Annotated in this window: 40 protein-coding genes (1 of these 40 only partly in view); 15 read left to right on the top strand and 25 right to left on the bottom strand. The window is 74.5% G+C overall.

Annotation, left to right across the window (positions count from 1 at the left end):
• The first annotated feature begins 183 nt into the window (after positions 1-183).
• Positions 184-594, top strand: a complete 411-nt coding sequence (locus IF83_RS0104320; protein WP_030542657.1) for a cobalamin B12-binding domain-containing protein — start codon at positions 184-186, stop codon at positions 592-594.
• Between the two features lie 68 nt (positions 595-662).
• Here the strand turns inward: IF83_RS0104320 and IF83_RS0104325 are convergent, their stop codons facing one another.
• Positions 663-2,519 carry a DUF5691 domain-containing protein gene (locus IF83_RS0104325; protein WP_244176822.1) on the bottom strand — a complete coding sequence of 619 codons (1,857 nt, stop codon included), beginning with the start codon at positions 2,517-2,519 and terminating at the stop codon, positions 663-665.
• A gap of 458 nt (positions 2,520-2,977) precedes the next feature.
• Positions 2,978-4,420 carry a hypothetical protein gene (locus tag IF83_RS0104330; RefSeq protein ID WP_030542659.1) on the bottom strand — a complete coding sequence of 481 codons (1,443 nt, stop codon included), beginning with the start codon at positions 4,418-4,420 and terminating at the stop codon, positions 2,978-2,980.
• A gap of 157 nt (positions 4,421-4,577) precedes the next feature.
• Between IF83_RS0104330 and IF83_RS0104335 the strand changes: the two genes are divergently transcribed.
• From IF83_RS0104335 to IF83_RS0104350, 4 genes are all read left to right on the top strand, one after another.
• Entirely contained in the window at positions 4,578-5,024 is a 447-nt protein-coding gene (locus tag IF83_RS0104335) for an MmpS family transport accessory protein (protein WP_030542660.1), read from the top strand.
• A gap of 361 nt (positions 5,025-5,385) precedes the next feature.
• Positions 5,386-6,528, top strand: coding sequence for an ATP-binding protein (locus IF83_RS0104340; protein ID WP_030542661.1), 1,143 nt, complete (start codon positions 5,386-5,388; stop codon positions 6,526-6,528).
• A 111-nt stretch (positions 6,529-6,639) separates the two neighbouring features.
• Entirely contained in the window at positions 6,640-9,102 is a 2,463-nt protein-coding gene (locus IF83_RS0104345; RefSeq protein WP_051722441.1) for a DUF5682 family protein, read from the top strand.
• Between the two features lie 233 nt (positions 9,103-9,335).
• Positions 9,336-10,466: a VWA domain-containing protein gene (locus IF83_RS0104350; protein ID WP_078843171.1), complete on the top strand. Its 1,131-nt coding sequence runs from the start codon at positions 9,336-9,338 to the stop codon at positions 10,464-10,466.
• Positions 10,467-11,195: 729 nt separating this feature from the next.
• Here the strand turns inward: IF83_RS0104350 and IF83_RS31645 are convergent.
• Positions 11,196-11,354: an Arc family DNA-binding protein gene (locus tag IF83_RS31645; protein ID WP_030542664.1), complete on the bottom strand. Its 159-nt coding sequence runs from the start codon at positions 11,352-11,354 to the stop codon at positions 11,196-11,198.
• Positions 11,355-11,404: 50 nt separating this feature from the next.
• On the opposite strand from IF83_RS31645, the gene IF83_RS0104365 reads away from it, so the two are divergent.
• Positions 11,405-12,631: an RNA-guided endonuclease InsQ/TnpB family protein gene (locus tag IF83_RS0104365; RefSeq protein WP_030542665.1), complete on the top strand. Its 1,227-nt coding sequence runs from the start codon at positions 11,405-11,407 to the stop codon at positions 12,629-12,631.
• Positions 12,632-12,666: 35 nt separating this feature from the next.
• Here IF83_RS0104365 and IF83_RS0104370 read toward each other — a convergent pair whose 3' ends face one another.
• The 20 genes from IF83_RS0104370 to IF83_RS0104465 form a co-directional block, all read right to left on the bottom strand.
• On the bottom strand, positions 12,667-13,554 hold the full coding sequence (locus tag IF83_RS0104370; RefSeq protein WP_030542666.1) for a peptidoglycan-binding protein: 888 nt from the start codon (positions 13,552-13,554) through the stop codon (positions 12,667-12,669).
• A 514-nt stretch (positions 13,555-14,068) separates the two neighbouring features.
• Positions 14,069-15,814, bottom strand: coding sequence for a DUF6519 domain-containing protein (locus IF83_RS0104375; RefSeq protein WP_244176824.1), 1,746 nt, complete (start codon positions 15,812-15,814; stop codon positions 14,069-14,071).
• Between the two features lie 161 nt (positions 15,815-15,975).
• Positions 15,976-18,318 carry a hypothetical protein gene (locus tag IF83_RS34530; RefSeq protein ID WP_030542668.1) on the bottom strand — a complete coding sequence of 781 codons (2,343 nt, stop codon included), beginning with the start codon at positions 18,316-18,318 and terminating at the stop codon, positions 15,976-15,978.
• Positions 18,315-22,388, bottom strand: a complete 4,074-nt coding sequence (locus IF83_RS0104385; protein ID WP_244176826.1) for a putative baseplate assembly protein — start codon at positions 22,386-22,388, stop codon at positions 18,315-18,317. The genes IF83_RS34530 and IF83_RS0104385 overlap by 4 nt, the downstream gene beginning before the upstream one ends.
• Positions 22,385-25,987, bottom strand: coding sequence for a baseplate J/gp47 family protein (locus IF83_RS34535; RefSeq protein WP_051722465.1), 3,603 nt, complete (start codon positions 25,985-25,987; stop codon positions 22,385-22,387). Before IF83_RS34535 ends, IF83_RS0104385 begins: the two co-directional genes overlap by 4 nt.
• A gap of 17 nt (positions 25,988-26,004) precedes the next feature.
• Positions 26,005-26,400 carry a GPW/gp25 family protein gene (locus tag IF83_RS0104395; RefSeq protein ID WP_030542671.1) on the bottom strand — a complete coding sequence of 132 codons (396 nt, stop codon included), beginning with the start codon at positions 26,398-26,400 and terminating at the stop codon, positions 26,005-26,007.
• Positions 26,397-26,843 carry a hypothetical protein gene (locus IF83_RS0104400; RefSeq protein WP_244176828.1) on the bottom strand — a complete coding sequence of 149 codons (447 nt, stop codon included), beginning with the start codon at positions 26,841-26,843 and terminating at the stop codon, positions 26,397-26,399. The genes IF83_RS0104395 and IF83_RS0104400 overlap by 4 nt, the downstream gene beginning before the upstream one ends.
• A gap of 22 nt (positions 26,844-26,865) precedes the next feature.
• On the bottom strand, positions 26,866-27,405 hold the full coding sequence (locus IF83_RS0104405) for a phage baseplate assembly protein V (RefSeq protein WP_030542673.1): 540 nt from the start codon (positions 27,403-27,405) through the stop codon (positions 26,866-26,868).
• A 40-nt stretch (positions 27,406-27,445) separates the two neighbouring features.
• Positions 27,446-28,537, bottom strand: coding sequence for a hypothetical protein (locus IF83_RS0104410; RefSeq protein ID WP_051722466.1), 1,092 nt, complete (start codon positions 28,535-28,537; stop codon positions 27,446-27,448).
• 43 nt (positions 28,538-28,580) lie between these two features.
• Positions 28,581-29,009, bottom strand: coding sequence for a LysM peptidoglycan-binding domain-containing protein (locus IF83_RS0104415; RefSeq protein WP_030542675.1), 429 nt, complete (start codon positions 29,007-29,009; stop codon positions 28,581-28,583).
• A gap of 4 nt (positions 29,010-29,013) precedes the next feature.
• Positions 29,014-29,736, bottom strand: a complete 723-nt coding sequence (locus IF83_RS0104420) for a hypothetical protein (protein ID WP_051722442.1) — start codon at positions 29,734-29,736, stop codon at positions 29,014-29,016.
• 16 nt (positions 29,737-29,752) lie between these two features.
• The gene (locus IF83_RS0104425; protein WP_030542677.1) at positions 29,753-30,976 is read right to left on the bottom strand and encodes a hypothetical protein; all 1,224 of its coding nucleotides are present in this window, start codon (positions 30,974-30,976) and stop codon (positions 29,753-29,755) included.
• A gap of 2 nt (positions 30,977-30,978) precedes the next feature.
• A complete protein-coding gene (locus IF83_RS0104430; RefSeq protein ID WP_051722443.1) occupies positions 30,979-37,542 on the bottom strand; it encodes an eCIS core domain-containing protein in 6,564 nt (2,187 codons plus the stop codon).
• Positions 37,539-37,976 carry a hypothetical protein gene (locus IF83_RS34540; RefSeq protein WP_244176830.1) on the bottom strand — a complete coding sequence of 146 codons (438 nt, stop codon included), beginning with the start codon at positions 37,974-37,976 and terminating at the stop codon, positions 37,539-37,541. The genes IF83_RS0104430 and IF83_RS34540 overlap by 4 nt, the downstream gene beginning before the upstream one ends.
• Positions 37,967-39,937, bottom strand: coding sequence for an ATP-binding protein (locus tag IF83_RS0104440; protein WP_244176832.1), 1,971 nt, complete (start codon positions 39,935-39,937; stop codon positions 37,967-37,969). The genes IF83_RS34540 and IF83_RS0104440 overlap by 10 nt, the downstream gene beginning before the upstream one ends.
• A gap of 117 nt (positions 39,938-40,054) precedes the next feature.
• Positions 40,055-41,242: a Pvc16 family protein gene (locus tag IF83_RS31660; RefSeq protein WP_078843155.1), complete on the bottom strand. Its 1,188-nt coding sequence runs from the start codon at positions 41,240-41,242 to the stop codon at positions 40,055-40,057.
• A gap of 3 nt (positions 41,243-41,245) precedes the next feature.
• Positions 41,246-41,977: a hypothetical protein gene (locus IF83_RS0104450; protein WP_030542682.1), complete on the bottom strand. Its 732-nt coding sequence runs from the start codon at positions 41,975-41,977 to the stop codon at positions 41,246-41,248.
• Positions 41,970-42,917 carry a hypothetical protein gene (locus tag IF83_RS0104455; RefSeq protein ID WP_051722444.1) on the bottom strand — a complete coding sequence of 316 codons (948 nt, stop codon included), beginning with the start codon at positions 42,915-42,917 and terminating at the stop codon, positions 41,970-41,972. The genes IF83_RS0104450 and IF83_RS0104455 overlap by 8 nt, the downstream gene beginning before the upstream one ends.
• Before the next feature lie 19 nt (positions 42,918-42,936).
• Positions 42,937-43,461: a phage tail protein gene (locus tag IF83_RS0104460; protein ID WP_019710451.1), complete on the bottom strand. Its 525-nt coding sequence runs from the start codon at positions 43,459-43,461 to the stop codon at positions 42,937-42,939.
• Between the two features lie 7 nt (positions 43,462-43,468).
• Positions 43,469-45,316 (bottom strand): phage tail sheath C-terminal domain-containing protein, encoded by a 1,848-nt coding sequence (locus tag IF83_RS0104465; RefSeq protein WP_030542684.1) that lies wholly within the window; start codon positions 45,314-45,316, stop codon positions 43,469-43,471.
• A gap of 1,020 nt (positions 45,317-46,336) precedes the next feature.
• Between IF83_RS0104465 and sucC the strand changes: the two genes are divergently transcribed.
• From sucC to IF83_RS0104480, 3 genes are all read left to right on the top strand, one after another.
• A complete protein-coding gene (gene sucC, locus IF83_RS0104470; protein ID WP_030542685.1) occupies positions 46,337-47,512 on the top strand; it encodes an ADP-forming succinate--CoA ligase subunit beta in 1,176 nt (391 codons plus the stop codon).
• Between the two features lie 21 nt (positions 47,513-47,533).
• Positions 47,534-48,418 (top strand): succinate--CoA ligase subunit alpha, encoded by an 885-nt coding sequence (gene sucD / locus IF83_RS0104475; RefSeq protein ID WP_030542686.1) that lies wholly within the window; start codon positions 47,534-47,536, stop codon positions 48,416-48,418.
• A gap of 271 nt (positions 48,419-48,689) precedes the next feature.
• The gene (locus IF83_RS0104480; protein WP_158710995.1) at positions 48,690-50,207 is read left to right on the top strand and encodes a cell division protein PerM; all 1,518 of its coding nucleotides are present in this window, start codon (positions 48,690-48,692) and stop codon (positions 50,205-50,207) included.
• 34 nt (positions 50,208-50,241) lie between these two features.
• Here the strand turns inward: IF83_RS0104480 and IF83_RS0104485 are convergent, their stop codons facing one another.
• The gene (locus tag IF83_RS0104485) at positions 50,242-51,243 is read right to left on the bottom strand and encodes a hypothetical protein (protein WP_030542688.1); all 1,002 of its coding nucleotides are present in this window, start codon (positions 51,241-51,243) and stop codon (positions 50,242-50,244) included.
• Positions 51,244-51,490: 247 nt separating this feature from the next.
• Here IF83_RS0104485 and purN point away from each other — a divergent pair, with 247 nt between their 5' ends.
• The 4 genes from purN (at position 51,491) to IF83_RS0104505 (ending at position 55,317) form a co-directional block, all read left to right on the top strand.
• Positions 51,491-52,162 carry a phosphoribosylglycinamide formyltransferase gene (purN, locus tag IF83_RS0104490; protein WP_030542689.1) on the top strand — a complete coding sequence of 224 codons (672 nt, stop codon included), beginning with the start codon at positions 51,491-51,493 and terminating at the stop codon, positions 52,160-52,162.
• A complete protein-coding gene (purH, locus tag IF83_RS0104495; RefSeq protein ID WP_051722447.1) occupies positions 52,159-53,763 on the top strand; it encodes a bifunctional phosphoribosylaminoimidazolecarboxamide formyltransferase/IMP cyclohydrolase in 1,605 nt (534 codons plus the stop codon). The genes purN and purH overlap by 4 nt, the downstream gene beginning before the upstream one ends.
• A gap of 179 nt (positions 53,764-53,942) precedes the next feature.
• Positions 53,943-54,824 (top strand): bifunctional methylenetetrahydrofolate dehydrogenase/methenyltetrahydrofolate cyclohydrolase, encoded by an 882-nt coding sequence (locus tag IF83_RS0104500; RefSeq protein WP_030542691.1) that lies wholly within the window; start codon positions 53,943-53,945, stop codon positions 54,822-54,824.
• Positions 54,814-55,317: a DUF3017 domain-containing protein gene (locus tag IF83_RS0104505; protein WP_030542692.1), complete on the top strand. Its 504-nt coding sequence runs from the start codon at positions 54,814-54,816 to the stop codon at positions 55,315-55,317. The genes IF83_RS0104500 and IF83_RS0104505 overlap by 11 nt, the downstream gene beginning before the upstream one ends.
• A 117-nt stretch (positions 55,318-55,434) precedes the next feature.
• On the opposite strand, the gene IF83_RS0104510 is transcribed toward IF83_RS0104505, so the two are convergent.
• Entirely contained in the window at positions 55,435-55,851 is a 417-nt protein-coding gene (locus IF83_RS0104510; protein ID WP_078843156.1) for a peptidoglycan-binding domain-containing protein, read from the bottom strand.
• Between the two features lie 332 nt (positions 55,852-56,183).
• Between IF83_RS0104510 and IF83_RS0104515 the strand changes: the two genes are divergently transcribed.
• On the top strand, positions 56,184-57,026 hold the full coding sequence (locus IF83_RS0104515) for a peptidoglycan-binding protein (RefSeq protein ID WP_030542694.1): 843 nt from the start codon (positions 56,184-56,186) through the stop codon (positions 57,024-57,026).
• Positions 57,023-57,671: the 5' portion of a helix-turn-helix domain-containing protein gene (locus tag IF83_RS0104520; protein ID WP_051722449.1), read on the top strand. The gene runs 398 nt beyond the window's last position; the window shows 649 of its 1,047 coding nt (coding positions 1-649); its start codon is at positions 57,023-57,025; its stop codon lies beyond the right edge, outside the window. The genes IF83_RS0104515 and IF83_RS0104520 overlap by 4 nt, the downstream gene beginning before the upstream one ends.

Here is a 57,671-nt window from a genome sequence, read left to right on the forward strand (position 1 = left end):
CCGGGGCCCGGGCAGCCGGGGCGGCACGCGAAGCGAATATGTCCCACGTGTGATTTCCCCCTCCCTGGTGGCCGTGAAACTGCTGTGCGCGCCATGCTGGGGATAACGTTCGTTCACTCCCCTGCCGCGGGCGGCGGGGGAGCACCACAGGGCCGGTGACGGCATGCGTACAGGAGGCAGATGATGGGTGTGTCGGGTCCGATCCGCGTGGTGGTGGCCAAGCCGGGGCTCGACGGCCACGATCGCGGGGCCAAGGTCATCGCGCGGGCGCTGCGGGACGCCGGTATGGAGGTCATCTACACCGGTCTCCACCAGACGCCGGAGCAGATCGTCGACACGGCGATCCAGGAGGACGCGGACGCCATCGGCCTCTCCATCCTCTCCGGCGCGCACAACACCCTCTTCGCGAAGGTCCTGGAGCTGCTGAAGGAGCGCGACGCGGCGGACATCAAGGTCTTCGGCGGCGGCATCATCCCCGAGGGCGACATCCCGCCGCTCAAGGAACTGGGCGTCGCGGAGATCTTCACCCCGGGCACGCCGACCGGCGACGTCGTCACCTGGGTGCGGTCCAACCTCCGCGAACTGGCGGCCTGACCGCCCGGCCCCGCGCGCCCCGGGCGGTCCCCTGCCGTCCGCCTTCCGGCGGCGGGGGACCCGGGGCCTCAGGGGTCTCCCGGGTCTCCGGCGGGCTCGGGGCATTCGGCGAGTCCGGCGAGTTCGTCGAGCATCGTCCGGCGCAGCCGGAGGGTGCGGACCAGGCGCTGGAAGGCCTCGGACCAGTAGGCCCCCGCGCCCGGCGAGGCACCCTCCGGCTCGTCGGTGGCGGCCGTCAGCAGCTCCAGCCGGCCGGCCTCGACCGGGTCCAGACAGCGCTCGGCCAGGCCCATCACGCCGCTGAAACTCCAGGGATAGCTGCCCGCCTCCCGCGCGATGTCGAGCGCGTCCACCACGGCCCGGCCGAGGGGCGCCGCCCAGGGCACCGCGCAGACCCCCAGCAGCTGGAAGGCCTCCGGCAGACCGTGGGCCGCGATGAACCCGGCCACCCAGCGGGCGCGTTCCTCCGGGGGCAGCACCGACAGCAGCCGGGTCCGCTCACCGGGTGAGGCCGTACCGGGGTCCGCCGCCCGGACCGCCGCGGGGGAGCCGAGCAGTGCCCGCGACCACTCCGCGTTCCGCTGCCGCACCGCCGCCCGGCACCAAGCGGCGTGCAGCTCGGGCTGCCAGCCGTCGGCCACCGGGAGCGCCGTGACCTCCGCGGCGGAGCGCCCGCCGAAGCGCTCCGTCCAGCAGCTCAGCGGGGCCGCCTCCACCAACTGCCCCAGCCACCAGGCCCGTTCTCCGCGTCCTGACGGCGGCCTCGGCAGGACACCGTCGCGCTGCATCGCCGCGTCGCACACCCGCGGGGGCACGACGGTGATGAGCGGGACGGGCGCGTCCGGGGCCGGGAGGACACAGGAGACCGCTCGGGCGGCCATCCGGGCGGCGAACGCCGAACCGGGAAGGGCGGACAGCAACTCGGCGGCCGTCGCCCGCACATTGCGGCTGCGGTCCGCCAACGCCCGCTCCAGAAAGGGCTCGTCGGCGGCGGACAGGCCGGTCCGCAGCGAGTCGAGGAACATCAGCCGGTCCTCCGCCCGCTCGGTCCGCCACGTGGCGTCGAGCAGCGCCAGCGCCGCGGCCGGTTCGCGGCGGCGCATGGTCTCCAGCAGCGCGACGCGCTCCGCGAACAGCCCTTCCTCCCAGAGGCGGCGGACCGCCGCCGGCGCGGTGGCCCCGGTGGCCCCGGCGGCGGCCGGAGCGGTGCCCGCGGTCTTCGCTTCGGCCGGCCCGGACGGGTCCTGCGGGCCGGATGACGAGTGGTCCGGCCCGGGCGGTGTGTCCGGTCCGGACGGCTCCGGCGCGGCCGGGGGGACCGCGCCGCGCAGGGCGAACCTCCAGTCCGGGTTGGCCCGGGCCAGCCACAGCGCCCGGGGACCGGCCAGGGTGAGGGCCGCCGACCGCAGATCGGTCCTGGCCCGCGCCGCGTCCAGCAGGGCGGGCAGCAGGGCGGCGGGCGCCCGGTAGCCGTGGCGGTTGGCGGCGGACAGCCACTGCGGCAGCAGTTCCGTGAGATCCGGGGCCGTGCCCCGGCGGCCCCCGCCGCTCCCCGGCTCCAGGCGGTCGGCGAGCAGCAGGGTCAGCCGGCGGTGGGCGGCCGCCGGCAGCGGCGGCCGCGGGTCGGCCGGGGCGGGCGCCGGCCGGGGCCGGGCGGCGGCGGGCCGCAGTCCGGCCCGCCGCCGTAGCGTGGCGACCGCCGCCGCGTCCAGCAGCGCGGCCGCCGGCTCGGCCCCCGGCGCCGCGCCGGGCGGGGTGCGCCGCTCCGTGCCCAGCAGGGCGGCGGCCACCAGGTCGTCCCAGTGGACGGTCGCGTGGTTGTCGGTCGACGTCGTGCGGTACTCGGCCGGGTGGGGGCCGGTGGCCGTGGTGACGTGGTGGTCGGAGACATCGTTGGTGGTCGTCATGTGAGCGTCGGCCGTCATCATGAATCCCCCTGTACGCGGATCATCCGGACCCGAGCGGGCCGAATGCTCACGCTGTTCGGCTGTTCCCGTTGTTCTGGCCGTTCGTTGACGGCTGTGGTGCCGGGGCCGGTCGTGGCCGTGGTCGTCTTCGCAGTCGCAGTCGCAGCAGTCTTCTTCGCGTCGTCTTCGCGTCGTCTTCGCGTCGTCTTCGTGGTCGTGGTCGGGACGTGTGGGCCGGGCGGGTGTGCGCCGCCCCGCACGGGTGCGTGGCGGGCTGTCCAGGGGCGTCTCCGTCCGCACCCGGTCCGTGCGGTCGGTCCGTCCGGACCGTGGGCCGGTACCGCCCACGGGTGTGGCCGGTGCGCGTCGCCGGGCGCGTGGTCGTCCGGCAGCCGGGCCTCCTCACCGGTGGTGGGGAAGGACGCTCCGGAGACGGCGGTGGTTCAGCGGCGGTTCGGGAGCGGTTCAGCGGCGGTTCACAGCGGTATCGCCTCGCCGGTCTCCGGCGACCAGGCGGTGTACGGCAGAAAGCCGCGGTGGCCGCACTCGCCGAAGACGGTCACCGGATGGCCGCCGGAGACGGCGAGCAGCCGCCACAGCCCCGGCCTCTCCGCGGCTCGCGGGTCCACCGGGAGGGCGGTGCCGCCGTCCGCGTCGGCCAACTGCCAGCCCGAGTCGGAGTGTTCGGCCTGCGGCCCACCGCCCCCCGCGTTCGCGGCGGGGCCGGCGCCCGGTACGGGGACCACCTCGGCCAGGACCGCCGGCCAGGCGTCGAGCCACGGGTCCCCGCACAGGGCGCGGCCGTAGGCGGCGAGAGCCGCGCCGGTGTCCGAGCCGGGCGGGCAGCCGCCCTCCCGGGGCGGGGAGAACCGTTCGCCGAGCGCGACCCGCAGCGGCGGCGAGCCGGGGTAGAGGGAGAGCTCGGCGTCCAGCGAGGCCCCGGTGGGCAGATCCACCTCGGGAGCACGGCCCAGGGAACCGAAGCTCAGCAGCAGCGCCGTCCGGCCCGTCCGCGCCCCGCGCAGCCAGGTGCGCCGGGTCGTCAGCGAACCGTCGGAGCCGTCCCGTTGGGCCAGGACCAGCCAGTCGTCCCGGACCGCCGCCCCTTCGGCGGCCAGCACCTCGGCCGCCCGCACCGGGAGCCCGGCCCGCGCCCGCACCGTCGCGGCCGGCGGATCGGGCAGAGCGGAGACGCCGAGCAGAGCCCGGTTCAGCAGATGGAGCAGCGCGCACTCCTCCAGCAGCCGCCCCGGCCAACCCGGACCCGAGCCCGCGGCGGCCGCCAACTCCCGTACTCTCGAAGCCAGTCCGGGAGCCTGGGCATCGACCATACGGGCCGCGGTCTCCTCCCATGCCCCGTATCCCGCGCGGTCGGCTCCCGCCAGCCCGCCCCGGAGCAAATCCAGCAGCCTGCGCTCCAGCTCCGCGGCACCGGCGGCCATCCGCTCCGCCCGCTGTCCGGCCCGCCGCCGGGCCGCTTCGGCGTCCTTCGGGCCCGCCCCGCCCACGGCCGGACCGGCGGTCCGGCGCTCCTCCCGCCGCTCCCGCTCCGCCAGCCGGCGCCGCGCCCAGTCCGGCGGCTCCCCGCCCGGCACGGAGCGGGCACCGGACGGGACCTCGCCGTCGGACGCCCACAGCAGCAGCAATCCCAGCGCGTGCTTGCAGGGCACCTTGTGGCTCGGGCAGCCGCAGTGGAACTCCGGCGCCGCCCCCGGCCGCTCCGTGCCCCGCAGCGCCACGACCGTGCGGTACGAGGCGCCTCCGCTGCCCTCGCACAGCCCCCACACCGCCTCCTCTCCCGCGCCCGTCCCCGACCACGGGCCGGGCGTACCGAGCCGGCCGCCCGCCTTCTGTGACGCGGTGTCGGATGCCAGTGCCAGCACCCGCTCCACCGTCCAGCGCACCCCCTGCTGAGTCATGTCCCCGACCGTACGGGCGGGGACTGACAATGCCCTCCGGAGCCGGGCGGGACCGGGCCCGCCGCCCGCTCCGCTGCCCGCGGGGACCGTTTGCCGCCGGAGCCGTCCTGCGGTTGTATCTGCCTTCCCCCGCCACGGAACCGGAGGCATACCCGACGTGAAGCGCTCAGTCCGCACCGTCCTTCCCGCCCTCGCCGCGGCCCTGGCCGCGCTCACCGCGTCCGGCTGTTCCGGAGACGCGCCGGCCGCCGCCGGGGACCGGGCCGCGGACAAGATCACCGACGAGATCGACCGGGCCGTCGACGAGACGTACGAGGTCACCTACGAGGTCTCCGGCGAGGGCCTGGAGGCGATCGAGTACAACGCGGGCGAGGGGACGGCCACCGAGCCCGAACTCGAGGCCGTGGAAAAGCCGCGGACCCCGTGGCGGAAGACCGTCGAGCTCAAGGGCATCGCCGCGCCGACCGTGCTGGCCGTGCCCGGCCCCGAGGGCTCCGAAGTGACCTGCACGATCACCCATAAGGGGGAAGTCATCGAGGAGCGGACCAGCGAGGGCGCCACGGCCCCGGCCTCCTGCGTCGCCCTGTCGCCCATCGCCGGGTAGCGAACCGGGGGGAGAGGGCCGGGCGGCCCGCCGGAGGCTGTCTCCCCGGCCGGGCCGATCGGACCGTTCACACGGTGAGGTTTCGGGGGAGGCGCCGGGTGCGGCCGTCGGGTACGGCCGCCGGGGGCGGCGCGGACACGCCGCCGCGCGGGGCGAGCCCGGGCAGGGCCCGTCGCGACACGGACGACCGCCTCCGTCCCAGGGCATGCGCGCCGGCGAACGTGCGGCTCAGCGGTGGAGCAGCGCTCGCCGGAGCCCGCGTTCCCTGAGCGGTGTCAGTGCCCTCGTGCAGGGTGGACGACGACGCAAACGGCCCGCGGTCTCGGCGGTGGGCCGTCCGTTCCTGCGCGGAGGGGGAGCCATGACCACGGACGCCACCACGACCACGGACGCCACGACCACGGACACCACCACGGTCGGCACGGGAGAGGCGCTGAGGCCGCACGCCGAGGACGCCTTCGCCGCGGAGCTGCGGGCTCTCGCGGCCGCCGACGACCGGCCCCGGCCGGAGCGCTGGCGGCTGTCGCCCCGGTCCGTCGCCACCTATCTGCTGGGCGGCACGCTGCCGGACGGCACCGTCATCACACCCAAGTACGTCGGTCCGCGCCGGATCGTCGAGGTCGCCGTCACCACACTCGCCACCGACCGGGCGCTGCTCCTGCTCGGCGTGCCCGGCACCGCCAAGACCTGGGTGTCCGAGCATCTGGCGGCGGCCGTCAGCGGCGACTCCACCCTGCTGGTGCAGGGCACCGCAGGCACGCCGGAGGAGGCCATCCGCTACGGCTGGAACTACGCCCGGCTGCTGGCCCACGGGCCGAGCCGGGAGGCGCTGGTGCCCAGCCCCGTGATGCGCGCGATGGCCGAGGGGATGACGGCGCGGGTCGAGGAGCTGACCCGTATCCCCGCCGACGTCCAGGACACGCTCATCACGGTGCTCTCCGAGAAGACGCTGCCCATCCCCGAGCTGGGCCAGGAGGTGCAGGCCGTCCGCGGTTTCAACCTCATCGCCACCGCCAACGACCGCGACCGGGGCGTCAACGAGCTGTCCAGCGCCCTGCGCCGCCGCTTCAACACGGTGGTGCTGCCGCTGCCGGCCACCGCCGAGGCGGAGGTCGAGATCGTCTCCCGCCGCGTCGACCAGATCGGCGGCTCCCTCGATCTGCCGCCCGCCACCGACGGCCTGGCCGAGATACGGCGTGTGGTCACGGTCTTCCGCGAACTCCGCGACGGGGTCACGGCGGACGGCCGCACCAAGCTCAAGTCGCCCTCGGGCACGCTCTCCACGGCCGAGGCGATCTCCGTCGTCACCGGCGGGCTGGCCCTGGCCGCCCACTTCGGTGACGGGGTGCTGCGCCCGTCCGACGTGGCGGCCGGGCTGCTGGGGGCGGTGGTGCGCGATCCGTCCGCCGACCGGGTGGTCTGGCAGGAGTATCTGGAGGCGGTGGTCCGGGAGCGCGAGGGCTGGAAGGACTTCTACCGCGCCTGCCGGGAGGTGGCCGCCTGATGGCCGCGACGCAGCCGGGCGGAGCGGCTGAACTCCGGGGCAGTGTCCGGCCGGTGGGGTCTCGCCGGGTCGGGCCGGTGGGGTCTTCTCGGGGCCGGGGGGTGGGGTGGCATGGCACGGCCCGATGAGCCGCTGCTGCTGGGCGTGCGGCACCACGGGCCCGGCTCGGCGCGGGCCGTCCGCGCGGTGCTGGACGCCTGCGAGCCGTCCGCGGTGCTGATCGAGGGCCCGCCCGAGGCGGACGGCCTCGCCCCGCTGGTGTGCGAAGAGGGCATGCGGCCGCCCGTCGCCCTGCTCGCGCACGTCGCGGGGGATCCGGCGCGCTCGGCGTTCTGGCCGCTGGCCGAGTTCTCCCCGGAGTGGGTGGCGCTCCGCTGGGCGGTGGAGCGCGGGGCCCCGGTCCGCTTCATCGACCTTCCGGCAGCCCACGTGCTGGCGTGGGAGGAGACCGGCGGTGCCCCGGGGAACGGCGGGCCGGAAGACGGCGCGCCCGGTCCGGCCGGGAGCGGCGGGGAGCCGGCGGATACGGAGGAGGCGCGGATCGACCCGATCGCCCTTCTCGCCGGGGCCGCCGGATACGACGATCCGGAGCGCTGGTGGGAGGACGTCGTCGAGCATCGGGCGTCCGTCCCGCGGGCGGTGGCGGGCGGCGCGGAGGCCGCGCTGGCGCCGTTCACCGCGCTCGCCGAGGCGATGAGCGTGCTGCGAGAGGTCTACGGAGACGGCGGACACGCCCGCGACCGGGTGCGCGAGGCCCATATGCGGCTGCGGCTGCGGGAGGCCCGGCGGGAGTTCGGCGGGCGGGTGGCCGTGGTGTGCGGGGCCTGGCACGTCCCCGCCCTCGCCGCCCGGACGACCGTGACGGCGGACCGGCGGCTGCTCCGCGGACTGCGGAAGGCCAAGCCGGAGATCACCTGGGTGCCCTGGACCCACCGGCGGCTCTCCCGGTACAGCGGCTACGGCGCCGGGATCTCCTCCCCGGGCTGGTACGAGCATCTCTTCCGGGCGTCGGACCGTCCCGTGGAGCGGTGGATGACGAAGGTGGCCCGGCTGCTGCGGGACGAGGACCACCCGGTGTCCTCCGCCCACGTCATCGAGGCGGTGCGGCTCGCGGGCGCCCTCGCCGTCCTGCGCGGCCGTCCGCTCGCCGGGCTCACCGAGGCGACCGACGCCGTCCGGGCCGTGATGTGCGAGGGCTCCGACGTGCCGCTGGAACTGGTCGCGCGGCGCCTGGTGGTGGGGGACGCGCTGGGAGAGGTGCCCCGGGCCGCCCCGGCCGTGCCCCTGCAGCGCGATCTCGGCGCGGAGCAGCGCCGGCTGCGTCTCAAGCCGGAGGCGGCGGAGCGGGAGCTCGACCTCGATCTGCGCCGGGAGACCGACGCCGGGCGGAGCAGGCTGCTGCACCGGCTGCGGCTCCTCGGCATCGACTGGGGCGAGCCGGTGCCCGTGCGCGGCGGCCTGGGCACGTTCAGGGAACGCTGGCGGCTGCGCTGGGAGCCGGAGCTCTCCGTCCGGGTCTCCGAGGCGGGGGTGTGGGGCACCACCGTGCTGTCCGCGGCCACGGCCCGGGCGGAGTCGGAGGCGGTGTCGGCCGCCTCGCTGCCGGAGGTCACGGCCCTGGCCGAACGGTGCCTGCGGGCCGCGCTGTCCGGCGCGCTGCCCGCCGTGCTGCGGGCGCTCGCCGACCGCGCCGCGCTCGACGCGGACGTCGGCCGGCTCGCGGAGGCCCTGCCGGCCCTGGCGCGCTCGGTCCGCTACGGGGACGTGCGCGGTACGGACGCCTCGGCGCTGACCGGGGTGGCGGCCGGCCTGGCCGACCGGGTGTTCGTCGGCCTGCCCCCGGCCTGTGCGGGGCTGGACGCGGACGGTGCCGCGGTGATGCGCGGCCATGTGGACGCGGTGCACGGGGCGGTGAGCCTGCTCGCGAGCACCCCGGCGGAGAGCGGTGGACCCGGGCCGGATCCCGGCGTCGCCGCGCCCGCTCCCGGCGAGGGGATGCGGGACCGGTGGGCCGGGGTGCTGCGGAACCTCGCCGGGCGGGAGAGCGCGGCGCCCGGCATCCGGGGCCGGGCGGTGCGGCTGCTGCTGGACGACGGGCGGCTGGACGAGGGGGAGGCGGCCCGGCTGATGGGCCTCGCCCTCTCACCGGGCACCCCGCCCGCGGCGGGCGCCGCCTGGATCGAGGGGTTCGTCGGCGGTGAGTCGGGGGGCGGTCTGCTGCTGGTGCACGACGCGCGGCTGCTCGCCCTGGTCGACGGCTGGCTGACCGGAGTGCCGGACGCCGCCTTCACGGACGTCCTGCCGCTGCTGCGGCGCACCTTCGCGGCGTACGAGCCCGGCGTCCGGCGCACCCTCGGGGAGCTGGTCCGCCGGGGGCCGGCGGCCGGACGCGGCGGCGCGGACCGGTCGGCGGACCCGGGCGCGCCCGGTTTCGGGCCCGGCCTGGACGAGGAGCGGGCCTCGGCGGTCCTCCCGGTCCTGCGGCTGCTGCTCGGAGGCGATGACAACGGCCCGGGTGACAACGGCCCGGGTGACAACGGCCCTGGTGACGGTCCGATGGAGGTGGCCTCGTGAACGTGGTGGGCGACGGAGCCGTGGCGGGCGGCTGGACCGCGGTCGGTGACGGAGCGGTGGTCGGTGACGGAGCCGTGGCGGGGGACGGGACTGCGGTGGGCGGCGAGGCCGTGGTGGGTGACGGAGCCGGGGCGGGCGGCGGAGCGGTGGTCGGTGACGGGGTCGTGGTGGGTGACGGGGCCGTGGCGGCGGTCGTGCCGGTGGGGGGCGAGGAGCGGTTGCGGCGGTGGCGGATGGTCCTCGGCGGGGAGGGAGCGGACGGCACGGGATACGAACCGGCAGGCCGGGACGCCGCGATGGACCGCACCCTCGCCGCCCTCTACGGCGGCGGGGGCACGGGCTCCGGAGCCGGCGCGGAGGGCGGCGGCCGGGAGGGCGGGCTCGGCGGCTCCGCGCCGCGGATGGCGCGCTGGCTCGGGGACATCCGCACCTACTTCCCCACCTCCGTCGTGCAGGTCATGCAGCGGGACGCCATCGACCGGCTCGGGCTGTCCGCGCTGCTGCTGGAGCCGGAGATGCTGGAGGCCGTCGAGGCGGACGTCCATCTGGTCGGCACGCTGCTGTCGCTGCACCGGGCCATGCCGGAGACGACGCGGACCACCGCCCGGGCCGTCGTCCGCAAGGTCGTCGACCGGCTGGAGCGGCGGCTGGCCTCGCGGACCCGGGCCGCGGTCACCGGCGCGCTCGACCGGTCCGCCCGCACCAGCCGCCCGCGCCACCGCGACATCGACTGGGACCGCACCGTCCGGGCCAACCTCCGCACCTACCTGCCCGAGTACGGCACCGTCATACCGGAACGGCTGGTCGGCCACGGGCGCGCGGCGCACGGTGTGAAGAAGGACGTCGTGCTGTGCGTGGACCAGTCCGGGTCGATGGCGTCCTCCGTGGTGCACGCCTCCGTCTTCGGCGCGGTGCTGGCCTCGATGCGCTCGGTCTCCACCCGGCTCGTCGTCTTCGACACCTCGGTCGTGGATCTCAGCGAGCAACTGGACGATCCGGTGGACGTGCTGTTCGGCACCCAGCTCGGCGGCGGTACGGACATCAACCGGGCGCTGGCGTACTGCCAGTCCCGCATCACCCGGCCCGCGGAGACCGTCGTCGTGCTCATCAGCGACCTCTACGAGGGCGGGATACGTGACGAGATGCTGGGGCGGGTGGCCGCGATGAAGAAGTCCGGGGTGCAGTTCGTGGCACTGCTGGCGCTCTCCGACGAGGGGGCCCCGGCCTACGACCGGGAGCACGCCGCCGCGCTGGCGGCCCTCGGGGCACCGGCGTTCGCCTGCACCCCGGACCTCTTCCCGGAGGTGATGGCCGCGGCTCTCGAGAAGCGGCCGCTGCCCGTCCCGGAGCCGGACGGGCGATGACGGCCGGGAGCGTGACGCGCCGGGGGCGGCGAGGGCCGGGGGGACGGCCGGTCCGGTGACGGCCGGGGGGCTCCGGCAGGGGACGGCTGGGGCCGGGTGCGTTCGGTTCGGGGCCGGCCGGGGGCTCTGGCGCACCGGGGGCGGCTGCGTCCGGTGACGGCCGGTTCCGGTGTCGGCCGGGGCGCCGCGGCTCGTGGTGACCGCTGGGTGCGGTGACCGGCCGGGCGGGGCCCTGTCAGGTGGGCTCCGCCCGGCCGGCGTCTCATGATTTCACCAACCCGCCCGCACGTAAGGGCTGTTGGCCGGAACGCTGCGCAGGGTGGCGGGATGCCGGTCCTGTCCGGGCGTTTCCCCGGCGTGTCTCCCCGGCGTGTCTCCGCGCTGCCTTCGGGCTGTCTCCCGGGGCATCTCTCGGCGACCCCTCGGGCGTCTTCCGGGCGTCCTCCTCGGCCGTTCGCCCGGGCCGTTCCGCCGGCCGTCGGGACCGAACGGAGCCGAACGCACCCGAACGCACCCGACCGTCCCGTCCGCTCGCTCCGTCGGCCGCCCCTCCGGTTGCGCTGTCCGGCTGTCCGGACCGAACGCACCCGGCCAACCCGTCCTGCCGCCCTCTCCGGCCGCGCGGTGCCTCCGAGGATGCCCCGGCCTTCAGGCCGGGGTGGGGGTACCTCCCGCTTGCGGGGGAGAATCGGACTCCTGCGGAGCAGGGCATGGAAAGCCGAATCGCCGTCAGGGCGATTCGGCGTCGGCCACGGCGGCGTCGCGCTCGGCCTCCAGCCGGTAGACGATCTCGGAGTTGAGGGACCTGCGGGCGGACCTGGCCTGAGCGACAAGCCACTCATGCAGGTCGGCGGGCAGGCGGAGCGTGATGCGCTTCTCTTCATCCATGACCCCAGAGTAGTGGGCTTCGAGTGGTAGGTCAGTGGTAGCGTGGTGTCATGGCGGCACGAGAGAAGGTTTCGGGGGATGCCGGGCATGCCCGGTACACCTACCGGCTCCGTGTGTCGTCGACCGCCCGTGCGGGCCTGATGACCGAGTGGGCGCGCTGCCGGTGGGTGTGGAACGAGTGCGTGGCCATGTCCCGCAAGGTCCACACCGCGAACCGCACCAACCCGGACGGCAAGGTGACGTGCGGTCCGGCGCAGCTCGACAAGATGCTGACCGAGGCCCGCACGACGATGTCGTGGCTGCGTCAGGGCGCGTCGGTGCCGCAGCAGCAGACCATCCGCGACTTCGCGAAGTCCCGCGCCAAAGCGCTCAAGGACATCAAGGCGAAACTGCCCGTGAGGCAGCGCGCCGGGATGCCCCGCATCAAGCGCAAGCGCGAGGCGCTGCCCACGCTGAACTACACCCGGCGCGGATTCCGCCTCAAGGACGGCCGCCTCCACCTCGCCGGCGGGACCGTCCTGACGGTCGTCTGGTCCCGGGACCTTTCGGCCGTACCCTCCTCGGTACGCATCTACCAGGACAGCCTCGGGCACTGGTACGCGTCGTTCGTCGTCGCCACCGAGGTGCAGCCGCTCCCGGAGACGGGTCGGGTGCTGGGGGTGGACTGGGGCGTCAAGGAGACCGCCACCACCACGAGCGACGCCCACGACCTCCCCCACGCCGAGCACGGCAAGCGCGCTGCGCAGCGCCTCGCCCGCTACCAGCGGATGATGGCCCGCCGCCGCCCCGCCAAGGGGCAGGCCGCCTCCAAGGGCTACCGGCAGGCCCAGGCGCAGACCGCGAAGGTGTACAAGAAGGCCGCCCGGCAACGCCAGGACACCGCCCGCAAATGGGCCAAGCGCGTCGTGACCGACCACGACGCCATCGCGGTCGAGGACTTCCGGCCGAAGTTCCTCGCGAAGACCACCATGGCCCGTAAAGCCGCAGACGCGGCGATCGGCGCCACGAAGACGGCCCTGACCGAGATGGGCCGCAAGCACGCACGGGATATCCACGTCGTGCATCCCGCGCACACCACCATGGACTGCGCGTTGTGCGGAGCGAGAACCAAGCACGCACTTCCTCTTTCGGAACGTACCTACACCTGCACCGCGTGCGGAGTCGTGTCCCCCAGGGACAAGAACTCCGCCCGCGTGATGCTGGTCCGGGCTGGTCTCAACCCGGCTGGTGCTGAGGGCGTAAGACCTGCGGGAGCGCTGCTCCTGGAGGCAGCCTGAGCCAGGAATCCCCTCCCTTCAGGGAGGGGAGGATGTCAAACGTCGGGGACCTTCAGCTTCTTCCAGCTCGTGGGTCCCGGGATGCCGTCCGCGTCGGAGCCGGAGTAGCCCAGCTTCCGCTGCCAGGCGGCGTAGGACTGCCGGTCCGCCTCGGACCACCGCGGGCCGGGGCCGACCCGGTAGCGCCCGCAGCCCTCGGCGACGAGCCGCTTCCCCATCGCCGTAATGATCTTGCTGTTGCGGCCCGCCCGGAAGAAGTCGGCTCCGGGGAAGGGCTCGTGGCTCGGCCGCGGCGGCGGCTTCGGCGAGGTCTTCGGCGGTCCGTCCGGCTTTTCGCCGAGCCGCCGGGCGATACGGTTCCGCATGGTGTTCATGGAGAACCCCCGCGGGTCGACCTTGCCCGGCTGCCACTCCAGATGCCCGATCACGGACCGCTGGTTCCAGCCGTGCGCGCGGCAGATGGCCGCCGACACCTTCTCGATCGCCAGCTTCTGCGCCTCCGGCCACGGGTCGCTGCCGTTGCCGAGGTTGACGCACTCGAAGCCGTAGAAGCGGCGGTTGCCGTCCGTGTCGGCCTCGTTGTCGCGGGGCAGCGCCGTCTCGTTCATGACGGCGCGCAGGACGTCGCCGTCGCCCAGTCCGGCGTGGTTCGCCCGGCCGTTGCCGACCAGGTGCACCACACCCTTCTTGTCGATGACGCCGTGGCAGAGCGGGCCCGGCAGCGAGGAGTGGCCCTCGTAGCAGAGCCGTACCGTGGCGTCCGTTCCCGAGGTCACGGTGTGGTGGATCATCACCCCGTTGACCGGGCCCCAGGGGCCCTTGTGATTGCGGTTGTGCGAGCGCCAACTGCGGTACTCCCGGACGTCCAGTCCTTCGTCGCGCAGTGCCTTCAGCAGGCGGGAGGCGCTCAAGGGCGTTGCCATCGCCGGTACTCCTCTCGTTCGTCCACCGGATCCCGGATGTCCGGGCCCCGGTTCGGGTGTGGTTCACCGCCCGCCGCTCACGGCTCCGCTCGGCGCGGAAACCGTTCGCGGTCCTCCGTCGGCGCGGCACGCCTCACCAGGCGGTACGCCTCCTCGTGCGGTTCGGCTCATGGTCGGTTCGTTGGAATGGATCACGTCCGGTACGCCGAACGAGGCGTCCGGAGGGGAAAGTTGGGGCCGGCCCGAGGGCTCGGGTCGAGGCCGGTTCCGGCGCCGGCCGCGTCGGGCCGGGCGCCCGGGGCGGGGCCGGTCCGCCGACGGCCCGGTACCGGAGCGGTGGCCGGCGCCGGTACCGGTGCGGTGCAGGCCCCGGCCCGCGCCGGCCGGACCGGACCGTCCTCGTCCGCAGGCCGGTTCGCGGCCCGGTTCGGGGCCCGGTCGCGACCCGGCCTGTGGGAGGCCGGGCCGCCGGGGCCGCCCCGGCCGTGCTCGGGGCCGGAGCCCGCCGGGTGGATCAGCTCTTCCCCGCCGCCCCGTCGCCCTCTTCGCCGCTGCCCTCCTCCGGGGCCGAGTCCGGGGCCGAACCCGCCGCGGACGCCGCGCCGCGTCGCCGCCGCGCCGTGGCCCGGCTGCCCGTTCCGGATGCGCCGGAGGCGCCGGGGGTGCCGGATGCGGCTGAGGAATTGGACTGGTCGCCGCCGCCGTCAGGGCCGTCTGCGTCCCCGGCCCCGGCCCGCGCCGCCTCCGCCCGCGCGTCGGCCTCCTCCGCGGCCTTCGCCTCCGCCTCCGCCTGTGCCTCGGCCGCCAGTTCGGCCTCGCTCGCGGGCGGCACCGGAACGCCGAGCGGCCCGAAGACCATCCGCAGATCGGCGATCGCGCCCTCGCCCGTCACCCAGCCCAGCGGCGCGTAGTGCACGCTGATCCCGGCGGGCGGCCGCAGCAGCGGCCTGCGCGCCGCGTTCACCGGCCACTCCACCGAGCCCGTGGCGGTACGGGCCGGGACGATCCAGTGGTCGCCGGACCGGTACCGGCCGCCGGCCTCGAAGTACACCTCGACGCCGTCCTCCAGCGGCAGCCAGCGGCCCTCCTCGATCCGGGCCGCGCCGCCCCGGAAGCGTCCCGCCGCGCCCTTCCGGCCGCGCGCGGAGCCCTCCTTCTGGTCCCAGCGGCGCAGGAAGGGGTGCAGCTCCGGCCGCCGCCCGACGCGCGGGTCCGGCTCGCCGGACAGCCGCACGCGCCGCCCCGGCAGGTCCAGCTCCTCCACCCGCAGCAGCGGCAGCGGTTCGCCGCGGCTGGTGTAGGCGGTGTCCGTGAACTCGACCCAGTCGCCCACGTTCAGATCCAGCTTGTCGTCGCTGCCCAGGGAGGCCAGCTCGACCCAGGTGCCGTCCAATTCGTCGACGGGGAAGACCACGGAGCCGTTCTCCCGCGACCACTTGAACGTCGCCTCGCCCGCCGCGCCGCCCTCGTGGACCTCCACCCGGTAGAGCTGGTTCTCCGGCCCCCGGTACCGGGCGTCCGGCGCGGTGAGGCACGGGTCCTCGTCCGCGCGGGCGGGCCGCTCGCTCCGGGCCGCCAGCCGGGAGCGGCCGGCGCGCTCCTTCTCCACCCAGGCCCGGAAGGCCTCCCGGACGGCCGGCTTGTCCGGGTCCTCGCCCAGGCCGTCCAGCGCCGAACCCTCCAGCGGCAGCACCTGCCAGACGACCTTGGTGCGGGCCGCGGTGTCCGGCAGGGCGGAGCCGAGGGCCACCTCGCGCAGCTCCGGGTCCTCTGCCGCGGTCACCGAGCGCTCCCACACCTTCAGGTACATGAGGTACGGGTAGCGGCCGGGCAGCCGGTCCTCCGGGCACTCAGGGTCCCGGAAGCCGTCCGGCTGGTCCCAGTACGTCCAGGTGGCGGGCGGTTCCGGCTCGGCCGTCCCGCCGCCGTCCGGGCCGTCCCCGGCGTCGTCCCCGACGGCGTCGCCCGGCCGCGGGCGGTCCGCGTCGCAGAGGATGCCGTCGACGTAGTAGCGGCCGCCGCCGATCGTCAGGTCGTCCAGCTCGCGGCTGCCGGTCAGCCGGTCCACGGCGAAACCGGCGGCACCGGCCGGGCCGCCGTCCGGGCCGATCAGGTCGCGGGCGGTGGTGCGGGCCAACTGGAGCTGGATGGCGGTCTGTTCGTTGGCGTCGGCGTCGAGCTGCACCCGGCCCTGCTGGGCGATCACGGCCGAGTAGTGGCGGTCCGGGCGGTGGGTGAAGCGGGAGATGTCTGCGTACATGAAGGGGTCCCCCTCGGAAAGGTTCGGTGCGGCCGGCCGGGGCGCGGTTCCCCGCGGCCTCCGCCGGCCGCGGTGGCTCTGGTGGCCTCGGCGGCCCCCGGTGGCTCTCTCGTTGATCAGTGACGGTGACGGTGACGGTGATCCGTGACCGGGATCGGTGCTCAGGTGACGGTGATGACCCCCGCGTCGGTGCCCGCGGGCGCGTACTCGGCCAGCCGCGCCCGGAGGCTGTCCATCCGCTGCGGCTCGTACAGGTCGTGGAAGACGCCCATCTCGGAGCCGTCGTCGGCGCCCCGGCGGATCTCCTCGGCGCAGGCCGCGGCGAGCCGCGCGTACGCCGGGGTGCCGTACCGCTCGCTCTCGAACAGCGGCCGCACCCGCCCCGCCTCCTCCGGGCCGGCCAGGTCCGGCTGGCAGCGGTGGCGGCGCGGCGTGCGCGAGCCCGGCGGGACGTAGCTGTACCGCAGACAGCCGATGCCGCGCCGGGCCACGTGCATCCGCCCGGTGAAGACGCTGTTCTCCGCGATCCGCACGGCGTGGGTGTGGACCTCTCCGATCACCGTGCTGCGGTGTGCGTGCAGCACGGCGTGGGCGTGCCGGCAGTCCGGGGCGGAGAGGGCGGGCAGGGTGTGGCCGGTGGCGTCCAGGACGCTGTCCCGCAGGTGGATGGCCGGCGGGTCGGTGCTCACCTCGTCCCCGATGACCTCGATGGTTCCGAGGACGCTCCGCTCGATCTGCAGGCAGGCGGTGGTGCGTTCGAGGACGACGCTGGGCTCCTCGGGGGAGGCCGGTTCGCAGTCCGGCTCCAGGGACCAGCCGGGCACCAGGGTGCAGTGGCGCAGGACGACCGTGCCGACCGGTCCGGTGACGTTGATGCCGCGGCCGGTGATCAGCAGGCCGTCCAGGACGACGCGGGAGGGCTCGTGGTGCCGGCAGCCGTGCGGGCCGGGGCGGTGGCCGGGACCGCCGGTACGGTCCGCCGGCTTCGTGCTTGCCGTCGTTCCGTCCGCCGTTCCCCCGGCCGTTCCCTCCGCTCCTTCCGCCTCCGCCTCCACCGCCGCGCCCGGTCCGCCGTCCCCGTGGCCGTGGCCGCAGTCGCAGCCGTGCGCGCGGATGTTGAGCGCGTCCGGCCGGTTGCTGTACCAGTCGAGGAGCCGGATCACGGGCCGGGTGCCCTCGGCCGCGCGCACCTCCAGCCGGTCGCCGGGCCGCAGGTCGAAGTCCAGCTGCTCCTGGTAGGCGCCGCTGTGGGTGATCTCGATGACGCCCTCGGGGCCCACCCGCCCCTCGCGCCGGTCCTGCCGCCAGCGTTCGTAGGCGTCCATGATCCGCAGGAAGCTCTGGCCGGGCCCGACCCGGTAGACCTTCGCCGTCGCCGGGGTGTCGCGGTCCCGGTCGTACTCGCCGCCGCCCAAGTCGTCACCGAAGGCGTAGTGGTAGCTCACCCACACCCCCCGCCGGGGCGCGGAGCGGGAGGCGAACGCGATCCTGCCGAGCTCCGGGTCCACCGCCACCTGCCCGCGCTGCGGCCGGTAGCGCCAGTCCGTCAGATCCGCCACGACGATGTCCGACAGCGGCACCGGCTCGTCCCGGCCGTCCCGGTGGATCTCCAGGCTCTTGCCGGGCCCGTAGTAGTCGGCGAGCCGGTCCGCGAACTGCCGGCGCCGGATGTACGCGGGGACGTTGTCGACGGTCGCGACGTGCGCGGCGGACGGCTCGGGCTCCGGCTTGGTCACCAGCCGGGTGTCGTTGCCGAGGATCGAGAAGGTGTAGAGGTTGCGGGCCCGGTCGACGCAGTACGCGGGCGCGTTCGTCACCGGGTACGGCTTCAGCCGCCACACGAACAGGCCGACGCCGGCCGGGGTGAGGCCGCCGGGCCGGCGGGCGGAATCCGCGCGCCGGACATCCGCGGAGCGGGCCGTCGCGCCGAACGGGCCGCCCGCCAGGTCCAGTTCCGCCGAGTCCCGCAGGTCGGCGAGCCGGCCGCGCCCGGAGCGCCGGGCGCGCACCGCCGCGGTCTCCGGCCCGTACAGCCGCACCGGCTGGTGGTGGGAGAGCAGCCGGGAGAACTCCACGGCGCGCGCCGGCCAGCCGGCCACCGACTGCGCCAGCTCCTCCAGCAGCGGCAGGGTGCCCTTGCGGCGCCGGTTGGCGACCGTGGCGGCCACTTCCCGGCGCGGTGAGAGCGCCGCGGCCAGCCGCCGCCGGGAGAGGTCCGGCCGGCCGCCGTCCTCCGGCCCGGTGGCGAGCAGGTGTTCGTAGCCGGGCAGTGGGCGGTGGCCCACCAGATCGCCGAGGTAGGGCAGCACCCACTCGGCGGCCGTCTCCACGAACCAGTCGTCGTATTGCTGTTCGACGCCGCTGCGGACCAGGTCGACCTGTTCGGCGATCACCGCGAGCAGCGCGCGCAGCGGCTCACCGCCCGGCCCGTCGCCCTGCTCGGCGTCCCTCAGCCGGTGCCACTGCGGAAGGAGATCCGCGAGCCCGTCCGGTTCCCTGCTCATCGGGTGACCTCCGTAAGAATCAGCGTGTCCGGGACGTCGGGTGACAGCAGCGCCAGCTGGGCCGGGCGCACGCCGCGGAAGACGAGCACCGTGCGGCCCTTCGGCAGCCGCTCGACGCTGCCGATGTCCGGGTTGAGGCGCAGCAGTTCGGTCAGGGTGATGCCGTGCCGGGCGGCGACGCCGGTGAGGGTCTCGCCGTCCTCGGCCGTCACCCGGTACGTCGTCTCGTCGTACTCGGCGTGCCGCGCGGGCACCACGGGCCGGGGCCCGCCGGGGTCCGCCGGGGGTGCCGGCGCGTCCGGGCCGGCGGCGGTGAGGGGGACGCCGGTGAAGACGTCCACGTCCAGGTACTCCACACCGGGCACGGTGTGGGCCGTGGCCAGCACCTCGGAGAGCAGCGCGGGCTGCCCCAGCTCGCGGCCGGGGTAGCCGAGCCGGCGCAGCAGCGCCTGCCGCAGCCGGGGCTCGACGGTCTCCCAGGAGTGGTCCGGCGCCACCTTCACCCTCGCCGCGAGCAGCAGTACCACCAGCTCCCGCACGTCGACGCGGACCGGCAGCCGCGGGTCGCCGTGCTCGGCGAGCGCCGAGCGCAGCGCCCGCAGGGTGTCCGAGTCCGGGGCGAGGGGCACGTCGTCCACCCCGGCGACGGTCACATGGACCACCCGGCGCCGCCCGTCGAAGAGTTCGCGGGCCGCGGCCCGGCCGACGCCGGCCCGGGAGCGGGCGAAGTCCTCGTAGTCGGGGACGGACACCAGCCGGTCCAGGGCCGAGACGGCGAGCGGGATGGTGCGCCGGGTGAGGCCCGGTCCGTCGCCCGCCGCGCCGCCGGCGGCGGGCAGCGGGTTGGTGACGCCCGTGACGCCGAGGGGACGGGTGACGGCCTGGGTCACGCGGCCCGCGGGCAGGTTTGCCGGCAGCTCCGTGCCGCCGGGCCCCTCCGTGCCATGGCGGTAGCGGGCCCGGACGTTGTCGTGCCCGGTGGGCAGCCGGGCGCCGTTCACGCCGTCGCCGAACGTCACCGTCGGACGGCCGTCCGCGCCGGCGCCCAGCACGTAGACCCGTTCGCGGGGGCCGCGCCCGGCGAGGCTGTCCGCCCGGTGCCACAGCAGCCCGTCCACCCGCACCTCCAGCGCCGGCACGGCGCCCAGCGCGTTGCCGGAGGGGAGCCAGGTGAGCGGGGCGCGCCAGAGCGTGAACGTCTGGTTGGCGCGGGTGGTGTCGCCGCTGCCGACGGGCTCGTCGCGGCTCTCGCCGTGCGAGGCGGGCACCACGTTGCCCAGCACGCGGACGGTGTCGCGGTGGTAGCGGTGGGCCAGATCGGCGGTGAGCGTCAGCACCGTGTGGACGTGGTCGCCGGGCAGCTCCGGATCGAGCCGCTGTTCGACGCCGGCGATCACGGCGAGTTCGGTGGCGCGCAGCGCGGCGACACCGGGGATGTCGCTGCGCTCACCCGTGACGACGATGCGGCGGCCGGGCGTCAGCCCGTCGTGCAGATCGTCGAGTTCGAGTTCGTTGCCGTGCACGTCCTCGCCCAGCGGCTCGTCCGCCATCCGCAGCGGCTCGCCGCCCGCGTGCACCGTGGTGTCCCGGATGTGCGAGAGCAGCACGTCCTGGTCGTCCAGCCAGGGGTCGGCGAGCGTGAGCTCGGTGCCGCGCCCGGTGATGCCGTAGTTGGCGTACGCGACGGTGCGCACGGCCGTGACCCGGGTGATGACGCAGCGGAGCGCCTTGTCGCCGGGGATTTCGTCCGGGGTGCCCTTGCGGGGGCGGTCGACGGCGACCCAGCTGCCGACCGTGAGCGAGTCGTGCACGGTGTCGAGCGGCAGGACGTAGCGGTTGGGCGCCGAGGGGACGGTGGCGATGCCGATCTCGACGCTGTGCTGCTCACTGGCCGTGGAGCGGCGGACGTAGATCTCGTAGCCGTCCACGGTCTCCTGCCGGCGCTCGCCGGGCGCGAGCCGCCAGTCGTGGCTGCCGCCGTCCGCGACGGACACATGGATGGTGCCGTCCTCGGCCGGCCGGGACACGAACAGCGTCCGCTCCGGCAGATCGGCCAGCAACTGGGCGGTCACGCCCGGCTCCTGGGGCTCGGCGGCCGCCGTCACCCGCCTGCCGGTGCGGGTGCTCTCCTGCTCCCGGGGGCTCTGGGCGGAGAGGACCACCGTGCCGGGGCCGAGGTCGAACGTCAGCTCGTTCGGGAGGTTCTCGCTGCGCTGCCAGGAGGCGTCGAGCTGGGCGTGGACGAACTCCGCCTTCACGGGCACCTTGCCGGCCGTGTCGAACACGACCCGCATGGTGGTCAGCGCGGAGCCGGTCAGCGGCCAGTCGGACTGCCGGATGATCCGGCCGCGTTCGTCCTGGACGGGCTTGAGTGGCGCCGTGGCCCCGAACGGCGCGGCCGTCACGCGCATCGCCAGCAGATCCCGCAGCACGGCGGGGCCGGGCACGGGGACGGCGGTTCCGGCCCCGGTGGCGGTGGCGGCCGGAGTGGCGCGGCGCCAGGCCGTGTACAGCTCACCGCCGTCCAGCCGCGGGTCCAGGGCGGTCAGCAGCCGGGCGCCGAAGCCCGACTCCGGGCCGAACAGGTGCCGCGGGTCGCGGGCGGCCGGGGTGCCGGCGACGGACGGCGGGCGGACGGAGCGGGAGCGGAGGGCGGGGAGCAGCGCGCCGAGCGTGCGGAGGGCGGCCGGGGTCTGCGGGCCCTGCTCCGGAGTCCGCGGATGTCCCGTGCCGGGAGGGGCGGCCGGGGCCGTCGCGTGTCCGGTGCGGTCCGTGCCGTCAGCGCTGTCAGTGCTGACGGTGCCGTCGGTGCCGTCGGTGCCGTCGGTGCCGTCGGTGCCGTCGGTGCCGTCGGTGCCGTCGGTGGTGTCCCGGTCCGTCTCCGCGTCCAGGACGCGCCCGTCGAAGGCGGCGTCCTCGGCGGCCGAACGGCTCGGGCCCAGTTCGATCGCCCGTTCCCGCAGTTCGGCCAGCACGGCCGCCAGCCGTTCGAACCAGGCGGCCACGTGCTCGTACGGCCGGGCGATGATCTCCGCCTCCGCCAGCCGGTCGAGGGGGTCCTCCAGCCGGCGGGCGAACTCCTCGGGTGAGGTGACGCCGTCCAGGTCCTCGCGGAGCGGAGCCAGCACCCGCGCGTCGAAGTCCTCGACCAGCCGGCTGACCGGGCGCGGGTTCGGGTGCTCCGGGCTCGGCTCCGCCGGCTCCTCCGGGTCGCCCGGTCCGGCCGGTTCCGTGATCCACTGGCGGAGTTCGGTCACCAGCTCGAACAGGCTCGGTGGCGCCGACCGCGGCAGGGCGACCGCCGTCACGCCGTCCTCGCGGTCGACGCGCAGCCGCGCCACCGGCAGCAGCAGCCGCTGCCCGCCGCCGGGCGCCTCGCCCCCGCCGAAGAGGAACAGCAGCCGGTCGCCGATGTGCAGACCGGTGTCCGTCCCGGCGACGTACAGCTCGGAGCGCCGGCCCAGATCGTCCGGCGTCAGCAGGGCCGGGCGGCGGCGCCGCACCGCCAGCTCGTTCCAGGACCGGCGGGCGGTCAGCTCCTCGTCGGTCTCGAAGGTGTGTGGCTCCTCCAGCGACACGGCGGGGACGCTGTGGCTGCGCGCGCCGCGCGGGATCAGCACGGGGATGTCCTCGCCGGAGCGCGGATCGCGGTCCACCGTGTACGCGAGATGCGTGTCCGCGGCGATCCCGGGCCGCGGCCGGTGGCCCACCAGCCGGCCCAGCAGCGTCAGGGAGCGCTGCTCGCGGGCGGTGCGCAAGTAGCCCTCGTCGGCGATCCGTTCGGAGTGGAACGTCAGCAGGTCGCCGAGGACGGCCCAGGCGTCCAGCAGGGCGATCGCCGGGTCGTCCGGGGTCCGCACGGTCAGCCGGCGCAGCGCCGGATAGGCGGGTGAGGCGAGCCGGTCGAGCATGGCGGCCAGGAAGGAGCCGTACTCGCCGACGCGGTAGTCGAGGGCCGCGCGGCCCGGTGGGTTGTGCACGGCGGACGCCGCGCGGCGCTCGTCGTGCCCGCCGCAGCCGCAACCGCAGCCGCGGCCCGTGGTGGTCGTGTCGGTCGGTTCGATGGTCACTGTCCGCCCCCGAACTCCAGCTCCAGCCGGCCGTTCTCGGGCCGGTCCGGGTCGTTGTCGCACTGTGCGATCTCCAGCGGTCCGAGCCGCAGCAGACCCTCGTCCAGGGCTGGGTCGCGGAGATCGTCCGAGTCGCTCGTGTTGTCGTAGCCGGTGTCACCGCTGCCGGCGCTGCCACCGCTGCTAGTGGTGCCGGCGTCCGGGCCGAAGAGCCGCCGCAGCCGGGTGACGTGCACGCTCCGCACGCCCGGCACCGCCGCCGCCACGGCCACCAGCCGGCTCAGCCGCACCGGCTCCCCGAAGCCCAGGGCGTCGGGGTGGAAGAAGCCGAGCCGGCCGTCGGGCAGGGCCCGGGAGCCGAGCACCCGGTGCAGCTCGGCCAGGACCGGGCCGCGCTGCTGTCCCGGCGCCGCGCAGACCGTCAGCGCGATGTCGAGCGGCACGGTCCGCGCCGGGACGACGACCACGTCGTGGCCGATCCGGCGGTAGTCCTCCAGATGCCGCGCCACGGCGTCCAGCAGCTCCGGGGACGGCTCCCCGGTGCCGAGGGCGTCTACGGCGACGTGCGCCTCCTGCGTGCTGCCGGTCCAGCGCATCTCCGCCGCCGCCCGCTGCACTCCGGGGACGGCGGACGCCAGTTCGGCGTAGTCGGCGGCGGTCACGGCGCGCAGCCGGGTGCGCTTGAGGGCCAGCGGCGCCAGCCGGCGCACCTGTTCGACCGGTTCGGGGTCGGTGCCGCCGGCCGCGGGCAGCGGATTGCGCACCCGGATCACGGGGAAGCCCCGCCACGCGCCGGCTCCGGCCCCGCCGGTCTCGCCGATCTCCTCGAACTCCCCGGTCTCGTCGGTCTCCTCGGCGTCCCCGGACTCCGGGTTCGCGTGCCGGCCGGGCTCCGCCTCCCCGTACCCGCCGTGCTCCGCCGGTCCCGCGGACCGGTCCGTGTCCGTGTCCGTATCCGTGTACGGATCCCAGCCGGCGTACGGGCCGGGCTCCTCCGAGCCGTCGTCGTCCGGACGCCCGCACAGCACCAGCCGGTTGACGGCTTCCGCGCCGACGTTGCCGGCCGTGCCGCCGCCCAGCCGGTAGCGGAGCTCCAGCGTGGTGCCGGGCTCCGGGGCGGCGCCGTGGACGCCGTCGCCGAAGCGCAGCGCGAGACGGCCGTCGTCCTCCAGCTCGCCGGTGAAGTGCCGGTCCCGGGAGCCGCTGCCCAGCAGGTCACGCCGGGGCTCCCACACGCGGGTGCCGTCCAGGGTCCGCTCCAGCACCCGTACCGCCGGGAGCGCCGCCCGCGGGTCCTGGCGGAGCGACGCGGCGGCCGGCCCGGCCAGCACCGGGTCGTCCGGGTCGAGCCCGGCCGCGTACGCCGGGCCCCAGCAGTGCGCGATCTCCCAGGCGGTGCGCCGGTCCAGCACCGTGCCCGCCCGGGCACGGGCCGCCAGCACCTCCAGCCGGCGCTTCTTGCGGGCCAGCAAGCGGTCGCTGCGGACCAGCAGTTCGCGCAGCGCGCGGCGCGGGTGGACGCGCAGCTCCAGCCGCTCCAGCACGTCCAGCCCGAACAGCACGGCCAACTCGGCCGTCTCCCGCTCGGACAGTCCGTCGCGGTCGCGGGCGCTGCGCCACAGCTCGACCAGCCGCTGCCGCACCCGCTCCGGGACGGCCGCCAGCCGCTCCGCCTGCCCGGCGGCGACGAGGCGCGGCTCGGGGAACGGCACGGCCTGCACAACGGGGAAGCGGTCGAGGACCGGCCGGAAACGCGGCACGATGCCCGGGTACACCGACTGCGCCAGGAGCGTACGCAGGGCGGCCGCCTGGGCTTGGGCGGTGTCCGGCACGACCTCCTCGCGCCGTCCCTCGCCCGTGATCCCCAGCCCGGCCCGCGCGGCGGCGTCCTCGCCGAAGGCGGTGAACACCTCCCGGACGTGCGCGGGCGTCAGCAGCCGCCCGCTGTCGGTGAGATCGAGCAGCGCGGCGGTGAGCCGCGCGGGTTCGTTGCCGCCCGCGCGGTCAGCGCAGCCGAACGCGGGTGGCTCGCATCCCGGCGGCGCGGCCGGCACGGGCGGCACGGTGACGTGCTCCGGCTCGTCCTCGCAGAAGTCCCGCGACCGGCCGTGGTCGACCAGGACGATGTTGCCGCGCGCGACGCTCACGTCCGGGACCGGCTCGCAGCGCGTGCCGCCGGTGGTGGAGAGGCAGAGCGGGAAGCGCAGGGCGTCCTCGCGGGCCCAGGTGATCTCCAGGACCGGCTGTCCGCACAGCCGGTCGACGGCCGGGGTGACGGAAGTCAGGCGCACGGCCTGCCGGTGCGCCGGGTCGGCGTCGCCGGGGGTGCCGGAGCGGGGGCCGCGGACCTCCTCGAACACCAGCAGGTCGCCGGGGGAGAGGTCGAGCAGGCGCCGCCGGGGGCGCCCGTGGCCGTGGTGGCCGTGACCGTCCCCGGGGCCGCGGCCGTCCCTGCCCCCGGCCCCCGGGTCGCCGTCTCCGTGCCGGTCGTCCCCGTGGCTGTCGTTCCCGTGGCCGTCGTTCCCGTCGTGCGGGCCGTGCTCCCGGTGCGCCCACTCGTCGCGCAGGGTGGCCGACGTGGCCCCCTTCGGCAACGAGCACTGTTCGCCGCCCCAGGTCCAGAACCGGATGGTGTTGTGCGCCGGCCGCAGCCGCAGCGGCTTCGGCTCCACCGGCTCGAAGACCTCCACTCCGGCGCGCTCGTCCAGCGCCGTCAGCTCGTGGTCCCCGAGGACGGTGCCGGGCCGCGCGCCGTGCCGGTCGCGCGGACCGCGGGCGCGGAGATCGACGGAGGCGAAGCGGAAGCGGCCGGGCGGCAGCGTCAGCGGCCGCGCCACCTCCACGGCCACATGGGCGCGGGCGTTGCAGCCGTCGTGCATCGGATAGTCGACCAGCCGGACGTGGCGGCGTACGGACACCCGCCTCCGGGCCGTGTCCAGATAGGCCTCGGTCGCGACCGCGTCCTGCTGGTAACTGATCAAGTCGGCCGTGTGGGCCAGCAGTTCGACCAGCGTGACACCCAGGTCCGGGGCGTGCCGCTCCACCCAGCCGGGCGAGGTCAGCGCCAGCCGGTCCAGGACGACCTGCCGCAGGCTGTCGTAGTCCCGCGCCGTGTAGTCGATGACCGGGGCGGGCCGATACGTGGGCGGGCAGTCCGGCTGCTCGTCCGCGCAGTCGAACGGGGTGGGGCAGTCCGGCCGGAAGAAGAAGTCCGCCGCGTGGTACCGCTGGTCGAAGCCGCGGTACGGCTCGGTGCCCGGACGCCCGTACGGGTCGGTCTCGACGACGGACAGCCGGTAGCGGGAGGTGTCACCGGCCTTGTCGACGGTGACGTACAGCCGGTCGTCCAGCTCCGGGTCGTCCTCCCGTTCGACCTCCACCTCCAGCGCCTCGATGCCGGTGACGCGCCGGCCGCCGTCGACGCGGATGTTCTCCCGGCACAGGCCGCGCGGGGCCTTGCCGAGGAAGGTGACGGTCAGGGTGCGCCCGTCATCGCTCACCTCGACCGCGTCCACCCCGTTCAGCTCTGCCCCGCGCACCCTGCCGCGCCTGCCGTCTCCCCGGCACACCAGTGCGGTGCCGGGGCCACCGGCCGTCATGTCCCTGTCCGGACCGCTCATGCGGCGCCCCTCCCCTCGAACACGTCCTCACGCCGGTCCGCGGTGGCGCGCACCACGTACCACAGATGGACGCGGACCACGTTCTCCTCGCTCTCCACGTCCACGTCCTCCACCTCGATCAGATCCCCCAGCCAGCGCTGCAGCGAGGCCTGCACGGACAGCTCCAGCGCGGACGCCAGTTCGGGGCTGTTGGGGGTGAACACCAGATCGAGCAGCCCGCAGCCGAAGTCCGGGCGCATCACGCGCTCGCCGGGGCTGGTGAACAGCAACTGCTCGATCAGATCGCGCACATGGTCGTCGTACGACGCGGCGCGAGCCGTGCGCCCCCGGCCGTCGATCCGGAACGGGAACGCGATGTCCTCCCGCGCGGTCCTTGCCGTCCTTGCCCTCATCGGCACACCACTCCCTGCTGTGCGGTTCCGGTTCCCGTGCCGGTCACGAGCGGCGCTCCCTGCGGCACCAGGGCGTCGCTGAGGCACTGCGCCCGCGTCGCCGCCGTGTCCAGCAGCACCGGCGTCCCGTCGACGGTCACGGCGTCCCGGCCGCCGCCGCCCGCGCTCCAGCGCACGCTGGTGCACGGCGAGGGCCGGCCGGCGACGGTGTGCCCGCAGCCGCTGACCGTGTGGACGTCCGCGGCGGTCATCAGCGGCTGCCCGTCCATCCGCACCGCGGACCGGCCGTGCGCGCCGGACCCGGCGGCGGAGGCGGCCGCGACCCGGCCGCCGTGCGGGCAGCGCAGCTCCGCCCCCGTGTGGACGGGGCTCCCGGGGTGCCCGTGGGTCCCGCTCCCGTAACTCCCGCTCCCGTGACTCCCGCTCCGGTAACTCCTGGACACGACGTCTCTCCCCGTTCCTCTGCTAGCTCTTCTTGGGCACGGTCAGCCGGCCCTCGTTGACGTCCACCTGATCGCCGTCGAGGACGATCGAGGTCCCCGCGCCGCTGTTGATCTGCACACCGGCGTTGTTGATCCGGATGAACGCGCCGCCCGGCGCCTGCAGGAGAATCCCGCCGTCCGGGGAGTCGTGGAGCACGATCCTGTGGTGGCTCCGGTTCTCGATGACGACGGGTTCGGCGCCCGTCCGGGCCGCCGCCCGCGCGTCCTGGGGCAGTTCGCTCTCGTCGCCGTACCAGCAGCCCGTCCAGACCGGGAAGCTGGCGTCCCCCTGCTCGAACTCGATCCACACGCCCGCCCCTTCGCCCGGGACCACGTACTGGCCGGCCTGCGGGCCGGTGAACGGGAAGCAGGGCATGGCCCAGGTGGACGGCTCGTCCCCGAGCACATCCGGCACGAGCGCCGTGATCCGGCCGATCCGCAACGGGTCGTCGTTGTCCACCACCCGGCCGCGGAACTTGCCGAGATAGCGGTTGTTGGGTCCTGGTCCTGCTGCTGGCGCCATCGTGTGCTTCTCCAGGTTCCTGTGGCTGCCCGGTCTCCGGTCACGGACGGACGGTGTCGCTCAGCGCGACGAGGCCCTCCCGCGAGAGGGTGAAGTTCTGCTGGTACGAGCCGGGGCGGAGGTTGTGGGTCACGCTGGTGACGTAGTAGTCGCCGTCGTACGTCACCCCGGCGCCGCGCACCCCGACCAGCTCGCGCGGCCGGAGGATGTAGCCGTGCCGGTTGACGTCCAGCTGCCCCGAACCGGACACCGCGTCGGCGGACATCGCGGCACGGGCCAGCGTCTCGGCGCGCGCCTGCTCGGGGCTGAACTTCGCGGTGCCGGTCAGCTTGCGGCGCTTCAGGGCAGGGCTGGCCCGCCGGCCCAGCGGCGGGCGGAGCGGGCTGATGTCGGGCTGGGGCAGCAACGGCGCCCGCCGGGTCACCGGGTCCAGCACCCGCGCCTGCGGCTCCTCGCGGGCGGTGCCGTCATAGGCGAAGGTGAGCTGGTCAACGGTGGAGTTGACGTCCATGTTGACGTTGAGCGCGTGCTGCCGCTGCCCGACCCGCTTCTGCGGGCCGAAGTAGGCGGTCGAATAGCCGGGCGTGGGACCGGGTTCGAGATAGAACACATAACCGTTCGCCTGCGCCAACTCGTTGAGGTAGGCCAGGTCGGTGCCGGTCTGGTACTCGACGCGGAGCTGGGCGCGCGGCGGCTGCTCGATCTGCTCCCGGACGACGTACGGCTGGATGCCGTAGTCCTCGTAGCCGCGCAGGATGCGGGCGGCACGGGCGGACGGCGCCAGGTTGGGGTAGCGCTCGGTGCGCTCCTCCAGATCCATGAGGAGGCTCAGGTCCTCCCCGGTGACGGTCAGCGTGGTCTGCCCCGGCTGGTTGCTCGCCCCGACCTCCTGCCGCACGATCAGCCCGTCCAGCAGCACCCGCGGGGTGCCGCGCACGGAGGCGGTGACGATGACCCGGGTGCGCGGGTCGAAGTAGCCGTCGGGGAGCAGCCGCTGGATGATCGCGCCGCGCTTGGTGAGGTCGAACGCGATCTGGAAACCGCTGCGTTCGCCCGCCGTGCTGGTGATCTGCACGGAGAGCAGGGCCTCGGACACCTCGTACGGCACCGGGCGGACCAGCTTCGGCCCCATGTGCAGGGTGAGGTGGACCGGGCCGCCGCCGACCGGCTCTTCGTCAGCCACGGCCGCCGCCTCCCGCCGCTCCCCGTCGCGGCGCGCCGCCGGGTGCGCCGCTGCCCGGGGTGGTGAAGGCGCCCGGAAGCGGGATCGCGATCTCCTGCCCCGGCTCGGCGGTCAGCTCGCGTGGATCGAGGACGGGATTGGCGTCCGCGATCCGCCACCACTGGCCCGGGTCGCCGAAGTAGCGCTGGGCGAGGTGGTCGGGGCGTTCGCCGGCGCCGACGGTGTGCGTGGCGGTGTCGCCGTCGTCCCCGGACCCGTCCTCGTCCGGCAGCGGAGGGAGCAACCGGCGCTTCGCGTACCGGACCTCGGTGCCGTCGGGGAAGCAGTACGCCCCGATCTCGGCGTCGTGGTACCGGCTGCCGCGCGGATACGGATGCGCTCCGGGGATCGCGTCCAGCGCGCTGTCGTACGGCTCGATCATGGTGTCACGCCCTCCCCGGGCCGCTGCCCGTGCGTGTACTGGCCGCCCGCGCGCCCATGCCGATGTCGGCCCCGGTGAGGCCGAGCGAGCCGAGGGAGCCGGACCTCGCGGTCCCGGCCAGCCGCTCCTTCTGCGCGAGATGCGCGAGATACAGCTCGGCCCCGCGGTGCCCGGCCGGCAGATCGCTGACTGTGAGCACCTTCATCCCGATGCTGAGCGCGGCCCGTATCGGATTGAGATTGATGTCGAACGCCGACTCGGTGATGGAGAGTTCCGTCAGCCGGACCGGCATGACGCGCTTGCTTCCCCAGGTGAAGAGGGTCAGCGGCATCTCGATCGGGCTGATCTCGATGGTGCCCTTCTTGGACAGGCGCGCGTTCTCCCGCAGTTGGGCGGTGGTCGGCTGCACCAGCATTTCCAGCGTGGCCAGTTGGGGGTGAATGCCGTCCGGCGCCGCGATCTCGAACTGGTCGGTCGCGTCGATCTCGGCGGTGAACTTCCACGTCTCCTCCGCCGGCCCCTTGAGGCGGAGGGCCTCGTTGCGATCCCCTCCACTGCCCCCGCCACCGGCATCACCGGTCCCCCCGGCGGCCTGCGGCGCGATGGAGCGCTCCAGGCTGTCGGGGTTGAACTGCAGCACGATGATGCGCTGCGGGGTGCCGCGCTCGGGGTCGACGATGACGATGCCGGACCGAATTGGCTTGGGGATGTCCGCGTAGCGGGTCACGTCACACTCCTGGGTATCAGTCCTGGTACTTCGTGCTCGATACGCGGCAGCGGTCACACCAGAATCCGTAAAGGACTCCCTCGTAACCGAATTCGCCGAAGCGCGTAGATCCTCCGGCGATGGCAGCCAAGAACGGCATGACGCTTCCGCATTCCGGGCACCGGGGGTGGCGATCCGTATCCACCCACTGAGGAAGGCCGCCGACTTGGTACCAGGAAGCCCCAGGCACAGCTTCCATGCTTACGCCGACCTGATTGCGGTGTTCTTCCAATAGCAGCGACCGTTCCCCGCCGGGCACCAGTGAGAGTTCCGGATCTGCCGGGCCGCTGGGACCGTAGTAGACGACTGTTTCGCCCGCCCCAACACGTACCGTGGTGGAATCCATCGCGCCGCACTCGCAGGAATACCAGAAGAATGATGCGTTGTGCTCCAGGGTAAACGGCAGAGATTTTGCTTCGAGAGTAAGAATCCGAACCGCGGGCGCTTCGCACTCGTGACAGAGCGGGACGTCTCCGGCAAACGCGCCGCCCAATGTGTGCGGGCTCTCGTTCTTCTCTCCCAGAAATCCCATATAGGCGGGGCGGTATCCAGCTCTCTCCTCGCTGTCGGGTAGTTTGCCGGCTAGTTCCAACAGCAGTTCCCAATCGGGGTGGTCCTCGATCTCATCACGCAGAGACTCAATCTGATCCGCCGCGTAATCCGTGCGGATCAGAGCCAGTGCTTCAAGGAGAGAGCTGTCCTGCTCCCGGCGCCACTTTTCCCGGAAAGCGTCGACTAGTTCGTCCGGCGCGCCTGAGAGCATGCCGCGGTGCATGTCCCTGTCGTCAATTTTGTCCGCTACGGGGCGTAGTCTGCCGGGGGCGTGGATTGCGATGGTGAAAAGCACATCGGCGAGCGGTGAGTTGGGGTCGGCTGCTGTCAGGTAGTCCGCGACAAAGCCGTCGAGAAGCTCATCCGGCAGCCAGGGGACCAGGCGTGCTGCGGAGCGTACTAGAGTTTCGTCACCCCGCAGTTTCTCCGCCGCACGTACCTTGTCCGACTGGGCGTCCGGGATCAGCTCAAGATATTGAGCCAGGTAGTCAGTAGTTGCCTCATCGTCCGTACGCATGATGAAGTCGGCGGCAAGGGAGGCGCCCTTGTCCTCCGCCCCGGAAAGGATCTCGAAGATCCGGTCCCGCTTTGGCAATCCGGAGAGTGTGTCGTTCAGGATTACCTCTTCCAGTGCTTGCGTGCGTTCCACGTTCACCTTTCTGCCTTGTGGTAGTAAGTGAGAAGCATGCGTTCGATGGCTCTTGAGTAATTGATCACTTTCTTGTCGGTGAGGTTTTTGTAGTGGCGTATGAAAGCTGTTATCTGAGTCCTGGTTAGCTGATTCACTGGCCCGTCAAGGTATTCGAGATAATACTTGAAGTCCTTTTCCACGGCCGTGGTCAGATCCTGTGCGTCCTCTTGGATCTGCCTCCGAGTGTTCTTCTTGAAGAAAGTGCGTCCCTCCTTGTGTAGTTCCTGGGTGACCAACAGCGTGAGAGCCTCGTCGTAGACTTCCTGAGCCTTGACGTCTCTCTTGTTCGCATTTTCGGGAGACTTGAGCAGTTTCTGCTCTTCGTGAATCGCCTTCTCCTTGTCCCGTAGAATTTTCCTCTGTCGACTGGACAGTCTTCCTTCTTCTTTCAGCTTCAGCAACTGCCGGAGTTCCGCGTCGTTCGCGGCCGCTTCCGCCGTGGCCTTGTTCTTGGCAGCCTGGATCAGGGCGGCACCGGACGGAATGTGGTCTGCCGTGAGCCGACTCTCGTCCTCCTTGGACTTCTTCACATCCTGCCAGGCCAGCGACTCCCCCTCCTGGGAATGGCTACTCGTCGGCAGTGGAGCCTTGCGGAGGATCTCTGCCAACTGGGGTGAGAGAGCGCCTGGACTGGCTGGCCGGTTCTCCTCATGCCCCTGCTGGCCGGCTTCTCCGCGTTGCGCTCCCTCGCTCTCGCGGCGGCGCTGCCGTTCCTCAGCCGCCCGCCCCAGCTCTTCGTCGGCCTGCTGTTCTCGACGCTGTTCCTCCGCGTTCCGCGGTCCATCCGGATCCTGCTCATCCTCCTCGTACCCGGTGACGCCGGTGGTCGGATTGAGCCGGGCGAGAATGGTGCCCCGCTCGAAGCCGCTCATGAACAGATCGGTGAGGCGGTACCAGAGCCGCATTCCGCTGAGAGTGGCCTGCATGACCGGGCGGAATACGCCTACCGCCAGCAGTCTCCTTAGAACCGGGCGTATGCGAGCCACGATTCTGCGTAGCCGTTCCTCTTTCGATTCCCTGCTGTTCTCCTTCTTCCTTCGGTCGTCGCGTTGCTTCTGACGTTCCTCCTGGCGCCGGTCGTGGTCGTCACGGTCACGGCGGTCCGGTGAGGGGCGGCGCGGGCGGTCGCGGTCGGGGGTGCGGTCCCTGTCGCGGTCCGGGCGGCGGGGGCCCTGGGTGCGGTCGTCCGGGCGGCGGGGTGTGTCGCGGCCCCTGTCGCGGTCCCGAGCCCCGTCCCTGTTCCGGTCGTCCGGGCGGCGTGAGTCCGGACGGGTGGTGTCCGGGCGGCGGTCGTCCGGGCGGGACGGGCGGCCGGGAGTGGCAGGGCGGTCTGCGGTCGGGCGTGCGGGGCGGTTTGGGGTAGTCGGGCGCTGCGGGGCGCGGGGTGGCCCGCCCGGGCGGGCCGGGCGGTCGGTCGTGGGGCGGGGCCTCGTCGGACGGCCGGGCGTAGTGCCCGTGCCGGGGCGGGAGGTGCCGCCCGGGCGGCCGGGGTCCGTACCGGTGGGGCGGTCTCGGCCCGGGCCCGGCGGGCGGTCCGCTCCGGTCGGGCGTGGCGCCGCCGTCGTCGTGGGGGCCTTCGGGCGGTCCTGGTCCTTCGGGCCCGTCTGGTCCTTGCCGCCCGGCTTCTCGCCCTTGGGGCCCTTCTTCATGTCGGCGGCCATGCCCTTGAACTTGTCGCCGACCTTGCTGACGTACTTGCCGATGCCGCTCAGCAGGAACTCGTAGGCGAGTTCGAGGAGGGCGACGACGCCGGACGCCACCGCCTTGGCGAAGAGGAGGCCCGCGCCGCCGCCCTTGACCGCCTTCAGGAAGTTCATGAAGGCGCCCAGCGCGTTGAGGATCTCGCTCAGCGCACCCCAGGCCGCCTTCAGCGCGTCGATGATGGCCAGCACCCACCCCGCGCCGGGGATCAGCTTGGCGATGACCTTCGTGACGACGATCTCGCCGATGATGATGGGGAGTTGCGGAAGCGCCTCCTCCCAGGCCTCCTTGACCATCTGCTGGACGGTGATGCCGCCGTTGATGAGGGCCTGGAAGATCTCCATCGGCAGACCCAGGATCTCCTGGATCTTCGCGTTGAACCATTCCTTGATCGCCGAAGTGACCTCGCGGAACAGGTGATTCTTCGCGCCGTCCTCCGCCGAGGCCTTGGCGTTGCTCAGCCAGCCGCCGGGGTCGGTGATGATGTCGGCCGCGATCATCGCCCACTCGCCCAGCGCGTTGAGCAGGCCCAGGGCGAAGTCCATGATGCCCTTGACCGCGGTCATGACGGCCTTGACCGCCATCTCCAGCCCCTTGCGCAGGGCCTCCAAGATGCCGTTCAGCAGGCGGCCGAGCATGTTCAGCAGGTCGGTGACCATCTGCCGCAGCTTGCGCGCCAGTTCGTTGACGAGGGCGATGGCCGCGTCGCGGATGCGGATGATGAGGTCGCGGATCCGGTTGGCGAGCTCGATCAGCGCGTTGAGCAGGGCCTTGCCGAGTTCGAGCAGCGCGTCGACGAACTCGCGGAACTTCTCGACGATCCACTTCCGGGCCTCCTCGATCCAGCGGAGGACCGTGCCCTTGAAGTCCTTGATCAGATTGCGGACGGCGTCGCGGGCCGCCCGGAAGAAGCCCACGATGGCGTCCCGGAGCTTGACGAACTGCTCCCGGATCCAGTCGAACGCCTTGGTGATCCAGTTGCCGGAGTCGTTCTTGGCGTCGTCGCGCTTCTTCTTGGCGTCGTCCTCCGCCTTCTCCTGCTTCTTGCCGATCTCCTTCTCGTCGTTCTCCTGACGGTCGCCGACGTCCTTGTCGGTCTTCTCCTCCTTGTCCTTGACGTCCTGGCGGATCTTCGTCAGCTTCGCGCTCTTCTTGGTGCCGAGACCCTCGAGCTCGCCGTCCTGCTCCTCGCGCCAGCGGGCGCGGGAGTCGGCCACCTCGGCCTTCGTCTTCCGTCGTTCGTCGGCCTGGGTACGGGAGTTGGTATCGATCTCGGTCCGGACCTTGCGCCGGTGGTCGTCCCGGGAGGAGCGGAAGTCCTCGTCCTTGGTGCGGCGCTTGGCGGAGATGTCCTGCCGGCCGTCCGCGAACGCGCTCTGCAGCTGCGGGCCGCGCTCGTGCTCCGCCACCGCCGAGACGGCCTCCGGCGGGATCGCGCCGGTGCTCGCCTTCGGGCCCGTGCCGCCGCCTCCGCCGCCCTTGCCGCCGGGCACCTTCGCGGTGAGCGTCTCCTGGGGCACGTCCGGGTAGATCTGGTCCTCGCCGAGCGGGCGTTCGGAGTCCTCCCGGCCGGAGGAGTGGAGCTGCCGGCCCTTGCTGTCGAGTTCGCCGTCCTGCTCGCCCGCCCGCCCGTCGGTCTCGCCTTGGAGGTCGACACCGTCCGGTGTGCCCACCGTGGCGTTCTTGAGCATTTCGTCTTCGGTGGGCATCCCCATGATCTTGCCGACGAGGGCATCGGTGTCGATGACGTCCTCGTCCGCGCCCAGCTGTTTGGCGCCCCAGTTCACGATCCCCGCACCGACCTTGGCGAGGCCGGCCAGCCCCAGGTCCACCGGGCTCGGCTCCGGGATGTCGGCGCCCGGGATCTCGCCCTCCGGGGTCTTGTCGCCCTCGACCTTCGCCTTCTTCTCCTCGGGGGCGTCCACCTTGGCGGCCGGGTCGCCGGAGTACTGCCCCGGGGCGGACGTCGCCGGCTTGCCCCGCAGGGTCTGGGGCGCGCCCGCGGGCCGTTCCATCGTGGGCGGCGCGGACTGCAGGGTCTTGTGCTCGTCGCCGACGGTCTTGTCGACGGCCTGGCCGACGCCGCCCAGCGCCTCAAGTGCCCGGTGCGGCTTGAGCTTCGCCGCCGTGGCCAGCCCTGCCTCCGGGCTCACCCCGGAGAGGTTCGGCGCGGCCGCCTCCCGCTGGGGGCCCGCGCCGCCGCCCGCGGGCCGTGCGCCACCGCCCCCGCCACCACCGCCGCCCCCGGCGCTGCGCGTACCGCCGCCACCGCCACGGGTACGGCCGGCCCTGCCGCCGGACGACGGCGCGGACCCGGACCGCGCGGGCGCCGCCGGGGTGCGGGCCGGGGACTCCTGCCGGACGGGTGCCGCGGAGGCGCCCCCGCCGTCCGTGCCTCCGCCGCCCGTGGCGTCCGTGCCGCCCGTTCCGCCGCTTCCGCCCGTGCCGGGCGCGTCCCGGTCCGGCGAGGCGCCGGGGGACGGTTCGGGCGTCCCGCCCGGGCGGGGGCCGGGGCTCCGGTCCGGGGTCGGGGCGCCGCCGTTCTGCCGTGACGCGTCCGAGGTGTCCACCGCCGGTGCGGGCGGCGGGGGCGTGGAGGCCGCGCCGGCCGCCGACTGCGGGCCCGTCTGCGCGCCGGCCGCGTTCGGCGAGCCCGCGGTCTCCGAATCCCCGGCGCTGTCGGCCGGCTCCTCCGCCGAGTCCCTTCCGGCACCGGCCGCGCCCGCTCCGGCGGCGTCCTTCTCCTGCTGCTCCCCGGCGGTCCGGGCGGCCTCGTCCTCCCCCTCCGTCTCCGCCGCGGTCCGCACGGCCAGGGGTTCGACCCCGCCGGAGCGCTCCGACTCCCGGTCCCGGGACGGCGCCGTGACGGCGGCCGAGAAACCGCCGGGGCCGCCGGGCAGGCCGGACCCGGCCCCGCGCCCCCGGCTGTCGGCGCCGTCGGCCGCGGCGTCCTCCGTGCCCTCGGTCACCGGGGTCGCGGCCCGCTCCTCGGCCTCCGCCTCGGCCGCGTCCTCCTCCTCGCGCCGCTTCTGGATCTCGTCGGCTCTGGTCGGCGGCGGCGCCGGGAAGGAGGGCACCGACGGGGTACCGGTCTGCCCCGGGACGATGTCCTCGGCCGTGGGCACACCGGAGACGTCGAGGTCGGTGGCGGGGAGGAAGTCCTCCGGCTTGAGCTCGGTGTTCCAGGCGCTGTCCGGGTCCTCCAGGGGCCCGGGGTCCGCCGTCTCCGCGGCGTCCGGGGCGCGGGCGGGCTCCTCCTCCGCACCGGGCTCTTGGCCGCCCGCGCGGTCCTGGAACCGCATGCCGTCCAGGCGGCTGAGGTTCTCCGGCTGCTGCTCGGCCTTCGCCGCCTCGGCGGACTCCGTGCCGCCGGGCTCCCGACTGTCCTGCTCCTTCTTGTCCCGCTGGGGTACCTGCTGCCCGGCGACGAGCGGTTCGACGGCTCCCGGCCTGTTCTTCGCGGCGGACTCCTCCTCGGAGGCCGCACGGGCGCCGCTGAGACCGGGCTGCCCGCCGTCGCCCTCCGCGGTGGTGCTGCTCCCGGCACCGCTGGACGGGCGGGCCTGCGCGGACGAGCTCGCGGCGGCGGACGGGGCACGGCTGCCGCCCCCGGACGTGCCGCCCCCGGCGGACGGGCCCGCCGTGCCGCCGCCGGAGCGGGCGCCGCCGCCTCCGGCCGGGGCCGGCCGCGGGTTCCAGGGCTCCGGGCGCGGCTGCTCCGGCTGGTCGGGCCGCTGTTCCTCCCGCGGCTCCTCCGGCTCCCGTCCCGTGCCCTCGCGCGGATCGGTCTCCGGCCGCGGTGTCCCGCTCCCGTCCTCGGGCCCGGCGGTCTCCCCGTCGCGGCCGACGGGCGTCCCGTCCGCGGTTTCGCGCTCCTCCCCGGGCGGCTCCGTGCGCCGGTCGTTCTCCCGCTCGGACTCCGCCCGTTCCCGTTCGCGCTCCCGCTCGTCCGCGAGCTCCTCGGCGGCATCGGGGACGGCCTCGGGCGCGTCCAGCGAGCCGCGCTCGGGCAGGCCGCTCTCGGCCGTCTCCTCGGTCAGCTCGATGATCCGGTCGAACTCCGGGCTGAGCAGGCGACGTTCGAGCCGGTCCAGCACGGCGTCCCGCAGATTCTCGGACATCTGCGCCAGTTGCAGCCGTACACGCTTGGAGCGGTCGGCCGGGTCGCCGCGCAGCGAGCGGAGGAGGCCGTTCGCCACGCGGTCCGTCAGCGTCGCCGGGTCGATCAGCTCCATGCGCTTCTGGTCGGCGTCGACGGTGGCGTAGCGAAGCCAGCCGGGGGTGGCCTGTCCCGGCTCCACCCCGGCCGCCGTCCTGGTGCCGGTATCGGTGCCCGCGTCGGCCGCGGCCCGCGCGGCAGCGCCCATGGCCGCCTGCGCCGCCGACTCCGCCTCGCGTTCGACCGCCTGCTCCGGCAGGCTCACCGCGCCCAGGTCGCGGCCGGCGCGCAGCGCGCCGAGGCCGTCCGGGTTCTGCACGGTGTGCAGCAGCTCGTGGGCGAGGAGGCGCTGCCCCTCCGCCGTGCCCGGCCGGTAGGTGCCCTCGCGGAAGAAGATGTCCTGGCCGACCGCGACGGCGTCCGCGCCCAGCATGTCGGTGAGCGCGCCCGCGTCCCGGTCGGTGTGCAGGCGTACGCGGCTGAAGTCGTGGCCGAGCTGCTCCTCCAGCTCCCGGCGCACACTCAGGTCGAGCGGCTGGCCGGCGCCGCTGACGATGTCCTTGGGCTCCGGCGCGGTGTTCTTCGCCGAGCGCTCCTTGCGCTTGCGGCGCTTGGCGTTCCGCGCCGCGTCCGAGCGGGAGTCCTGTGACGCGTGTGAACTCATGCGCGCCCCCGTCCCGTTGAACCGGGCCGCCGTTCCGGGCCGCCGGAGGCGTCCGGCGCGCCGTCCCCCGAGAGCCCCGCGTGCACCGCGCGCGCCAGGGCCTCGCCCAGCCGGGCGGGCGAGGCCGTGCGCGGCAGCGGCGGCAGCCCGGAGAGGGCCTCCACCGTCAGGTCCCGGCCGCCGGTCGCCAGCGGCACGCCCCGCTCCCGTACGAGCCGGGTGAGTTCGGCGCGGAAGGCGGCCGTCACCCGGTCGGTGTCCACGCGGGCGTCGAAGCCGTCGAGCACCAGTTCGCCGATCTCGACGCGGACCTCACGGGGCGGCCGGGCCCGCTCCGGCCCGTCGGACCGCGGCGTCCCGTCGGGCAGAGCTCCCGTTGTCGGCCCCGCCGCGTTCCGTCCCGTCTCGTTCCGACGTGTCCCGTTCAGATCCATCCGCGGACCTCCGAGGGCGTCAGGGAACGCTCCAGCTTCAGGTATTCGGTGCGGGCGGCGGCCAGCATGTGCCGCATCCCGAGGGCGTCGCCCTCCTCCGCCGCGAGGAAGGCGCCCGCCAGCGCGATGTTGCGGATGGAGCCGCCCGCCACGGTGAGCTGCGCCAGCCGCTCCGGCTCGATGTCCTTGACCGGCGCCTGCGGGGGCAGCACCCGGCGCCAGATCTCGGCCCGCTCGGCCTCCCCGGGGAACGGGAAGTCGACGACGAAGCGGATGCGCCGCATGAAGGCGGTGTCCAGGGCCTTCTTCATGTTCGTGGTGAGGATCGCCAGGCCCCGGTAGGCCTCCATCCGCATCAGCAGATAGCTGACCTCCAGATTCGCGTACCGGTCGTGGCTGTCCTTGACCTCGCTGCGCTTGCCGAACAGGGCGTCGGCCTCGTCGAACAGCAGCAGGGCCCCGCCGCGCTCCGCCGCGTCGAACACCTTGCGCAGGTTCTTCTCGGTCTCGCCGATGTACTTCGACACCACCTGCGAGAGGTCGATGACGAAGAGGTCCAGCCCCAGCTCCTTGGCCATCACCTCGGCCGCCAGGGTCTTGCCGGTGCCCGAGCCACCCGCGAAGAGCGCGGTGACGCCGAGTCCGCGGCGCAGTGTCCGCGCGAAGCCCCACTCCTGGTGGACGGTGCCGCGCTGCCGTACGTGCGCCACGATCTCGCGCAGGATGCGCAACTGGCGGTCGTTGAGCACCAGATCGTCCCAGCCCGCCTCCGGTTCGATCCGGCGGCCCAGCTCGTCCAGGCCCATCCGGGCCTCCGTGAGCCCGGCCCGCCAGGCGAGCTCCTGTGCGTCCAGACCGGAGGCCTCGGCCTCCCCGCCGGCGAGGCCGCGGCGCACGGTCGCGGCGGCGGACCGTACGACGTGCGGCGGCAGCGAGAACTGTGCGACGAGCTCCCGCAGGTGCCCTTCGCCGACCCCCGGCACACCGCTGAACGCCTCGGTCCACAGCCGCAGTTGCTCCTCGTCGCCGAGGTCCGGGACGGTGATCCGCTCGCCCCGGACGGCGTGCGCGGCGGGCCGTGCGTCCGTACTGGCGACGACCAGCGGCACGGCGGCGCCCGCGATGAACGCGTCGGCCGCCGCGGCCTGTTCGCGGTCCAGCTCGCCGCTCTCCAGCAGCAGCGCGGCGGGCAGCAGGATCGCCTCGCGCTGCCAGAGCCGGGAGAGACGGTCGCGCTCGGCGGGCCCGGACGGCACGTCCTCGGCGGCCATCGTGTAGAGCCCGAGTCCGCTGCGGCGGGCGGCGGACGCGGCGATCTCCTCCCGGGTGTGCCGGTCGCCGCCGACCAGCTCCACGCGCGGCGGCGCGCCCGGTCCGGACTCCGCCCAGCCGGCGGCGATCCGCTGCGCGGCGGCGTCGTACGAGGGTGGGAGGCCGGCGGGGAGCGGCACGCGCCGCAGCAGCCCGTGCAGCCGGGCGTCGAGATACGGCGAGCCGAGGAGGAAGTGCAGGATGCGCTCGTCCAGGCGCAGGCGGGAGCCGGTCAGCCGGGTCTCGTCGGCCGGCTCGACCAGCCGCCAGCGGCGCAGCGGGGCCACGGGAGTGAGCGCGCTCCAGTGCGGCTCGGGCAGAGCGGCCAGGGCGAGGGAGAAGGTCGGGTACGGGCGCTCCGGGTCACCGCTCGCGGCGGCGCAGCGGGAGGAGGTGGTGGGCTCCAGCTCGGCGGCCGCGGCGAGCAGCAGGACGTCCCGTTCGAAGGAGCTGAGGCCGAAGCAGGCCACGAGGGCGTCGAGGGAGACGGGGCCCGAGACGGGGTCCGGCGCCGGCACGGGCCCGGACGCGGACTCGTCCGGTACTCCGGGCCCGGTGCCGCCGGTGCTGTCCGTGCCGCCGGTCTCCGGGCCGGCGGACGTCCGGGCGCGGGCGGCGTGGGCGTCGAGGCGTGCCAGGACCGACCGCACGGCAGCGGCCAGCGCCGGACCGTCCCCGGACCCGGATGCGGCTCCGGGTGCGGACGCGCCGGCCGGCCCGGTCCCGCCGGGCGTCTTCCTGTTCCCGCCTGTCCCCGCCACCGCGCCTCAGCCCTCCCGCTGTTCGCCGGCCGGGCCGGAGGCGCCGTCGGTGCCTCCGGCTGCGGTGCCCGGGCCCGTGGTGCTGTCCCGCCCGGCCGCGCTCGCCGGCCCCGCCGTGCCCGCCGTGCCGATGGGGAAGGCAGTGGTGCCCCGGCCGGTGCCGGCGGCCGAAGGGGCGCCCACGGTGCGGGACTTGCGCGCCGCCGCCGTGGGGGCCGCGGGCTCCTCGGCCCGGGTCCGGGCCGCGGGGGACACGGCGCTGGTGCGGCCCGCCCGGGCCGTGGTCCGCCGGGCGGCCGCGCCAGCTGCCGCCGCCGGCGCTGAGACCGTGGCGGCGGACGGAGCGGAGGAAGCCGCGGAAGTGGCGGGGGCGGTCGCGGTGGCCGCCGCCGCCCCGGGCCCGGCGGCGGAAGACCCGGGGGCGGCCGGGGAGTTCCGACCGGCCCGCACCCCGCCGCCGCCCACTGGGGCCGCACCACCCCGCGCCGCGCCACCGGCTCCCGCGCCACCGGCTCCCGCGCCGTCGGCCCGCCCCGCGCCGTCCGCCGCCTCCGTACCGCCGCCCGGGGGCACCGGAGCACCCGGGGCGCCGAAGGGCAGGGCCCGTACCGTGTGCCGTTCCACCGGCGGTGCCTGCTCGGGGCGTTCATGGCCCTCGATCAGCACCAGCGACGCCTGGTAGGCCACCGACAGCGAGTACGGCGTCTGGTGGAGCATCCCCCAGAGCTTCGAGGTCTCGTCGATGTCCATCTGGGTCGGGGTGAAGCGGACCTTCTGCACGGCGTCGGCCAGGTCGCTGCCCGTCAGATGGGGGCGTTCGGCGGCCTGCGCGATCACGTCGCGCGGCAGCACCGGGATCTCGTGCAGCGTGCGCACCACGCAGCCGATGAGCCGCTGCCCGACGAGCTCGGCCTCCTCCCCGTACGCGCTGATCAGATAGTGCAGATCGAGCGCGGCGGCGGCCCGCTTGACCAGGGTGCCGTCGGCGGCCCGGGTCGGCAGGTCGTTGCCCCGCATCGAGGCGTTGGGCGTCACCTGGTAGCAGAACACCGTGATGAGCGGGTCGGGCGGCGGGTCGGCCGGGGGCTTGCGGGTCTCGACGCGGACCGCCTCGTTGAACTCCGGCGCCAGATTGTTCGCGATCAGATGGGCCAGCGCCTGGGTGACCGTCGCGATGGCGAGTGCGTTGCTCATGCCTCAGCTCCTCCGTCCGCCGCGCGTCAGGTAGTCCTCCAGGCTCAGCGCCGGCGCGGGCCGGCCCGTACGGCCGGAGCCGTTGCCCGCCCGCTCGCCGGGACGGGCCGTGCCCGCGGCGCTGACCTCCAGCCGGCCGATCTCCACGTGCACCACCTGATCGGCGCCCCGCCCCCGGCGCCGTCCGGCACCGGAGCGGGCGGCTTCCCGGGCCGCGGCCGTGTCCGCCTCGCGCGGGCGCGGCGGTACGGCGGCCGGGGGAGCGGCGGCCACGCCCGGGGGGTGGGGCGCGGCCGCCGCGACCATGGGTCCCGGCCCGCCGGCGGCGGGCGCGGGGGCCGCGCCCCGCCGTTCCCGCCGCGGGGTCTCCCGCCCCGCCGGGCGCGGGCCGGGCGCGACCGGCGCGGCGGGCCGCAGCAGCGGTGTCGCCGGCCGTGCGGTGACCGGCGGCCCGGGCTCGTCGCGGGGCGCCTCGGAGCGGACGACGGTGTGCCGGTCGGTCCGGACCTCGCGCTCGTGCCGGACGGTCTCGATCACCCCGGGGGCGGCCGGGGCCGCGGGCGCGGAGAGGAATCCGTCCTCCTCCGGCCCGGGGGCCGCCGCCCGCAGCGACTCGACCCGCTCGAACGGGCCGGGCAGCCGCGGCCGCACCCGCGCCGGGGCGGCGGCGCCGGCCACCGCCCGTACGGGGGTGTGCCGGGCCAGCAGCCGGTCGAAGTAGTCGGGGTCAGGCATCTGCGCACAGCTCCAGGTAGTAGCGGCGCCGCAGCGGACTCAGCGCCAGGATCTCCGGCTCGCTCCAGCCGTAGGCGGTGGCGAGCAGGTGGACGTCGAGCAGCAGGTCCCGCGCCCAGGAGTCGAGTTCGGTCCAGAGGTAGGAGGCGATGTCCAGCTCGGCCGGGGTGGCCTCGCCGCACTCGGGGCAGGCGACGCGGAGCGTCACCTCGGCGGCCGGGTCGGCGCGCTCGGCGGCCTCGGCGATCCGCCGCCGCACCCGCTCCGGCAGGACGTCGGGCAGCCGGTCGGCGGCGACCGGTTCGCCGTTCCGCGCGGCGGAGACGGTGCAGCGGGCCAGCAGCACCCGCCGGGCGGCCGCGGCCGCGCCGGAGGGGCCGGCGGGAGCCCCGCCCGCACCGCCGCCCTCGCCGGAATCCGCGCCCGCCGGGCCGGAGCCCGTACGGGAGGAGTCCCGGCCGGAGCCGGCACGGGACGCGGCGCCGCTCCCGGCACCGCCGCCGTCCGCCGTACCGCCGCCGGCCGCCGCCCGGGACGCCGCCGCGAGGTCGGCGACGGTGGGCAGCCGGAACTCGACCACCCAGCCGTCCTCCGCCACCCGCAACGGCCCCCCGGGCCGCGGCCGCTCACCGAGCAGCCGGCCCGCGTCGAGGTCGAACTCCATCGACGTCCCGCACGCACGGCACTCGATCCGCACCTGCATCCGCTCGCCGAAGAGCGCGCTCCGCAGCGCGAACAGGTCCGTCTCCCGCTCGCCGACCGGCATCGCCAGCAGTTCGCCGGTGCCGGCCCCCGGGCGGGCCGTGCGGTGCAGCAGCAGAGCCCGCCCGGGACCGGGCTGGGCAAGGCCCGCCTCCCACACGGCCAGCAGCTCCGCGGCCCCGGGCACGGTGCCCGCCCCGGGCCACGGGGCTCCCGCCGCCGGCTCCGTCGTCTCCATCACGCGGCCCGCCCGGCGCTCAGACCGGGTTGGTGAAGGACGGCTCCGTCGGCTCCGGCACCTCGTAGTCCCGCTCCCAGCCCTCGCACTCCAGCTTGAGGCTCTGGATCGCGACGGCGTTGGCGTTGGCGTCCAGCTCGCCCAGTACCTGGTACTCGCTGGGCCAGGCCCGGTAGAGCTTGTGCGAGACGGCCACCTGCCCGGCCTCGTTGAGGACCTGGATCACGATGTCCCGGCGGAAGTCGGCGAGCGACACCTCGGCGCCCAGCCCGGCCCCGACCTGCCAGACCTTGTTGGCCCAGCGGTCGAATTCCGGATCGTGGGTGACCCCGCGTTCGAGCGTCACGCCCTCGAATTCGGAACGCCCGGGCGATTTGCGCGGAGTGCTGGGGTCGCCGCCATTGCGGTGCTTGACCACTTCGGTGGTGCGCTTCAGCGGGCTGATTTTGCTGATGCCCGCGACCGTACGCCCGCCCCAGAGAACGAGGAACTTGAAATTCTTGTACGGGTCGAAGCGATGGGCGTTGATCTGAAACTCGGCCATCGGATTCCTAAATCTCGAACTGTCCGGCGATCTGCTGGATCTTGACGACCACGAACTCCGCGGGCCTGACCGGCGCGAATCCCACGACGACGTTCACCACGCCCTGCGCGATGTCCTGCTCGGTGGTGGTGTCCGCGTCGCATTTCACGTAGTACGCCTCGCGCGGCGTGCGGCCCTTGAACGCGCCCTGACGGAACAGGGTGTGCAGGAACGACGAGGCGTCGAGCCGGATCTGCTGCCAGAGCTGTTCGCTGTTCGGCTCGAAGACCACCCACTGCAGCCCGCGGTAGAGGCTCTCCTCGACGTGCAGGGCGAGCCGCCGCACCGGCACGTACTTCCAGTCGCTGTCCAGGCCGTCCGCGCCCTCCAGGGTGCGGGCCCCCCAGACCAGCGGGCCGAGCACCGGGAAGGTGCGCAGGCAGTTGACGCCCAGCGGGTTGAGGAGGCCGCTCTCCCGGTCGGTGATCCGCACGGTCAGCGACCGCACGCCGGCCAGCCGGGCCTCCGTGCCCGCCGCGGCCTTCCACACCCCGCGCTCACCGTCCGTACGGGCGGTGACGCCGGCGACGGCGCCGGACGGCGGGAAGGCGCGCAGCCGCCCGGTGAGCGGGTCGGTCAGCCGCACCTGCGGGAAGTACAGCGCCGCGTAGTCGCTGCGGACCGGGTCGAACGCGGCCAGCCCGGCCCGCGCCCGGTCCACACTGGTCCAGGACGCCGGGGCGTCGACGAGCAGGAAGATCCGCCGCTCCTCGCAGAGCGCCACCGCCGCCGAGATCACCGTGACCATGTCCTCGGTGGACTCGTACGCCGCCAGCTCGGGCAGCGCCAGCAGGTTGACGTCGTCGGCGTCGCGCAGCGCGTGCAGCCCCGTCTTGAGGTCCTCGCTGCCGATGAGGTCCTGGGGTCCGGGCGGATCGCCGTCCGCGCCGCCGGTGAGCGGGAAGACGGGCGGATTGACCGAGCCCTCCAGCCCCAGGTCGTTGGCGCACTCGCCGAGGAACCGGACGGTGTCGCGGGGGTCCGCGGACCCGGCGACCACCTGGATCCGGTTGCCGAAGGCGGTGGCCTCGGCCCGGGCGAAGGCCCGCTTGCCGGGCGCGTCGGGCAGTGCCCGCAGCTTCCGCTCCAGCAGCAGGGCGAGTTCGGTGACGGTCACCGGGGCCGGGCCGTCCACCGCGGGGTCGTGCAGGGTGAAGCTGCGCTCCGCCTTGCCGATCTTGACGGTCAGCTCGACGGCCAGGTCGGGCAGTTCGGCCCCGAACGGCTTCGACACGGTGCCGGACGGATCGGGCCGGCCCTCGCCGGTCACCCGCACCCGCACCAGGTCGGAGCCCTCGTTCACCACGGTCTCCACGAAGCGCCCGTGACCGGGGTCCATGGACAGACCGGTGTAGCTCTCCCGTGCCTCGCCGTCCGCGTCGGTGATCCGGAGATTGAAGGTCTCGTCCGGGCGCCGGGTGTCGTGGTCGACGGACACCCGCAGGCCGGAGCCCCAGACACCCGCCTCCCGGGCGGTGACCCGCAGCACCGGGCGGGCGCTGCCGTCCTCGGTGGACTCGAGCGTGACCTCGGCCTCCTCGCCGGTGCCGGACGCGGCCACGCGCACGATCACCGCGGCGGAGCCGCCGTTGCCGAAGAACTGGTGGACGGCGTGGCCGACCGCGCTGCGGGCGGTGAGTCCCCCGAAGCGGCGTTCGAAGTCCGCGAAACTAGTGATCCGCACCGGCTGGTTGAGCGGCCCTCGGCGGGTGTGCCCGACGAAGGCGGTCACCGAGGTGGTGACCGCGCCGATGGTGCGGACGCTACTGGGAAGTTCCTCGATGTATACGCCGGGATGGGCCGTTCGCACCGGCATTCCCTCCATTCCCTTCGCGCACCAAGAGATGAGAAGAAGGGATGAAGGAGTTGTGTACGGCCCATGAACGCGCGCGCACGTTCTCCGTCCCCCCGACGCACACCCCGCGCGATTTTCTGTACCGCGCGCCCAGGCGTTCATTGCCTGTGGCTCTTGGTGCATGAGTGCCACTTGGAGTCTGGGTGCCCCGTCAAGCGGGGGTCAAGGACGGTTTCCAGCCTTTCGGTGAAGCGGAAGATTGTATTCCGGAGGCCGTGCTCCGGGTGTGGACGACGGGATTTTTCAGGGCCGGGATGGATGTGTGCGATCAGGTGAGTGGCGGAATTCAATATTCCGGGGATCGGATTAAGTCGAAAGGGTGAGTGCGTCGGCGCGCCGGTTTGTCTGCCGAAAGGCGAGAAATGAGCGCTTTGGCCAAGGGGTGCGGGACGCGGGAGTCCGTACGAGATCTGAAGGCGCCGTGTACGGCCCTCGATGGCGCAGGCGGCGTGCGGCGTGCGGCGGGCGGCAGATGGCAGGCAGCGGGCGGCGGCCGCCCGAGCGCCGGCGGGCCCAGGCCGGGCTGCCGCGCAGCGCAAGCGGTCCTGTGCGCCGGCGGCCCGGCGGCCCGGCGGCCCGGCGATCCGGCGAGCCGGGAACCCGTGAAGCCCGGAAGGAGATGAGGGGGGTGGGGAGGGTTCATGAGAGACGCCCGGCACCGGCCTCCACCGCTGGTGCCGGGCGTCACCCGGTCGGCGCAGCCGCCCCGGGCGAGGCCACTGTCGCCGATGCCGGGCATATCCCCGGAACGGCGCGCCGCCACTCCCGTGATCTGTGACTGTAATCACCGCGCGCATGTGATCTGCGATTTAGGGCGCTCCCGCGTACGGCGATAACCTGCGAGGCGGACATGCCGCGTACCGGCCAGTGTGTGCGCCTCCCAGTGACCGCGTCGTCACGCTGCCCCTGCGGCACGCCCATGCAGACAACGCACCGCAATCACCACGACAGCGGTATCGAGACGCAAAGGGACGGACGCGCGTGGACCTGTTCGAGTATCAGGCGAGGGACCTCTTCGCCAAGCACGGTGTACCGGTGCTGGCCGGTGAAGTGATCGACACGCCTGAGGCGGCGCGCGAGGTGACCGAGCGTCTCGGCGGCCGCGCGGTCGTCAAGGCGCAGGTCAAGGTCGGTGGCCGCGGCAAGGCCGGCGGCGTGAAGCTGGCCAAGGACCCGGCCGACGCGGTCGAGAAGGCCGGCCAGATCCTGGGCATGGACATCAAGGGCCACACGGTCCACAAGGTGATGCTGGCCCAGACCGCGGAGATCAAGGAGGAGTACTACGTCTCCTTCCTGCTGGACCGCACCAACCGCACCTTCCTGGCCATGGCCTCCGTCGAGGGCGGCATGGACATCGAGGAGGTCGCGGCCACCAAGCCCGAGGCCCTCGCGAAGATCCCGGTGGACGCCAACGAGGGCGTGACCCCCGAGAAGGCCCGCGAGATCGTCGAGGCGGCGAAGTTCCCCGCCGACGTGGCGGACCAGATCGCCGAGATCCTGCAGACCCTGTGGAAGGCGTTCATCGCCGAGGACGCGCTCCTCGTCGAGGTCAACCCGCTGGCCAAGACCGGTGACGACGGCAAGGTCCTGGCGCTGGACGGCAAGGTGTCCCTGGACGCCAACGCCGACTTCCGCCAGCCGGACCACGCGGCGCTGGAGGACAAGGCCGCGGCCGACCCGCTGGAGGCCGCCGCCAAGGCCAAGGGCCTCAACTACGTCAAGCTCGACGGCGAGGTCGGCATCATCGGCAACGGCGCGGGTCTCGTGATGAGCACCCTGGACGTCGTCGCGTACGCCGGTGAGGCGCACAACAACGTCAAGCCCGCCAACTTCCTCGACATCGGCGGCGGTGCCTCCGCCGAGGTGATGGCGAACGGCCTGGAGATCATCCTGGGCGACCCGGCCGTCAAGTCCGTCTTCGTCAACGTCTTCGGTGGCATCACCGCCTGTGACGCGGTCGCCAACGGCATCGTGCAGGCCCTGGAGCTGCTGAAGTCCAAGGGCGAGGAGGTCGACAAGCCGCTGGTCGTGCGGCTCGACGGCAACAACGCGGAGCTGGGGCGCAAGATCCTCTCCGACGCGAACCACCCGCTGGTCCAGCAGGTGGACACCATGGACGGTGCGGCCGACCGTGCCGCCGAGCTGGCTGCTAAGTAAAGGGAACGGGTCACCAACACCATGGCTATCTTCCTCACCAAGGAAAGCAAGGTCATCGTCCAGGGGATGACCGGCTCCGAGGGCCAGAAGCACACCAAGCGGATGCTTGCCTCGGGTACGAACATCGTCGGCGGCGTGAACCCGCGCAAGGCGGGCACCAAGGTCGACTTCGACGGCACCGAGGTGCCCGTCTTCGGCTCCGTCAAGGAGGCCATGGAGGCCACCGGCGCGGACGTCACCGTGATCTTCGTTCCGCCGAAGTTCGCGAAGGACGCGGTCGTCGAGGCGATCGACGCCGAGATCGGTCTGGCCGTCGTCATCACCGAGGGCATCGCGGTGCACGACACCGCCGCGTTCTGGGCCCACGCCGGCGCCAAGGGCAACAAGACCCGGATCGTCGGCCCCAACTGCCCGGGTCTCATCTCCCCCGGACAGTCGAACGCCGGCATCATCCCGGCCGACATCACCAACGCCGGCCGCATCGGCCTGGTCTCGAAGTCGGGCACGCTGACGTACCAGATGATGTACGAGCTGCGCGACCTGGGCTTCTCGTCGGCCGTCGGCATCGGTGGCGACCCGGTCATCGGCACCACGCACATCGACGCCCTGGCCGCCTTCGAGGCCGACCCCGACACCGACCTGATCGTGATGATCGGTGAGATCGGCGGCGACGCCGAGGAGCGGGCCGCGGAGTACATCAAGGCGAACGTGACGAAGCCGGTCGTCGGCTACGTCGCCGGGTTCACCGCGCCCGAGGGCAAGACCATGGGCCACGCCGGCGCCATCGTCTCCGGCTCCTCCGGCACCGCGCAGGCGAAGAAGGAGGCCCTGGAGGCCGCGGGTGTGAAGGTCGGCAAGACGCCGTCCGAGACGGCCCGCCTCGCGCGCGCCGCGCTCGCCGGCTGATCTCCGGCCACCCGGCCACCCGGCCACCGGCCACCGGCCCTCGGGCTGAACGCCCGCAAGGCCGCCTCGCAGGGCGCCGGTTCCCCCTTCCCGGGCGGGAACCGGCGCCCTGCGGCATGCCCGGGCCCGCTTACCCGCACCCCGCCTGCCCGGACCTGCCCGGCCGTCCGGGCGTCCGGCCCGGATCATCCGATCAGTCGGGTGATCCAACGACACAACGAACATATGCGGCTAACCGGATTTACAGGATGCCCCTTGGCAGCATGGCCGTGTGAGCCGACCGATCGCCGACCCCGGCCTGCTGCCCCTGTCCGTCCGTGACCACTCCGCCGCCCCGCCCGCCCGGCTCGGCGACCGTCTCCGCACCGCAGGAGCAGGAATGGCCGGTGGCGCGGTCGCGGCCGGCGTGGGGCTCGGCGTGCCCGCCGTGGCGGTGCTGGCCCACTGGATCATCTCGGCCGACCCCGGCGCCGGGCCGGAGGGCGCCCTGCGGACCGCCGCCGCCCTCTGGCTCCTCGGTCACGGCGCCGAACTCCTCCGCGCCACCGGGGCGGACGGCGGCACGGCACCCGTGGGACTGCCGCCGCTGCTGATCGGGCTGCTGCCGGTGTGGCTGCTGTACCGCTCGGCGCGACGGGCCACGGAGGCGGCGGAGCAGGCGGAGGCCGCGGAAACCGCGGTGCTCGCGGAGGCGGCCCTGGCGGTGGGCGTCGCACGGACGGAGTTCACGGGACGAGGACGGCCGGCCGGTAACCGCGAAGCGGCACGCGGTGGTGCGCCGGAGGGCCGTGCGGCGGCGGATGAGGAGTCCCTGCATGCGCCCGCGTACAGCGCGTTCGGCACACTCGGCTGGCTCTGCGCCGGCTACCTCCTCGTCGGACTCGGCGCCGTCCTCTACGCCGACGACGGACCGCTCCGGGCCGTGCCCGCCGAGGCGCTGCCGCGGCTCTGCGCCGTCTGCGCCGTGACGGTGCTGTGCGGCACCTGGGCCTCCGGCGGTCTGGCCGAGCGCCGGCTGCCCCCGGGCGTGCGCGCCGCTCTGCGCCGGCTGCCGCGCGCGCTGCGCGCCCCGTTCGGCTACCCCGAAGCGGGGGCGGGGCCCCGGGCGGCGGCCCGGGGCGTCGCGGTTCTTCTCTGCGGCGGCGCGCTGCTGGTGGCCGTGTCGCTCGCCGTGCACGGAACCGAGGCCCGGGACGCGCTGCTGGTCCTGGACGGGACGGTGCCCGGCCGCGCTTCCGTGCTGCTGCTGTGCCTGGCCCTGGTGCCCAACGCGGCCGTCTGGGCCGCGGCCTACGGGCTGGGGCCCGGCTTCACGGCGGGCGCGGGCAGCACGGTCACCGCCCTTGCCACCACGGGCTACCCGGAGCTGCCGCGTTTCCCCCTGCTCGCCGCGCTCCCGTCCGAGGGCCCCGGCTCCCCGCTGACCTGGGCCGCCGGCGCGATCCCCGTGATGGCGGGCCTGGCCGTCGGCCGGCGCGCGGCCCTCGCCGCGTACCGGGCGCGGGCGGCGGGGCGGCCTGTCCCCGCCTGGTGGCAGACCCTGCTGACCGCCATGTACGGGGCGATGGTCTGCGGGCTCGCGATGACGCTCATCGCGGCGGCGTCGGGCGGCACCCTGGGCACCGGTGCGCTGGCCCGCCTCGGGCCCGACGCCTGGACCACCGGGGTGGCGGCGGCCGCCTGGACGGGCGCGTTCGGGCTGCCCACCGCGCTCGTGCTGCACGGCTGGTGGCTCAGGAAGAGCCGGTGGCGCGGCGCGGGCCCGGATCCCGTCACCGCCACGGCCTGACGGCAGGATCCCCGGCCGGCACGGCCCGCCGGCCTCAGTCCGGGACGCCGAGGAGGGGGCGGAGACGCTCGGGGAGGAGTTCCTCGCACTGCTGCTGGGAGGAACGGGTCAGGGCGTCGTCCACACACGTGTAGTAGTCGCGGTAGACGATCTGGAAGGTGTAGGTCGTCGCCACGACGGCCAGGGCGAGGCTGCCCGTGATCAGGCCGCTGACCGCCGCGCTCTTCTGCGACCTGGCCCCGTAACCGCCGTTCTGCGCCGCGCCCTTGGCGGGCCCGGCGGCGGGGGCGCCCCCGGCGTCCGGGGCGCCCGACACGTCCTCCGGGCGGGCCGCGGCGGTGCGGGCCGGCGAACGCTCCGGGCGGGGCGCCTTGCCCCGCAGGGAGCTGATGCCCCAGTACAGGGCGAGGGAGCCCAGCAGCAGGGCGATCTCCGGGAGGCTGAACAGGGCGAGGATGAACGCCCACATACCGGCGACCATCGCGTAGCGTGCGCGCCGCTGGTTCGGGTCCGTCGGGTCCCAGCGCAGCTCGCCGGGGCCGCCGGGCCCCTCGGAGCGGCCCGGCCCGTCCTGCCGTCCGCCCCCGAAGCCGCCGCTCTGCCGGCCCGGCTGGCGGCTGCTCCACCGGGAGCTGCCCCAGGAGGGCCGCCGGCCGCCGTCCTCGCCGCCGCCCCGGCCCTCGCCGGGGCCGCCGCGGGGCCGCCACTCCTCGTCGGGGCGGCCTTCCGGCGGCGGCGCGAAGGGGTTGTCGGGCTCACCGGCCCGGTCGCCGCCGTTCCCGGCGCCCCGGCCGTTCCCGGCGCCCCGGCCGTCCCGTCCGTTCCCGGCGCCCTCCGGGCCCCGCCCGGTGTCCCGCGGACCGCCGCCGCCCTCACCACCGCCGCCAGTGCCACTGCCGCCACTGCCGCTGTCGTGTGCGTCACGTCCGTCCCGCCCGCCGGAGGCCGGGGACGCCGATGCCGGGGGGCGTTCGCGCAGCAGCGGAGTCGGGAACGGCGGGAGGCTGGGAGTCGCGCGGAGGCTTCGGTCCGGCATCTGGAGTGTTGTCTTCCCTCGTGTCGTCGTCCGGGCCGCGGGCCCGCGTCGGCGGATTCGGCCCTTGGAGTGACGTCGGTGTCTGAGACGCACGCTACCTTCCGCGCGCGCCCCCGTCCCGCGGGGGCTGCCCGCGGTGCCGGTATCGTGGCCCCCGGTCGGCGGCTTCGTAGGGTCTTCCGGACACCAGGATGCTCCTCGCTTGTGCGACCCCACAAACCTGCGCCCCGTGAGAGAGAGTTCCGCCGTGTCCTCGCCCCCTCCCAGTGCCCGCTCCTGGACTCCGGACGAGGGCCGGCCCGCCCGGCTCGTGGTGCTGGTCTCCGGCTCCGGTACGAATCTCCAGGCGCTGCTCGACGCGGTCGCGGCCGCCGAGGACGGCTCGTACGGCGCCGAGATCGTCGCCGTCGGCGCCGACCGCGACGGCATCGCCGGCCTGGAGCGCGCCGAGCGCGCCGGGCTGCCGGTGTTCGTCTGCCGCCTCGGCGACCACCCGGACCGCGCCGCCTGGGACCGGGCGCTCACCGAGGCCACCGCCCGCTTCGCACCGGACCTCGTGGTCTCGGCGGGCTTCATGAAGATCGTGGGCAAGGAATTCCTCGCCCGCTTCGGGGGACGGTTCATCAACACCCACCCCGCGCTGCTCCCCAGCTTCCCCGGCGCCCACGCCGTGCGCGACGCACTCGCGTACGGGGTGCGGGTGACCGGCTGCACCGTCCACTTCGTCGACGACGGCGTCGACACCGGCCCCGTCATCGCCCAGGGCGTGGTCGAGGTCCGGGACGAGGACCACGAGGACGGCGGAGCGGCGCTCCATGAGCGCATCAAGGAAGTCGAGCGACGGCTGCTCGTCGAGGTCGTGGGGCGTCTGGCCCGCAACGGCTATCGCATTGAGGGACGAAAGGTACAGATCCCATGACCACTCCTGAAGGCCTCGCGGGCCTGCAAGGCCCCGACGGCACGCAGCGGCCCATCCGCCGCGCGCTGGTCAGCGTCTACGACAAGACCGGCCTGGAGGAGCTGGCCCGGGGGCTGCACGAGGCCGGCGTCGAGCTGGTCTCCACCGGTTCCACGGCCGGGCGGATCGCCGCCGCCGGCGTGCCCGTCACCAAGGTCGAGGAGCTGACCGGCTTCCCCGAGTGCCTGGACGGCCGCGTCAAGACGCTGCACCCCCGGGTGCACGCCGGGATCCTCGCCGACCTGCGTCTGGAGGAGCACCGGAAGCAGCTCGACGAGCTGGAGGTGGCGCCTTTCGAACTGGTCGTCGTCAACCTCTACCCCTTCCAGGAGACCGTCGCCTCCGGCGCCGGCCCCGACGAGTGCGTCGAGCAGATCGACATCGGCGGGCCGTCCATGGTGCGCGCCGCCGCCAAGAACCACCCCTCGGTCGCCGTGGTCACCAGCCCCGGGCGGTACGGGGACGTCCTCGCCGCCGTCCGTGACGGCGGCTTCGGCCTGGACGCGCGCAAGCGGCTCGCCGCCGAGGCGTTCCAGCACACCGCCGCGTACGACGCCGCCGTCGCCTCCTGGTTCACCGGGACCTACGCCCCCGAGCACGCGGAGAACGTCACCGCGCTGCCCGAGTTCCTCGGCGAGACCTGGCGCCGCAAGAGCACCCTCCGCTACGGCGAGAACCCGCACCAGTCGGCCGCCCTCTACACCGACGGCACCCCCGAGGGCCTCGCCAACGCCGAGCAGCTGCACGGCAAGGAGATGTCCTTCAACAACTACGTGGACACCGAGGCCGCCCGCCGCGCCGCCTACGACCACGACGAGCCCTGCGTGGCGATCATCAAGCACGCCAACCCGTGCGGCATCGCCATCGGCGCCGACGTGGCCGAGGCGCACCGCAAGGCGCACGCCTGCGATCCGCTGTCGGCCTTCGGTGGTGTGATCGCCGTCAACCGCCCGGTGTCCGTCGCGATGGCCGAGCAGGTCGCGGAGATCTTCACCGAGGTCGTCGCGGCCCCGGCGTACGAGGACGGCGCCGTCGAGGTGCTGGCCCGCAAGAAGAACATCCGGGTGCTGCGCGTCCAGGGCGCCCCGGTCCGGGCGAATGAGCTGCGGCCCGTCTCCGGCGGCGTGCTCCTGCAGCACAGCGACCGCCTCCAGGCGGAGGGCGACCTGCCCGAGACCTGGACCCGGGTCTCCGGCGACGCGCTGGACGAGACCGGGCTGGCCGAACTGGCCTTCGCCTGGCGCGCCTGCCGCGCCGTGAAGTCCAACGCCATCCTGCTGGCCAGGGGCGGCGCGACCGTCGGCGTCGGCATGGGCCAGGTCAACCGCGTCGACTCCGCGAAGCTCGCGGTGCAGCGGGCCGGCGCGGAGCGGGCGGCCGGCGCGTACGCCGCCTCCGACGCCTTCTTCCCGTTCCCGGACGGCCTGGAGGTGCTGCTGGAGGCCGGTGTCACCGCCGTCGTCCAGCCGGGCGGCTCCGTCCGCGACGAGCAGGTGATCGAGGCGGCGAAGGCGGCCGGCGTCACGATGTACCTCACCGGGACCCGGCACTTCTTCCACTGAGCCGGCCCGCCCCGCACCCCCGCGGGAGCCGCCCGGGCCGCGCCCCCCTTCGCCGGGGCGGCGCGGCCCGGGCCCGTACACCCACGGGCGCCCGCGCCCGCCCCCACCGCACCCGCACTCGCCCCCGTCGCGGCGGACCTCATTGGCCACCGCCGCCGCCCATCCGGGAGGATGAAGCCATGACTGCCCAGATTCTCGACGGCAAGGCCACCGCGGCCGCGATCAAATCGGAACTCGCCACCCGCGTCGCGGAGCTCAAGGCCCGCGGCGTCACGCCCGGCCTCGGCACCCTCCTCGTCGGCGACGACGTCGGCAGCCAGAAGTACGTCGCCGGGAAGCACCGCGACTGCGCGCAGGTCGGCATCGCCTCCATCCAGCGCGAACTCCCCGCGACCGCCACGCAGGAGGAGATCGAGGCGGTCGTACGGGAGCTGAACGAGGACCCGGCCTGCACCGGCTACATCGTCCAGCTCCCGCTGCCCAAGGGCATCGACACCGGCCGTGTCCTGGAGCTGATCGACCCGGCGAAGGACGCCGACGGGCTCGCCCCGATGAGCCTGGGCAAGCTGGTGCTCAACCAGGAGGCCGCCCTGCCCTGCACCCCCAACGGCATCCTGGCGCTGCTGCGCCGCCACGGCGTGGAGACGAAGGGCGCGCATCTGACCGTCGTCGGCCGCGGGATGACCGTCGGCCGGTCCATCGGGCTGCTGTTCACGCGCCGCGAGGTCAACGCGACCGTGACCCTCTGCCACACCGGCACCCGCGACCTCTCCGCCCAGCTCCGGCAGGCCGACATCATCGTCGCCGCCGCCGGCGCCCCGCACATCGTCCGGCCCGAGGACGTCAAGCCGGGCGCCGCCGTCCTGGACGTCGGCGTCAGCCGGGACGAGAGCGGGAAGATCGTCGGCGATGTGCACCCGGACGTGGCCGAGGTCGCCGGCTGGGTGGCGCCGAACCCGGGCGGTGTCGGCCCGATGACCCGCGCGCTGCTGCTGCAGAACGTGGTGGAGGCCGCCGAACGGCAGGCCGGGATCCGGCCCACCGCGGACCATGCGGGCTGAGGCCGGCGTGGAGAGCCGCGCGGCGGGCGACGGCCCCGAGACGCCCGACGGGGCCGGGAGCTCCGGGACGTCCGAGGCCGGCGGCCCGGGCCCGGGCTCCGGCGCGGGCCGGAGCCGCCGCTTCCCCCGCTTCACGCGAAGCACCGCCAGGCCCGAGGGCGGCGGCCGCGCGGCGCCGGGCGACGCCCCGGCGCCGGTACGGCAGTGGCCGCTGCTGTCGGTGATGGGCGGCACCGCGGTCGGTCTGGTCCTCGTCGCCTTCGGCGTGTCCCGGATCGGCACCCTGCTCATCGGGCTCTCACTGCTCGCCGGCGCGGTGCTGCGCCGGGTGCTGCCGTCGGTGGGCATGCTGGCCGTGCGCTCCCGCTTCACGGACATGGTGACGTACGGGCTGCTGGGCACCCTGATCTCGCTGCTGGCCCTGATGTCGCTCCCCGACCCCTGGCTGGAGATCCCCTGGCTGGAGGAGATCATCCGCTTCGCGGTGCGCTGACGCCGGCCACGCCACGGCCGCGGCACAGGCACGGCCACGGCACACACGGGACGGCGGCCCGTCCTCTCCCCCGTGAGAGGACGGGCCGCCGCCGTGTACGGAAGGAGCCGCCGCCGCTTACTTGCCGCGCAGCGCCTTCCAGGTCTTCGGGCCGACGATGCCGTCCGCCTGGCCCGCCCCCATGTACTTCTTCTGGAACCACTTGACGTGGCTGCGGGTCTTCGGCCCGAAGACGCCGTCGACGGCGATGTTCGCGGAGCCGGAGGCCGTGTCGTTGATGAGCTTCTGGATCTCCTTGACCCGCGCGCCCCTGTCGCCGTAGTCGGTGTACGCGCGGCCGGAGTAGTAGCCGCAGTAGAAGCCGATGGTCGAGTGGTAGTAGCAGCTCGCGGCGGCCGAGGCCGGCGCGGCGGCACCCGCGTGGCCGGAGTCGGTGGCGACGGCCGGGGCGGTGAGCAGCCCGGTGCCCAGGACGGCGGCGCCCAGCGTGATGGCGATGCGCTGGTGTGCGTTCCGGCGCTTCGGTGCGTTCATGTGACGTATTCCCCCTGTGTGGTCGGGTGGTGGTGCGGAGGGCGGCGCGGGGTGGGCCGCGCCGCCCCTGGTGCCGAACCGATAGTGCGGGCCATTCCTCGGCGGCGCCACGCCTGCCCGCCGGCCGGGGCGATCGTGGGACGGCACCCGCTCCCACCTGCTGGGACGCCGCCTGGGACGGTGCGGTGCGGGGACGCGTGCGAGGGCCGGGCCCTGACCGGAACCCGTCGGTTCGGTGCCCGGCGTGAGAAACCCCGTGCCTCGCCGTCAAGTTCTCGGGCGTGGCGGGGGATAACCTCCCTCCGGGGCTCCGGACGCGGATGAGGTGGAGCATGTCGCGTTGGAAGCAGTTGCCGGACACGCTCGACGAACGGGCGCGGCAACTGGTGGTGCAGTTGAGACGGCTCAAGGACCGCAGCGGCCTGAGCCTGGTCTCGCTCGGCAGGAAGACCGCGTACAGCCGTTCGTCCTGGGAGCGCTATCTCAACGGGAAGGCGCTGCCGCCGCGCCAGGCGGTGGAGCAGCTCGCCCGGCTCGGCGGGACGGACCCCACCCGGCTGCTGGTGCTCCACGAACTCGCCGAGGCGGCCGTCCGCGGGCCCGGCGCAACCCGGGCGGCCGGGAGCGCGGACGCGGAGACGGGCCCGGCGGGGGACGCCACGCGAGCGGGCGGTGCCGGTCCGGAACCGGCCGGTGAGCCGTCGGCTCCCCGCCGCCGCTCGCGGGCACCGCTGGTGGCCGGTCTCGCGGTGGCGGCCGTGGCCGTCGCGGCCGCGGTGCTGGTCGCCGCGCCCTGGGAGGACGAGGGCGGCCCGGCCGCCTCCACGCCGGCGCAGGGGAGCCCCTCCGCGCCGGCGGAGCCCTCCGCCCGGGCGCACGACGGTCCGTACGTCTACGAACCGGGCCGCACCTACCACTGCGACGTGCGCCGCGAGAACGGCCTCCTCGGCGCGGGGCACAGCGCGACCCGCGACGCCGTGCTCCAGACCTCCACCACCGGCTGGGACGTCGTGGAGGCCCAGTGCCTGCTGAAGCACCACGGCTTCTCCCCGGGCGGCATCGACGGCATCTACGGTGATCTGACGACCCGGGCCGTCAAGCGCATCCAGGACAAGCACGGGCTCGTGGTCGACGGCAAGGTCGGCCCGCACACCTGGGGAGTGCTGCGCCGATGACCGGCAGCGCGGGACACCCCCGCCCGCCCGCGCGGGAGCGCGAGCCCGCCGCCCGGCCGCCCGGGCAGGCTCCCGAATGCGCCCGTCTGGCCGAGGAGTTGCGGGACCTGCGGAAGAGGACGGGGCTCAGCCTCGCGGCGCTGGCGGAGCGGACCCCCTACAGCAAGTCCTCCTGGGAGCGGTATCTCAACGGGAAGAAGCAGGTGCCGCGGCAGGCCGTGGAAGCGTTGTGCCGGCTCGCCGGGGAGCGCCCGGACCGGCTGCTCGTGCTGTGGGACCTGGCCGACGCCGAATGGAGCGGCCGCGGAGCCTCCGTGACGACCCCGGCGGCGGCCGGAACGGCCGGCGGAGACACGGCTTCCGGAGGGACCGGTGCCGAAGGCACCGCTGCCGGAGAGATCGCGGCCGGAGAGACCGGGAACCGGGACGCCGGGGGAGCGGTGGCCGGACGACCGGCCGCCCCGGAGGCCGCCGGCGGCCTGTTCCGGTGGCCGTACCCGACCCGGCGGCGGACAGCCGTCCTCGCCGCCCTCTGCGTGACCGCCGCGGTCGCGGGCGCGCTGGCGCTCGGCGGCATCCGGCCCGGCGGCACCGAGCGGGAGGCAGCCGCGGGGAGTTCCACCTCCGCGACACCGAGCCCGCCGC

Origin of the sequence: Streptomyces albus subsp. albus, from assembly GCF_000719865.1 — a bacterium.
Lineage (GTDB): Bacteria > Actinomycetota > Actinomycetes > Streptomycetales > Streptomycetaceae > Streptomyces > Streptomyces albus_E.

Excerpts from the sequence above, each read along its gene's own strand:
- IF83_RS0104325 (WP_244176822.1), bottom strand. The coding sequence starts at position 2,519 with ATGACGGCCGACGCTCACATGACGACCACCAACGATGTCTCCGACCAC.
- IF83_RS0104340 (WP_030542661.1), top strand. The coding sequence starts at position 5,386 with ATGACCACGGACGCCACCACGACCACGGACGCCACGACCACGGACACC.
- IF83_RS34540 (WP_244176830.1), bottom strand. The coding sequence starts at position 37,976 with ATGGATCTGAACGGGACACGTCGGAACGAGACGGGACGGAACGCGGCG.
- IF83_RS0104465 (WP_030542684.1), bottom strand. The coding sequence starts at position 45,316 with ATGCCGGTGCGAACGGCCCATCCCGGCGTATACATCGAGGAACTTCCC.
- IF83_RS0104485 (WP_030542688.1), bottom strand. The coding sequence starts at position 51,243 with ATGCCGGACCGAAGCCTCCGCGCGACTCCCAGCCTCCCGCCGTTCCCG.
- IF83_RS0104510 (WP_078843156.1), bottom strand. The coding sequence starts at position 55,851 with ATGAACGCACCGAAGCGCCGGAACGCACACCAGCGCATCGCCATCACG.
- IF83_RS0104450 (WP_030542682.1), bottom strand. The coding sequence starts at position 41,977 with ATGCCTGACCCCGACTACTTCGACCGGCTGCTGGCCCGGCACACCCCC.
- IF83_RS31645 (WP_030542664.1), bottom strand. The coding sequence starts at position 11,354 with ATGGATGAAGAGAAGCGCATCACGCTCCGCCTGCCCGCCGACCTGCAT.
- IF83_RS0104330 (WP_030542659.1), bottom strand. The coding sequence starts at position 4,420 with ATGACTCAGCAGGGGGTGCGCTGGACGGTGGAGCGGGTGCTGGCACTG.
- IF83_RS0104455 (WP_051722444.1), bottom strand. The coding sequence starts at position 42,917 with ATGGAGACGACGGAGCCGGCGGCGGGAGCCCCGTGGCCCGGGGCGGGC.
- IF83_RS0104500 (WP_030542691.1), top strand. The coding sequence starts at position 53,943 with ATGACTGCCCAGATTCTCGACGGCAAGGCCACCGCGGCCGCGATCAAA.
- IF83_RS0104365 (WP_030542665.1), top strand. The coding sequence starts at position 11,405 with ATGGCGGCACGAGAGAAGGTTTCGGGGGATGCCGGGCATGCCCGGTAC.
- IF83_RS0104395 (WP_030542671.1), bottom strand. The coding sequence starts at position 26,400 with ATGAGGGCAAGGACGGCAAGGACCGCGCGGGAGGACATCGCGTTCCCG.
- IF83_RS0104345 (WP_051722441.1), top strand. The coding sequence starts at position 6,640 with ATGGCACGGCCCGATGAGCCGCTGCTGCTGGGCGTGCGGCACCACGGG.
- IF83_RS0104430 (WP_051722443.1), bottom strand. The coding sequence starts at position 37,542 with ATGAGTTCACACGCGTCACAGGACTCCCGCTCGGACGCGGCGCGGAAC.
- sucD (WP_030542686.1), top strand. The coding sequence starts at position 47,534 with ATGGCTATCTTCCTCACCAAGGAAAGCAAGGTCATCGTCCAGGGGATG.
- IF83_RS0104370 (WP_030542666.1), bottom strand. The coding sequence starts at position 13,554 with ATGGCAACGCCCTTGAGCGCCTCCCGCCTGCTGAAGGCACTGCGCGAC.
- IF83_RS0104515 (WP_030542694.1), top strand. The coding sequence starts at position 56,184 with ATGTCGCGTTGGAAGCAGTTGCCGGACACGCTCGACGAACGGGCGCGG.
- IF83_RS0104505 (WP_030542692.1), top strand. The coding sequence starts at position 54,814 with ATGCGGGCTGAGGCCGGCGTGGAGAGCCGCGCGGCGGGCGACGGCCCC.
- IF83_RS34530 (WP_030542668.1), bottom strand. The coding sequence starts at position 18,318 with ATGAGCAGGGAACCGGACGGGCTCGCGGATCTCCTTCCGCAGTGGCAC.
- IF83_RS0104415 (WP_030542675.1), bottom strand. The coding sequence starts at position 29,009 with ATGATCGAGCCGTACGACAGCGCGCTGGACGCGATCCCCGGAGCGCAT.
- IF83_RS0104460 (WP_019710451.1), bottom strand. The coding sequence starts at position 43,461 with ATGGCCGAGTTTCAGATCAACGCCCATCGCTTCGACCCGTACAAGAAT.
- purH (WP_051722447.1), top strand. The coding sequence starts at position 52,159 with ATGACCACTCCTGAAGGCCTCGCGGGCCTGCAAGGCCCCGACGGCACG.
- IF83_RS0104350 (WP_078843171.1), top strand. The coding sequence starts at position 9,336 with ATGGTCCTCGGCGGGGAGGGAGCGGACGGCACGGGATACGAACCGGCA.
- IF83_RS0104375 (WP_244176824.1), bottom strand. The coding sequence starts at position 15,814 with ATGTACGCAGACATCTCCCGCTTCACCCACCGCCCGGACCGCCACTAC.
- IF83_RS34535 (WP_051722465.1), bottom strand. The coding sequence starts at position 25,987 with ATGACGGCCGGTGGCCCCGGCACCGCACTGGTGTGCCGGGGAGACGGC.
- IF83_RS0104410 (WP_051722466.1), bottom strand. The coding sequence starts at position 28,537 with ATGGGGCCGAAGCTGGTCCGCCCGGTGCCGTACGAGGTGTCCGAGGCC.
- IF83_RS0104405 (WP_030542673.1), bottom strand. The coding sequence starts at position 27,405 with ATGGCGCCAGCAGCAGGACCAGGACCCAACAACCGCTATCTCGGCAAG.
- IF83_RS0104320 (WP_030542657.1), top strand. The coding sequence starts at position 184 with ATGGGTGTGTCGGGTCCGATCCGCGTGGTGGTGGCCAAGCCGGGGCTC.
- IF83_RS31660 (WP_078843155.1), bottom strand. The coding sequence starts at position 41,242 with ATGAGCAACGCACTCGCCATCGCGACGGTCACCCAGGCGCTGGCCCAT.